This is a genomic window from Halomonas sp. DP5Y7-2, from assembly GCF_019802025.1.
GTDB lineage: Bacteria > Pseudomonadota > Gammaproteobacteria > Pseudomonadales > Halomonadaceae > Halomonas > Halomonas litopenaei_A.
In genome coordinates, this window is the sequence record NZ_JAHVHY010000006.1 from 283,012 (window position 1) to 340,682 (window position 57,671).

38 protein-coding genes (2 of these 38 only partly in view) are annotated in these 57,671 nt (G+C 63.1%); 11 read left to right on the plus strand and 27 right to left on the minus strand.

What is annotated here, in order from left to right; all coding sequences use genetic code 11:
- A protein-coding gene (locus KUW18_RS13460; RefSeq protein WP_206937791.1) for a peptidylprolyl isomerase crosses the window boundary here: on the minus strand, window positions 1-232 show its 5' portion. Its footprint begins 47 nt before the window's first position; the window shows 232 of its 279 coding nt (coding positions 1-232); it begins with the start codon at window positions 230-232; its stop codon lies beyond the left edge, outside the window.
- A 143-nt stretch (window positions 233-375) separates the two neighbouring features.
- Here KUW18_RS13460 and KUW18_RS13465 point away from each other — a divergent pair, with 143 nt between their 5' ends.
- Window positions 376-879 (plus strand): DUF523 domain-containing protein, encoded by a 504-nt coding sequence (locus KUW18_RS13465; RefSeq protein WP_206937793.1) that lies wholly within the window; start codon window positions 376-378, stop codon window positions 877-879.
- Between the two features lie 105 nt (window positions 880-984).
- Here the strand turns inward: KUW18_RS13465 and KUW18_RS13470 are convergent, their stop codons facing one another.
- On the minus strand, window positions 985-2,238 hold the full coding sequence (locus tag KUW18_RS13470; RefSeq protein ID WP_206937810.1) for a ChaN family lipoprotein: 1,254 nt from the start codon (window positions 2,236-2,238) through the stop codon (window positions 985-987).
- 133 nt (window positions 2,239-2,371) lie between these two features.
- Here KUW18_RS13470 and KUW18_RS13475 point away from each other — a divergent pair, with 133 nt between their 5' ends.
- The 4 genes from KUW18_RS13475 to KUW18_RS13490 all read left to right on the plus strand — a co-directional run bounded on the left by KUW18_RS13475 (window position 2,372) and on the right by KUW18_RS13490 (window position 7,062).
- Entirely contained in the window at window positions 2,372-3,826 is a 1,455-nt protein-coding gene (locus tag KUW18_RS13475) for a Na+/H+ antiporter NhaC family protein (RefSeq protein ID WP_315900667.1), read from the plus strand.
- Between the two features lie 6 nt (window positions 3,827-3,832).
- Window positions 3,833-4,939, plus strand: coding sequence for a class II histone deacetylase (locus tag KUW18_RS13480; RefSeq protein ID WP_206937814.1), 1,107 nt, complete (start codon window positions 3,833-3,835; stop codon window positions 4,937-4,939).
- A 14-nt stretch (window positions 4,940-4,953) separates the two neighbouring features.
- The gene (locus KUW18_RS13485; RefSeq protein WP_222163082.1) at window positions 4,954-5,775 is read left to right on the plus strand and encodes a helix-turn-helix transcriptional regulator; all 822 of its coding nucleotides are present in this window, start codon (window positions 4,954-4,956) and stop codon (window positions 5,773-5,775) included.
- An 81-nt stretch (window positions 5,776-5,856) separates the two neighbouring features.
- Window positions 5,857-7,062, plus strand: coding sequence for a methyltransferase (locus KUW18_RS13490; RefSeq protein ID WP_224908799.1), 1,206 nt, complete (start codon window positions 5,857-5,859; stop codon window positions 7,060-7,062).
- Between the two features lie 87 nt (window positions 7,063-7,149).
- On the opposite strand, the gene KUW18_RS13495 is transcribed toward KUW18_RS13490, so the two are convergent.
- Complete coding sequence (locus KUW18_RS13495) at window positions 7,150-8,448, minus strand: cation:proton antiporter (protein ID WP_206937822.1); 1,299 nt, start codon at window positions 8,446-8,448, stop codon at window positions 7,150-7,152.
- Between the two features lie 689 nt (window positions 8,449-9,137).
- Here KUW18_RS13495 and KUW18_RS13500 point away from each other — a divergent pair.
- Window positions 9,138-9,794, plus strand: a complete 657-nt coding sequence (locus KUW18_RS13500; protein WP_206937824.1) for a DNA-3-methyladenine glycosylase family protein — start codon at window positions 9,138-9,140, stop codon at window positions 9,792-9,794.
- A gap of 66 nt (window positions 9,795-9,860) precedes the next feature.
- Here KUW18_RS13500 and KUW18_RS13505 read toward each other — a convergent pair whose 3' ends face one another.
- The 3 genes from KUW18_RS13505 to pncB all read right to left on the minus strand — a co-directional run bounded on the left by KUW18_RS13505 (window position 9,861) and on the right by pncB (window position 12,415).
- On the minus strand, window positions 9,861-10,334 hold the full coding sequence (locus tag KUW18_RS13505; RefSeq protein WP_206937826.1) for a secondary thiamine-phosphate synthase enzyme YjbQ: 474 nt from the start codon (window positions 10,332-10,334) through the stop codon (window positions 9,861-9,863).
- A gap of 75 nt (window positions 10,335-10,409) precedes the next feature.
- Entirely contained in the window at window positions 10,410-11,054 is a 645-nt protein-coding gene (locus KUW18_RS13510; protein WP_222561630.1) for an isochorismatase family protein, read from the minus strand.
- An 86-nt stretch (window positions 11,055-11,140) separates the two neighbouring features.
- On the minus strand, window positions 11,141-12,415 hold the full coding sequence (gene pncB, locus KUW18_RS13515; RefSeq protein ID WP_206937830.1) for a nicotinate phosphoribosyltransferase: 1,275 nt from the start codon (window positions 12,413-12,415) through the stop codon (window positions 11,141-11,143).
- Between the two features lie 130 nt (window positions 12,416-12,545).
- On the opposite strand from pncB, the gene KUW18_RS13520 reads away from it, so the two are divergent.
- Together KUW18_RS13520 and KUW18_RS13525 are read left to right on the plus strand one after the other, a co-directional pair.
- Window positions 12,546-13,307, plus strand: a complete 762-nt coding sequence (locus KUW18_RS13520) for an NUDIX hydrolase (RefSeq protein WP_206937832.1) — start codon at window positions 12,546-12,548, stop codon at window positions 13,305-13,307.
- A gap of 515 nt (window positions 13,308-13,822) precedes the next feature.
- On the plus strand, window positions 13,823-15,745 hold the full coding sequence (locus KUW18_RS13525) for an Ig-like domain-containing protein (RefSeq protein WP_222561631.1): 1,923 nt from the start codon (window positions 13,823-13,825) through the stop codon (window positions 15,743-15,745).
- Window positions 15,746-15,862: 117 nt separating this feature from the next.
- Here KUW18_RS13525 and KUW18_RS13530 read toward each other — a convergent pair whose 3' ends face one another.
- From KUW18_RS13530 to KUW18_RS13550, 5 genes are all read right to left on the minus strand, one after another.
- Window positions 15,863-16,687 carry a phytanoyl-CoA dioxygenase family protein gene (locus tag KUW18_RS13530; RefSeq protein ID WP_206937843.1) on the minus strand — a complete coding sequence of 275 codons (825 nt, stop codon included), beginning with the start codon at window positions 16,685-16,687 and terminating at the stop codon, window positions 15,863-15,865.
- Window positions 16,684-18,045 carry a M20/M25/M40 family metallo-hydrolase gene (locus KUW18_RS13535; RefSeq protein ID WP_206937845.1) on the minus strand — a complete coding sequence of 454 codons (1,362 nt, stop codon included), beginning with the start codon at window positions 18,043-18,045 and terminating at the stop codon, window positions 16,684-16,686. The genes KUW18_RS13530 and KUW18_RS13535 overlap by 4 nt, the downstream gene beginning before the upstream one ends.
- Window positions 18,046-18,065: 20 nt before the next feature.
- Complete coding sequence (locus KUW18_RS13540) at window positions 18,066-19,493, minus strand: YfcC family protein (RefSeq protein ID WP_206937847.1); 1,428 nt, start codon at window positions 19,491-19,493, stop codon at window positions 18,066-18,068.
- A 382-nt stretch (window positions 19,494-19,875) separates the two neighbouring features.
- A complete protein-coding gene (hutH, locus tag KUW18_RS13545) occupies window positions 19,876-21,411 on the minus strand; it encodes a histidine ammonia-lyase (RefSeq protein ID WP_206937849.1) in 1,536 nt (511 codons plus the stop codon).
- Between the two features lie 175 nt (window positions 21,412-21,586).
- On the minus strand, window positions 21,587-22,984 hold the full coding sequence (locus KUW18_RS13550) for a PLP-dependent aminotransferase family protein (protein WP_222561632.1): 1,398 nt from the start codon (window positions 22,982-22,984) through the stop codon (window positions 21,587-21,589).
- Window positions 22,985-23,142: 158 nt separating this feature from the next.
- Between KUW18_RS13550 and KUW18_RS13555 the strand changes: the two genes are divergently transcribed.
- On the plus strand, window positions 23,143-23,703 hold the full coding sequence (locus KUW18_RS13555; RefSeq protein ID WP_222163239.1) for a LysE family translocator: 561 nt from the start codon (window positions 23,143-23,145) through the stop codon (window positions 23,701-23,703).
- 114 nt (window positions 23,704-23,817) lie between these two features.
- Here the strand turns inward: KUW18_RS13555 and KUW18_RS13560 are convergent, their stop codons facing one another.
- The 13 genes from KUW18_RS13560 to KUW18_RS13620 all read right to left on the minus strand — a co-directional run bounded on the left by KUW18_RS13560 (window position 23,818) and on the right by KUW18_RS13620 (window position 37,871).
- Window positions 23,818-24,156 (minus strand): MliC family protein, encoded by a 339-nt coding sequence (locus KUW18_RS13560; protein WP_206937853.1) that lies wholly within the window; start codon window positions 24,154-24,156, stop codon window positions 23,818-23,820.
- Between the two features lie 160 nt (window positions 24,157-24,316).
- Window positions 24,317-26,218 (minus strand): cation:proton antiporter, encoded by a 1,902-nt coding sequence (locus KUW18_RS13565; protein WP_222561633.1) that lies wholly within the window; start codon window positions 26,216-26,218, stop codon window positions 24,317-24,319.
- 149 nt (window positions 26,219-26,367) lie between these two features.
- Window positions 26,368-27,342: a hypothetical protein gene (locus KUW18_RS13570; RefSeq protein ID WP_222561634.1), complete on the minus strand. Its 975-nt coding sequence runs from the start codon at window positions 27,340-27,342 to the stop codon at window positions 26,368-26,370.
- A 15-nt stretch (window positions 27,343-27,357) separates the two neighbouring features.
- Entirely contained in the window at window positions 27,358-27,546 is a 189-nt protein-coding gene (locus tag KUW18_RS13575) for a hypothetical protein (protein ID WP_206937860.1), read from the minus strand.
- A gap of 179 nt (window positions 27,547-27,725) precedes the next feature.
- Window positions 27,726-28,640, minus strand: a complete 915-nt coding sequence (locus KUW18_RS13580) for a hydroxymethylglutaryl-CoA lyase (RefSeq protein ID WP_222561635.1) — start codon at window positions 28,638-28,640, stop codon at window positions 27,726-27,728.
- On the minus strand, window positions 28,640-30,772 hold the full coding sequence (locus KUW18_RS13585; RefSeq protein WP_222561636.1) for an acetyl/propionyl/methylcrotonyl-CoA carboxylase subunit alpha: 2,133 nt from the start codon (window positions 30,770-30,772) through the stop codon (window positions 28,640-28,642). Before KUW18_RS13585 ends, KUW18_RS13580 begins: the two co-directional genes overlap by 1 nt.
- On the minus strand, window positions 30,769-31,590 hold the full coding sequence (locus tag KUW18_RS13590) for an enoyl-CoA hydratase-related protein (RefSeq protein ID WP_222561637.1): 822 nt from the start codon (window positions 31,588-31,590) through the stop codon (window positions 30,769-30,771). Before KUW18_RS13590 ends, KUW18_RS13585 begins: the two co-directional genes overlap by 4 nt.
- A 14-nt stretch (window positions 31,591-31,604) precedes the next feature.
- A complete protein-coding gene (locus KUW18_RS13595; RefSeq protein WP_206937874.1) occupies window positions 31,605-33,212 on the minus strand; it encodes a carboxyl transferase domain-containing protein in 1,608 nt (535 codons plus the stop codon).
- A gap of 87 nt (window positions 33,213-33,299) precedes the next feature.
- Window positions 33,300-34,469, minus strand: a complete 1,170-nt coding sequence (locus tag KUW18_RS13600; RefSeq protein WP_222238258.1) for an isovaleryl-CoA dehydrogenase — start codon at window positions 34,467-34,469, stop codon at window positions 33,300-33,302.
- Between the two features lie 379 nt (window positions 34,470-34,848).
- Window positions 34,849-35,352: a cupin domain-containing protein gene (locus KUW18_RS13605; protein ID WP_222561638.1), complete on the minus strand. Its 504-nt coding sequence runs from the start codon at window positions 35,350-35,352 to the stop codon at window positions 34,849-34,851.
- 143 nt (window positions 35,353-35,495) lie between these two features.
- Window positions 35,496-36,275, minus strand: coding sequence for a substrate-binding domain-containing protein (locus KUW18_RS13610; protein WP_224852051.1), 780 nt, complete (start codon window positions 36,273-36,275; stop codon window positions 35,496-35,498).
- A 175-nt stretch (window positions 36,276-36,450) separates the two neighbouring features.
- Window positions 36,451-37,176: an ATP-binding cassette domain-containing protein gene (locus KUW18_RS13615; RefSeq protein WP_224852028.1), complete on the minus strand. Its 726-nt coding sequence runs from the start codon at window positions 37,174-37,176 to the stop codon at window positions 36,451-36,453.
- The gene (locus KUW18_RS13620) at window positions 37,173-37,871 is read right to left on the minus strand and encodes an ABC transporter permease (RefSeq protein ID WP_222561639.1); all 699 of its coding nucleotides are present in this window, start codon (window positions 37,869-37,871) and stop codon (window positions 37,173-37,175) included. The genes KUW18_RS13615 and KUW18_RS13620 overlap by 4 nt, the downstream gene beginning before the upstream one ends.
- 236 nt (window positions 37,872-38,107) lie before the next feature.
- Between KUW18_RS13620 and KUW18_RS13625 the strand changes: the two genes are divergently transcribed.
- Complete coding sequence (locus KUW18_RS13625) at window positions 38,108-38,998, plus strand: helix-turn-helix transcriptional regulator (RefSeq protein WP_222486705.1); 891 nt, start codon at window positions 38,108-38,110, stop codon at window positions 38,996-38,998.
- A 48-nt stretch (window positions 38,999-39,046) separates the two neighbouring features.
- Here KUW18_RS13625 and KUW18_RS13630 read toward each other — a convergent pair whose 3' ends face one another.
- From KUW18_RS13630 to KUW18_RS13640, 3 genes are all read right to left on the minus strand, one after another.
- Complete coding sequence (locus KUW18_RS13630) at window positions 39,047-39,559, minus strand: hypothetical protein (RefSeq protein ID WP_222163102.1); 513 nt, start codon at window positions 39,557-39,559, stop codon at window positions 39,047-39,049.
- A gap of 152 nt (window positions 39,560-39,711) precedes the next feature.
- Window positions 39,712-41,028 (minus strand): HlyD family type I secretion periplasmic adaptor subunit, encoded by a 1,317-nt coding sequence (locus KUW18_RS13635; RefSeq protein WP_222561640.1) that lies wholly within the window; start codon window positions 41,026-41,028, stop codon window positions 39,712-39,714.
- Window positions 41,029-41,030: 2 nt separating this feature from the next.
- Entirely contained in the window at window positions 41,031-42,836 is a 1,806-nt protein-coding gene (locus KUW18_RS13640) for a type I secretion system permease/ATPase (RefSeq protein WP_222561641.1), read from the minus strand.
- A gap of 926 nt (window positions 42,837-43,762) precedes the next feature.
- Between KUW18_RS13640 and KUW18_RS13645 the strand changes: the two genes are divergently transcribed.
- A protein-coding gene (locus KUW18_RS13645) for a carbohydrate-binding protein (RefSeq protein ID WP_222561642.1) crosses the window boundary here: on the plus strand, window positions 43,763-57,671 show its 5' portion. Its footprint extends 458 nt past the window's final position; 13,909 of the gene's 14,367 nt are visible here — the first part of the coding sequence; its start codon is at window positions 43,763-43,765; its stop codon lies off the right edge, out of view.

Genomic DNA, 57,671 nt, shown 5'->3' on the forward strand with positions numbered 1-57,671 from the left:
TGACCGGGCCCTGGACCTTGTTGAGCTCGGCGGAGAACACGACTTCGTCGAACTCGCGCACCATCTGGCCGGGGCCGAAGCTGCCCAGGTCGCCGCCCTGGCGGCCGGACGGGCAGGAGGAGTGTTCGCGGGCGGCGTCGGCAAAGTCACGACCGTTCTCGATTTCGGCCTTGAGGGCCTGGCACTTGTCTTCGCTGTCAACGAGGATATGGCGAGCAGTAGCTTGAACCATGGGGAAACTCCAATTGAGTGCTGGGGGAATCAAAGGTGGGCGGAGCTTAGCATGCTGCGGCACACAGGGCATCCTGTCGTCGAGCGGAGGTAGCCGCCAGCGATGCCATGTTGACGATAGAAGTGATGGTGAGGAGTTGCCACGTGAACAAGGTTCTGGTCAGTGCTTGCCTGCTGGGAGACCCGGTGCGCTATGACGCCAGTCACAAGGCCCTGGGCGATGCGAGTCTGAGGCGCTGGCGCGAGGAGGGGCGGCTGGTACCCATCTGTCCGGAAGTGGCGGGAGGGTTGCCGACGCCAAGACCTCCCGCCGAAATCCAGGGAGGGCAGGGACGTCAGGTGCTGCACGGGCAGGCAAGGATCGCGGATGACGCCGGGGACGATCCCACCGATGCCTTTATCCGGGGTGCAAAGCTTGCGCTGTCCGCGGCCAGGCGCCATGGGGTTCGCCTGGCCCTGTTGATTGACCGCAGCCCCTCCTGCGGCAGCACCCAGATCTACGACGGCCATTTTGAGGGCACTCTGGTGGCCGGTGAGGGAGTCACCACGGCGTTGCTGCGTGCCTCTGGCATTGAGGTCTTCGCTCCCCACCAGCTGGACGCCCTGGGAGAGCGGCTGGCCCAGCTCGACGCAGACGAGGCGTTTTGAAGGGCGGGCGTCAGTGAGGGGCCACGCTCAAGGCTCGGACTGCTTGGCTTCCTCAGCCTCCTGTCGCTGCGGGACCGGCCTATGGGCCGCGCGCTATTCCTCAACCTATCCCTCAACCTCGGTGGGCGCTGGCGGAAAACTTACCGTCAGCGTGTGGTGGGCCCGGTCGCGCCGTACCTCGACTCTCGCCTGGGTCCCTGGCATTACGCGGTTCACCAATGCCTTGAGCTGCGCAGGCTGGTCAAGGCGTTGGCCAGCAAAGCGCAGCAGGCGATCACCGACGCGCAGCCCCGCAGCCTCGGCGGGGCTGTCGGCTGCCACCTGGTTGACTACCAGACCGCCTTCGTCCATTTCGACGCCAACCCCCAGTCGCGGTTCTTGCTTGAGCCTGTCGTTGTGCACCACAAAGATCGTATCGGCGAGCCCGTCGTCGGCCGTGCAGGCCTCGTCCACCGTCAGCGGTAGCAGGCTCGACACCGCGCGGATATCCAGGTGTGAAAGCTGCGTTTCGATGCCCTCGCCGTAGCTGGCATGTCCCATTCCCACCAGGCCCACCGCCAGGTAGCCGTCCTCTACCAGCTCGGTAAGTCCGTACGCCATGGCCGTGTCCCAGACCTGCTGGGCGTAGACGAAGTTATCGATCATTCCGGCATCGAATACGCTACTGCCGGTTTCGTCACCAAGTTCGGCCGCGTGCTGGGCCAGGCTCTCTTCCAGGCGCTGCCGGTAGGAGGGCGATGCCGGGGCCGGTTCCGGGATGCCGTGACGCTCAGTGGGTGGAACGGCCATGACACCTTGCTCGACCAGGCGTCGGCGCAGCTCCGGCGTGACGTTGAGTGCCTTCAGCGGCAGGCGATGGTCACGGGCAAAGTGCAGTATCGGCAGGTAGAGCGCGGCGTCAAAGCCCCAGTAGCGATACCACTGGCTCTGCTTGAGCAGCTCTGTCTCGTCGATATTTCCAGCCACCCAGGCATCCAGCGCCGCCTGGCTTTCCCTTGGCAGCATCTCCAGGCCGATGGCCAGGCGCGGATGCTGGGCGTGCAGGGCGCTGATCGCCGCCAGCTGAAAACGATGGTGGGCAGGCTGGTCGTGGCGCTCGCCCAGCAGTACCACCTGCTCGTCCGCCAGCGCCGCCCAGCCCATGGGAGGGGAGCGGCTGGTCAGGCTGTCTCCTGGCGTTCGCCAATCGCCGGGGAGGGCACAAGCGGTGCCCGGGGCGCCTGTCGAGGGCGCGGCGACGGGTGGCGGGGTGTCATCGCCCATAGGGGACGCCAGGGCCATGTTCAGCGGTGCCGACAGTGATACCAGCATCGACGCCAGCGCTGGCAGACATAGCCGGACATGGCGGTGTTGGGACATGGGATGAGTCTCCTGACATCGAGGGTCTTGAGTATGGCGATGGTCCCCATGGGGATATCGCCGCAGGTGCTAGGGCAGTGCTATCAAAGGCATCGCACGGTCACATTTCAACAACAACCCGATGGTGACGACAGTGGATCATAGTCTTTCAGAGCTGGCGAATCGTCGCCAGGACCCCAATCGCGGCCTGCGTCGCGGCTTGCTGTTTCTCAGTGTGGTGCTGGTCGCCAGCCTGTCCGGCCACTGGCTGATCCAGGATGGCCACTATGGCGCCTACTCGCTGGTACCCACGGTGGTTGTCATTTCCATGGCGCTGATCACCCACCGTACCCTTGAGGCGCTGATGGCCGGGTGTCTTAGCGGTTTCATCATCCTCTCACCTTCCAGCGCCATCCAGGACATGGCGCTGGCGGGGCTGGAGGTCATGCAGCAGCCGACCATGGGCTGGATCGCCCTGGTCTGTGGGCTACTGGGTGCCTTGATTGGCCTTCTGCAGTTCGTCAGGGGCACCGAGGCCTTCAGCGATAGCGCGGGCCGCCTGTTGACCACGCGTCGACGGGCCATGCTAGGGGCCACGGGCCTTGGCATCCTGATCTTCATCGACGATTACCTCAATGCCATGACGGTATCGGCGGCGATGAAGAAGCTGTTCGATCGACTCAAGATTTCCCGCTCGATGCTGGCCTATATCGTCGATTCCACCGCGGCGCCGATCTGTCTGCTGATACCGTTCTCGACCTGGGCCATCTATCTGGCGGGACTGCTGGAAAGCCAGGGCATTGCTGCCACCGGAGATGGCTTCGCCACCTATCTCGGCCTGATACCGATGCTGTTCTACCCCTTGATTGCGCTGTTGGTGGTACTGCTGGTAGCGCTGGGGGTGTTGCCTGCCCTTGGGCGCATGCGCGCGGCAGAGGCGGGAGATGAGCTGGTGGATGATAGCAGCGCCGAGCAAGCCGACGAGGTGCAGCGCCAGATCACGCCCCGCTTGATCAATTTCGTACTGCCGGTGACCACGCTGCTGCTGGCGACCTGGTGGTTCGGTATCGATGCGCTGATCGGCGTTGGCTTCGCCCTGCTGGTTGCCCTGGCGCTGTATGCAGCGCAGCGGATCGCGCCACTCAATCGCATGTTTGATGAGCTCCTGGGGGGCTTTCAGCAGATGCTGCTGCCCCTCGGCATTGTGTTCGCCGCCTTCCTGCTGCAAACGGTGAACCAGAACCTCGGCCTGACCGAGACGCTGGTGGCCTGGGTCGAACCTTTGATGCAGGGAAGCTGGTTGCCGGGCGTCACCTTCCTGCTGCTGTCCGGACTGGCCTTTGCGACGGGGTCCTTCTGGGGCGTCTACGCCATCGCCTTTCCCATCGTGATTCCCCTGGCCGAGGCGACAGGGGCCTCCATGGGGCTGACCCTTGGGGCGATGATTTCGGCCGGTGCCTTCGGTTCCCACGCCTGTTTCTTCGGTGACTCCACCGTGCTCAGTGCACGTGGCTGCGGAGTGACGCCGATCCAGCACGCCCTGACACAGCTGCCGTACGTGCTGCTGGCGGCAGGTGCCAGTGCCATTCTTTATTTCCTGCTGGGGTAGCCACGAATGCAACGACGTACGGCCTTTGCCTTTCATGAGCACTGCCTGTGGCACGACAACGGTCCCTGCTCGGTCTTTGCGACGCCTGGTAAACATGTCCAGCCTGCGGCCGCGGTGGAACACCCGGAGACCAAGCGACGCCTCAAGAATCTGCTGGAAGTCACCGGACTGATGGATGAGCTGGTGCCGATCAAGGGGGCCCCTGCCGATGAGAGCGATCTGCTGCGTTTCCATACCGCGGAGTATCTGGCGCGGCTGGCGCAGATGAGCGAGTTTGGCTTTGGTGATGCCGGGGAGTGCGCGCCGCTGCGGCGTGACAGCTACGACATCGCCCGTCGCTCCACCGGACAGGCGATGGCCGCCATGGATGCCGTGCTGAGAGGCGAGGCCGACAACGCCTATGCCCTGTGTCGCCCGCCAGGGCACCACGCCGAGCGGGACCGAGGCCGCGGTTTCTGTCTGCTGGGAAATATCCCGATCGCGGTCATGACCATGATGGCGCGCCATCCGCTTAAGCGTGTCGCGGTCATCGACTGGGACGTGCACCATGGCAACGGCACCGAGCAGGCATTCTGGGAGCGCGATGACGTGCTCACCCTGTCGCTGCACCAGGACCGCAACTACCCCGTCGACAGTGGAGACATCGAAGATATCGGGGGCGGCGCTGGCCGCGGCTACAACCTGAACGTGCCGTTGCCGCCGGGCTCGGGTATCGGCGCCTACCAGGCGGCCATCGAGCGCGTGGTGGTGCCGGCGCTGGAGCGCTTTCGCCCAGAGCTGGTGGTGGTGGCCTGTGGTTACGACGCCAGCGCCATGGATCCCCTGGGCGGCATGATGCTCAATAGTCAGGCCTATGCGGAGATGACGGCCAGGCTGCTCGATGTGGCGGACAGACTGTGCCAGGGCCGCCTGGTGATGGTGCATGAGGGAGGCTACAGCGAGGGCTACGTGCCGCTGTGTGGTCATGCGGTCATCCAGACCCTGGCAGGATCAGCGATCCAGGCCGATGACCCCATGAACGACGAGATCGCACGCTGGGGCCAGCAGACGTTGCAGCCGCATCAGGAGGCTTTGCTGGCACGCCTTGATGGCTTGGTCAGACACCTGGGGTGACGTATTCTGACCCGATGGATGTTTGCCGCCCCTGCCGTTTGCCCTCGAAGGTGCTGCCACCGAGCGATCTTGCGCCGGTGGCGCGCCTTGCCGACCGCGTGCGTTCGCCCAATTTTCTCGAGGGGTTAGGGGAGGTGCTGGGTGCCTATGCCCCGGGGATCAGCTATGCGGTGATGCACTTCCCCGGCGTGGGTAGGCCCACGGTGCTGGCGCATAACCTGTCGGCGGTGCTCGATCGTCGGGTGCTGTTACCCTACGTGGAGCGCATGTACCTGCTCGACCCGTTTCATCAGCATTGGCAGTCCCAGGCGGCGCCAGGGGTGTGGTGGCTTGAAGAACTGGCACCCGCCGGCTTCCGCGAGACAGAATACTTCGCGACCTACTACCGCAACCTGGGCCTTGAACGGGAAGCCGCCGCGTTCTTTTCGCTGGGAGAAGGGGATGGCATCACGATGTCCTTTGGTGCCTACGGTGCCCTGGAGGAGGGCGCCGATCACGTCACCCTGATGGCCCAGGTGGCCTATCTGTTTCCTCTGCTTGAGTCACTGGTTCGCCAGTTCTGGCTGGTGTCGAGTCTGCACCTGCCGCGGGAGGAACAAACGCCAAGCCTGCTGGCGAGCTTTGGACAGGATCGCCTGAGCGAGCGTGAGCGAGAGACCGCCTGGCTGATTCTGCGGGGACATACCAGTCCGGAGATCGCGAGCAAGATGGGAATTTCTACCGGCACCGTCAAGAATCATCGCAAGCGACTGTATGCCAAGCTGAACATCTCGAGCCAGGCAGAGCTGTTCCGGCAATTTATGCTATTTCAGCACCAGTCCGATGGACGCGCCTGACAGGCCCCGTGTCTGCTACCATGGCGCGCCTGTCCCCTTGACCACACGACCGATGTCGTCCTTGCGCGCATGACTGCTAGCTTGAGCCACACCGAGCGCCTCGCGGCGCTGACCCGCCTGCTTGCCGAGTGGCACTGGCTGTGGTCGCCGACCCCCTTCACCCACGCCTCCATCCCCTGGTCCGACCGCGCGCAGGCCGGGGATATCGCTGCCTGCCTCGAAGCGCTGGATGACCAGCGCTGCCAGCGGCTGCAGCAGCGGCCCTTCGACGACTCGCCGCTGGCGGCCTGGCTACCGGTGGCCGAGCTGAAGCGACTTATCGACGTTGCCCCGGGGCCGCCGGCGATCGACGCCCCCGAGGCCTGGGCGTCCCACGTGGGTGGTCGCAAGTGGGCGCAGATGCTGGCGTTTGCCCCTCAGGTCGAGCAACTGCGTGGCCAGCGCCTGGTCGAATGGTGCGCCGGCAAGGGCCACCTGTCGCGGCTGTTGGCGCGCTGGCACCATGGCCCGGTGCGTGCTCTGGAGTGGCAGCCAGCGCTCTGTCGCAGTGGCCAGGCGCTGGCCGACCGCCAGGGGCTTGAAGTGAGTCTGGTGGAGCAGGACGTGATGCAGCCAGGTGCGGCCGAGCAGCTTGACCACGCCGATCAGGTGGTGGCGCTGCATGCCTGTGGCGATCTGCACGTGCGCCTGCTGCAGTTGGCGCGGGACAAGCGCGTGGCGGTGACGCTGGCGCCATGCTGCTACCAGCGGACCCGGGATGAGCGCTACCGACCGTTGTCCGCCCAGGCCCGATACCAGGCTGAGCTGCATGACCTGGCGCTGGATCGTGAGACGCTGGCCATGGCGGTGCAGGAGACGGTGACCGCCAGCCGGGGAGAGCAACGTAAGCGCGAACGGGCCAACGCCTGGCGGCTTGGCTTCGATGAGCTGCAGCGGGAGCTGCGCGGGACGGACGACTACCTGGCGGTGCCGAGTCTGGCCTACGGGCAGATGCCAGATGACTTCGCCGGGTTCTGTCGCTGGGCCGCCCGGGAGAAGGGGCTGGCGCTGCCTAAGGGGGTCGACTGGGAAGCGTTCGAGCGTCGCGGTGTGGCGCGGCTGGGGCGGGTCAATCGATTCGAGCTGGTGCGCCACCTGTTTCGCCGACCACTGGAGCTATGGCTGGTCCTGGACCGGGCCCTGTGGCTCGAGGAGGCCGGCTTCGAGGTGCGCTTGAGCGAGTTCTGTGAGCGAGCGCTGACGCCCCGCAACCTGGCCCTTGTAGCCACCCCGCAACCGCCAGCCTGACCGGGCGCAGAGCCCCACGGCCGCGCTGAAGCGCCGTCGTTGAGTCGTCGCGCCGCCGCGGCTGGGCCCCGGCGGCGCGACCTGGGTTCAGCTGCGCTTGCCGCGACGGAACTGCTCGACCTCCCAGGCCTTGGCGCGCTGGATCAAGGGGGTGATGCTGGAGCCCTGGATCAGGATCGAGAACACCACCACCGAGTAGGTCATCACCAGGATGATTTCACGCACATCGATGTTCTTGTCGGGGATCACGTCAATGCCGGCAGGAATGGACATCGCCATCGCCAGCGCCAGACCACCACGCAGGCCACCCCAGGTCAGGATGCGCACGGAGTAGGGGTTGTAACGGCGGAAGCGATGGAAGCCAACATAGGCGACGCGCACGCTGAGATAGCGCGACAGCAGTACCAGCGGTACGGCGGCGATCATCAGCACCCAGTCTTCAGGGTGGAAGCTGAACGATAGCATGGTCATGCCGATCAGCAGGAACAGCACGCCGTTGAGGAATTCATCGACCAGCTCCCAGAAGTGATCGAGATGCTGCTGGGTCTCCTCGGAGAAGCCCTTGCGCCGGGTTCTGTTGCCGATGATGATGCCCGCCACCACCATGGCGAGGGGGCCCGAGACCTCCAGGAACTCAGCGAACACATAGCCGGAGGTGGGCACCAGCAGGGTCAGCATCAGCTCCATGGAGTGATCCTCGGTATGCCGGATCAGGTAGTGGAATAGCTGGCCAAGGACGAAGCCGTAGAGGATGCCGCCCAGTGCTTCCTGCAAGAACAGATGGCCGACGCTCATGACGGTGGGGGTCGCACCGCCAAAGGCGATGGCAAACAGCGTGACAAACAGCACCAGTCCAAAGCCGTCGTTGAACAGCGATTCGCCCTCGATCTGAGTGGAGATGCGACGCGGCGCGTTCATCTTCTTGACGATGGCCAGTACCGCGATGGGGTCGGTGGGCGAGATCAGTGCACCAAACAGCAGGCAGTAGATCAAATCGAAGTCGATGCCCAGCCAGCCGACCAGCAGCCACAGGGTATAGCCGATAAAGAAAGTGGAGAACAGGGTGCTGCCCATCGCCAGAATGGCGATTTCCCATTTCTGATCACGCAGGTGGGGGAGCTTGATCCCGAGAGCGCCGGCAAACAGCAAAAATCCGAGGATCCCCTTCAGCAGGAAATCCTCGAAATTCAACTGGTTGATGGCATTCTCTGCGGTTTCATCAAGGGCGAACCAGCCCGCGTGCCCAGCGATGACAATGGCAAGTGACAGTATCAGCGCCCCGGCAGTGATGGCGATGGTGGTCTGGAACTTGCCTATCTTGCCGTTGATCAAGGAGATCACCATCGCCATCGCGGCGAGCAGGCATAGGGTGTCGTACACCGACATGGAGTGAAGCCTCTGAAGTGGTTGGGGTAGGGGGAGAGATAGCGGTGGAAAGCAGCGTCGGCAGCGCGGTTGGGAGCTCGACGGAAATAGGATGGGTAACAGGGGCTGACACGGCTGGCGAGACAGCGGCGGTAGCAGCGGATGAGACAGGGGCAGAGACGTCGGATGAAGAAGCCCCCGAGACCGCTATGGCGCTGGCCCGAACCTTGGCCCGACCACCTGAGATGCGGTGACGACCGAATACGGCCGACGGGATGAACATTGCTGTGATACCCGCATGATATGAATGCGTGGCGGGCAGAAGAGGCGATAATGACATGTCCATCGCGACAGCCGGGTCCTGAGCATGAGGCGCGTTCACGCGCCTTGCTGAAAGCGAAAAAGGGCTGCAAGCAGTGGGGTTCAGGGGCTCGCTGGCTCCTGCCTGGTGGAAGCGTTCCCGGCGGAGGTCAGGCGCCGGTTAAAGGGCGCATCTGGGGTCCTGTCCACTGCATTTCGCAGCGCAGCAAAGTATACGCGGCTCACGTGTCGGTTACAGCCCGGATGTCGCATTTTTTGAAGCTAAAGTGCATGGGCTGTCAGAGATGGCGGACAGCTGCTACCAAGGTATGATGAGCCAGACCGAAACGATCGGACAGCGCTCCTTTCGAGGGCCGCTGCACCGCCCCCAATAACCCGCAGGAGTCCTCATGCCCGAGCATGATATCGCCCGCCATCTGAGCGCCGGCCAGGCCCACCTTCGCGGTATTGATTCCGCCTGGGCGCGACTTGTCGACCAGGTCGGAGACTGCCGACTCACGACCGCAGTGGAGCGCAGTCCCTACGAGTCCCTGGCACGGTCGGTGGCCTATCAGCAGCTGCATGGCAAGGCCGCCGCGGCCATCGTGGGGCGTCTTGTCGCACGGTTCCCGGGACAGGATTTTCCCTCGCCTCAGCAGTTGGCGGCGCTGGCGCCGGAGACCTTGCGGGAATGCGGCTTTTCCGCGCGCAAGGTGGCGACCTTGCAAGGCCTGGCCAGTGCCGCGATGGCAGGTGACATACCGGGGCGGGAAGAGGCCGCCGAGATGGACGACGAGGATCTGGTCAAGCGCTTTACCCGGATCAAGGGCATTGGGCGCTGGACGGTGGAAATGATGCTGATCGGGACCCTTGGGCGGCCGGATATCCTGCCGGTAGACGACTTCGGCATCCGTGACGGCACGCGCTACCTGTTCGGGCTGGATCACATGCCAACCCCCGCCGAGACGCGGCGACGTTGCGAGCCATGTCGCCCCTGGCGCACGCTGGCATCCTGGTATCTCTGGCGCGCCAACGAACAGCCGGACTATCGGCGTCTCGGTCAGTAGAAACCGCCACGAAAAGACTGACATGAAGTAACAGGTCAGCGGTGCCGTCCATCCTCGCGATCGTTGTCAGTCGCGCCGTCGGTAAGGATCGGGCATGGCCTGCTCTGGCCGCCAGCGTGAGCGCTCGCCATTGAGCGTCACGATAAGCTGGCGCGGCCCACCATGGTCCCGATGCTCGCAAAGATAGATACCTTGCCAGGTGCCGAGCTTCAGCTCGCCATCTCCCACCGGTATGGTCAGTGCGGGCCCCAATAGACTCGCCTTGAGATGGGCGGGCATATCGTCGCTGCCCTCATCGGTATGGCGGTAGTAGGGAGCGTCCTGGGGCACCATTTGATTGAAATGGCGCTCGAAATCGCCGCGCACGCTGGGGTCGGCATTCTCGTTGATGGTTAGCGACGCAGACGTATGCTGGATGAACACATGCAGCAGCCCGACGCGCATCGCCGGCAGGTCCGGGAGTGCCTTGACGATCTCGTCGGTAATCAGGTGAAACCCCCGTGGACGGGCGGAGAGGCGAAGGCTGTTCTGGAACCACATGGCGGTCGATCTCGAAGCAGAAAAGGATAAACGCTCAGAAGGTAACATCCCGAGAGCTCAGGGTGGGAAGCGTCGTCACAGCAGCGCGGCCAGTTCTGCTGCGTCGGCGGCCACCACCACACCTGCGCCGCGCATGCGGGCCAGTGCCTGCTCGCATTGCTGCGGGTCGATGCCGCGACAACCTGCCAGATTAAGGTAAACCTGAAAGTCGGCGTCGCGAAGCTGCATCACCGTCGTGACGACGCAGTAGTCCAGGGCCAGTCCGCCGACGATCACCCTGTCGACGCCGCGCCCCCGCAGGAATTCGATGACACCGGTGCTGACCCGATCATTCAAGTCGTGAAAGCAGGCGCCGTAGGGGTGGCAGTCGGGATCGAGGCCCTTGCTGACCATGTAGTCGTAGCCCTCCACCGGATGCGGCAGGCCGTCCAGCAGTTCGAAGCCGCGGGTGCCGACAACCGCATGACGGTACCAGCGGACATCGACATTGGGGCCGGCAATTGCGCTGTCGACCGGCGTCAACAGCTCATCCTGATGCTTCGCCAGCCAGACCGGGTTGGCCGGGTGGGCGTCCCGGGAGCCTACACGCAGATCGGCAAGCCTGGCCTGGGCGTTGAGCTCGTCCACGATGGCATCGCCATCGGCTACCGGCAGCTCGTCGGGACATAGCGGGGTAAAGGTCTTCTGGGCATCGACATCGAAAGAGGCAATCTGGCTCATGGGACGCTCCTGAGTAACAGGCTCTGCCGGGAAGCGGGGCTTCTGACTAGCAGCTTCACAACTAGCGGGGCTTCTGACGAATGGACTCACGCGCTGGCGAAATGCTGCCTCAGCGTTGCCACATAGGTGTCATCGATGCTCATGCTCTTGCCAGGGTCGTCGGAGATCTTGGCCACCGGCTGGCCGTTGCACTCGACCATCTTCATCACGATGCTCAGCGGCGTGTAAGGGACGCCCTGCTCGGTGGCATAGTCGCCGAGATCATTGGTCAGATAGGTGCCGATGCCAAAAAAGGTCTGGGTCCTGCCCTGGAAGTGTTGGGCGATGTCGAGCGCTCTATCGAAGGTCAGGGAGTCGCTGAAGGTCAGCGTTCGCTCCATCGGATCGATACCAAGTCGCTCGAAGTGAGAGATGAATTTTTCGCCCCAGCGTATCGGGTCGCCGCTGTCGTGGCGCACTCCCTGGTACTGCTGGCTGCGTCTGGCGTCGAAGTCCTTCAGGAAGGCATCGGATGAGATGGTATCGGTCAGCGCCACGGCAAATTGGCCGCGATAGACATCGCTCCATACATCGAGGGCGCGTCTCTGGCTTTCCTGCGCGGGCACCAGTGCCTGGTGCGCCATGATGAATTCGTGGGCCATGGTGCCGATGGCCGGCAGCTGAAACTCCCGGGCCAGATGGTAGTTCGAGGTGCCCGCGAAGTGCTCGGGAATCTCGTTGACCATGTATTCGACGACTTCACGTTGGATGGCATAGGAGAAGCGTCGACGCGTACCAAAGTCGGCGAAACGGAACTCGGTCAGACCCCTTCGCTGCACTTCCGTCTTGAGCCGCTCGACCTTGTGGCGCAGGGTGCGTCCGATCGCCTCCTCAGGGACCTCTCCAAAGCGCCGACGGTTGCGTATCTCGCTGACGATGGCCAGGACCGGTATCTCATAAAGAATGGTGTCTAGCCAGGGCCCCTCGACCTCGATCGCCAGTTGGCCGGCGTCGATGGCTACTGTGACGTGTCGCGCCGGGTCGAAGCGGAAGCGCTTGAGGTAGTCGACAAAGGCAGGCTTGATCTCGCCGCGTGTGCGCAGGTAACGCAGTTGGTCATCGCTGAAGCGAAGTCGCTGGAGCTTGAGGATCGCCTGTCTGACGTCGTCGGCGTAGGCGGCCAGGTTTTCCTGGCTGCGGCAGTGAAAGCGGTACTTGACCCAGGCAGTGGGGTAGCGCTCGAAGACCACCTGCATCATGTGGATCTTGTAGGCGTCTGTGTCCAGTAGGCTGGTGATCAGCTCGTCGCGGAACAGCGAGCGATTGACGCCGGCAACCATCGGGTTGCGCTTTCCAGCAGGGAACCTGGGCAGGCCGTTCATGGGGGCGCTCCATACTGTCAAGTATTTTGACTAAATGCAGTCTGCGTGCTGCATGTTCTTTTGTCAAACAGTTTGACTGTAGTCCGGTGTCCTTTACACTGGCGGCACAGCATCTGCCTTGAGGTACGCCATGATCGTCACCCTGGATTTCGTCTGCATCCGGCTCCATCCAGAGTCTCGGGCACCGGAAGTGCTGTTGCGAAAGCGGGAGACGTCACCCGAACCTGGGAGCTATGGCCTGGTCGGCGGCTGGATCCGCGAGCAGTCCCAAGGACCGATCCAGCCACAGACCCAGGAGCGGACCCAGAAGCCAGGCGAAGGAGGAGACAGCTGTCTCGATGATGCTGTGCATCGTATCTTGCGCGACAAGGTGGGGCTAGCGCCCAGCTATCTGGAACAGGTCAGGGCCCAGGGCAGTCTCTACCGCGACATAGCGCGAGGATGGTCCGTCACCATTCCTCATCTTTGCCTGTTCAATCGCACCGACAACGATCGTCTTGCCCTCCAGGATCACCTGCGTTGGGCCTCGCTGTGGGACCTGTTGGACAGCAGGGTGCCTCTGCCGTTTGACCACCTGACGCTGGTCAGCAGTGCGTATCAGGCCTTCGTCAACAAGATCAAGTACTCGTCGTTGTTGCTCTACCTGCTGCCGTCGGAGGTAACCATCGGTGAGATCGTCGATGCCTACGCCACCTTCGGTATCGAGGTGAAGAAGCAAACCGTCATCAACCGCTGGATCAAGGCAGGCCTGCTCGAGGAAACCGGCACCACCCGAGCGGTCAGCAGCAAGGGGCCACCTGCGCGCCTGTTTCGCCTGACGGAACCCTCCCTCAGCTACTTCGAGAGCGCCATTGGTAAAAGCCTGCCCGCCGCCCCAGCTACCATTGCCTAGGTAGCGCTGCCGGGACGGTAGTGAAGAGAGCTCTCCTGTCAGCAGGGGAGAATAGCGATGTCGTCGCTCCGCCATTGGGGACAATAGGGCGCTGTCTTTGCCGTCATCTGGCTGGCGCGTTCTATTGCTTGGGTTTCACATTGTCCGCTATGTATGCACTGCCGCGACGATCTTAAAAAGAGGTGTGCATGATATCTATGCTTCCAGGAGCAGATATTCGGCCAGTCATAAAAGACTGATCCCTTGAAATTGGAACAAACCTTTGAGGTGAAGTCTGTTATCGCGCCACCTTCACTCGGGCATTAGCGTGTCGGTGCATCGGAGTAGAGATTTGATGGGCTTGGCATGAAAAATATTAGCGTGGTGATCGACTAGCAAAGTGTGCTGAAGTGAAGAATTATTCCCTCGTGCGGGTTCAATAGGACAATGCTGAAATTCTCATCATCGCATACGCTTGAGTATGGCCGGAACTAGTGGGTAGGCCATAGTACCTGGTGGCTCTTCTTGAGGCGGATATGAACGGTGAGGATACGATGTCACAGACTTCAGTGAATGTTGGTGCGCGATCTGTACCTGACAGCAATGGGGCGTTTAGTGAATATCGAGTGTTGAGTGAATATGACGTCTATAGTCCTAATGGGCATGATTACTACCCATATCCAGAAAGTAGTTATTATCATGGATATCTGAATTATAGTTTCGGTGCGCTCAGGCCCGCGACGGAGGGAGCTTTTCGCTGGTCGACGGAGAGTTTGCCCACATTGACGTCACTCGGCGAGGTACTGTCCTACGTAGTATCGGAAGATGGCTTAACACTCACCGCAGAAACAGCAGACCGCATTCCGGTCTTTCGACTCGTGGTAGAAGATGTGCTGGCAGGCCGCTATAAGGCTTTTCTATACGAAGCACTGGATCATGCCAACCCTACGTCACAGAGCGGGTTTTCGTTTGATGGTGGCAACTCACTTATTATCGATGTGGAGTACATCCTGACCGACAGCGAGGGCAATACGGCATCCAGTGCCTTACGTTTACAGGTTAACGACAGTCGTCCTCTTGCACGCAGTGATCACGTTGATGCTGAAGAGGGAGCGTTATCGGTATCGAGGAATGTGCTTGAGAATGACATAGATCGGGTGGACGGCTTGGCTCTTTATAGAGCAGAGGTGGAGGGGGGAGATGCGGTTGGCCAGGTCAGTTTTACCACTGAGGGAGAGATCACCTTTACTCCGAATAGCGATTTTGGGGGGCTTGCGACGATTCTATATGACGCGATAGACGGTGACGGAGATATAGCCAGGGAGGTATTCACGGTCTTTGTTCCTGGAGACCGGCCAGTGACGCCTGATTCCGATTTCGGCAACAGTAGCTTAAGCCCCATGGTGACCATGCGCGAATCGCGTATTGCCAGGGGGGAGGTTGAGAAGGGATTATTGGGCTACGACGTCGGCCTCGATGGAGCGGGCCGCTTCACCTGGCATCTGCCCGACCTTCCTGGCCTGACAACGGAAAGTGGGAGTTCGGTGAGTTGGTCGATTTCGCGTGCAGGACGTCAATTGGAGGGCCGTGATGAGAATGGTGACCGCGTCATCTTGGTTCAGAATGGTGATTTAGAGCAGGGCGCTTATACAGTGGCCCTGTTCCAGCCTCTGGATCATGACAGTGTGGGAAAGGAGTATTTAAGCAGGCCCTGGCTGTTAGATTTGGATATTGGCTATACGATCACCGATAGCTTCGCAACTGACGGAAGCGAAGGAGATAGCGCATCCGGCGTGCTTCATATTGATATCCTGGATGACCCTACCGTGACGTCTGCGCGGGCATATCGCACAGATGACGACGTAACTGCAGAGCCCTCTGTCGCTACCTCTGACGTTAGTGCGCTCGTCGCTCCTGTGGCCAGTGCATCCGCTTCCCCCGACGCCAGTGTTCTCGCTTCTGCTGTTGAGGTGGAGTCAGATCGACAGATCGAGAGCAGTTCCAGCTTTCAGGGCGGCTACAGCTTCAATGCCAGCTTTGATGCCGGCACCAGTGCAGGCTACTTCTTGAATATGGGTTCCGGCTTTGATGCCAGTTCCACTATCAGCTGGGAGGGGCGCTTTGGTGACAAGGTCGTCACGTTTGATCTGGATGCCGAGCGAGTGGCCGAGGTAGGGGAGGGTACGCTGACAAGCAGCGGTTCGGTTGAGGTAGCGCTCAGCATTAGCGATCTATTGGATGACTCCGACGAGGGCGATGTAGTGTTTGCCATGGAGGCAACACTGGATAGTCATGTGCCGGCGAGCAGCGGTCAAGGGGCCGATTCCACCTCCAGTATCGACGCCCAAGCTAGTAGCAGTGTCCAGGCGCCGGGTCTTGCCTGGGCCTCTGGCTTCCAGTGGGGCAGTGACAACCCTCTCGGCCAATGGCTTGGGGAGAGCAACCTTTTCCACGAATGATGACGGGCGATACGCACCCTGCCACGGCAGGGTGCGTTGTCCTGTTCTAGGAGGCTTGTTCAAGGTGTCGTGGCAAAGATGGTGTCCCAGTAAGAGGTCAGGACACTGGGGTAGCCATCACTCGACCAGCAATGGGAACAAGGGGTGATCCATGGGGCTTCCTGCCGGCAGCTGTTCATCCAGGCCTGGAAAAGGAGGAGAGGTCGTCCAGCGTCGCGGGGCGTGGACCATGTCATCGCCGAGCAGCCGGACGGAGAAGGCGCGGCGACGTTGCGGCCCCCTGACCCCACCTGCCGCATGCAGCGTCAGCATATTGAAGAACACGGCGTCGCCGGGCTCCAGCGCCCAGCCCACAATGGGGTAACGCTCGCGGTGAGCCTCGATGTCAGGCAGGTCGGCAAGACTGCCTTCAGGGAACCACTTCGCTTCATTGTCCATAAAGGTGCGGGGCATCAGCCACGGCCCCTTGTGCGACCCCGCCACGAATTCAAGGGTTGAGGCCCGCGGTACCGGGTCGACCGGCAGCCACATGCTCAGGTTCTGATGACCCTCAACGTTGTAGTAGGGCTGATCCTGGTGCCAGGGCGTGCGCTGTCGTGTACCCGGCTCCTTGACCAGCACATGGTCATGGTAGAGGCGTACCTGGCGCGAGCCCATCAGTCGCTGGCCGATCAACCCCAAGGGCGAGTCAAAGATAAAGTGACGATAGGCCGGGTTGTCTTGCCAGTTGCAGAAATCCTCGAAGAACCAGCCTGGATCGTCTGGACGACTGGCCACCTTGGCGCGAGGGCTCGGGTGCCGGATGTTGTGCTCGATGCCATCTGCCAGTCGGGCGAGTTCTTTTGGACAGAAGATGCCCCGTAGGCAGATGGCGCCGTCTCGCTGAAAGTCTGCCACAACGTCGTCATTGACGATGGTGTCAGGATGTATACGTAGGTTCATGTGCACTCCGCTTCAGCTGAGCCAGGAATCGGGAAGGCGAGCGCTGCCAATAGACGGGTGAAGAACTGCTCGCACTGAATGACCTGCTCAAAGGTGATGTATTCATCGGGCCGGTGGGCCTGGTGGATGCTGCCGGGGCCACAGATGACCGTCGGCGCACCCAACTGGGCAAACAGCCCGCCCTCACAGCCGAACCCCAGCGCCATAGGCTGGGCGGGGCTGCCGGCCAGGTCGGCGATCCAGCGGGGGAACTCGCGGCGCCGCTCATCAAGTGCCGGATAGTGCCCCAGGCTTTCGAGCTTCAGGGCTCCGCGCTGAGTTCGGCCGGCCTGCGTTGTGTCTGTTGCCGACCCAGCGGGGGACGGTGGTTCAATAGGAAATGAGGCGCAGGCCCCGGGCAAAGAGGCCGTGCTGTGAGAGCCCGTGTCGTGAGAGTCCGTGCTCAGGCATCCATGAGGTCGGGATGCATCGATCTTGGATTCCAGCGGGTCACCAACTGCGGAAGGCGGATAGAGCCTTTGCAGGTACTCGCGCAGTTCCTCGACACGCTGATCGGGCAGGCAGCGCATCTCGATATCCATCTCGCAGCGTTCCGGGATGCGGTTAAGGACGGTGCCGCCGTGAATGGTGCCGACGTGCACGGTGGACCAGGGAGGGTCGAACCGAATGTCGTGCAGGGCCTGCTGGCGTTTTTCCTGAGCCAGCTGGCGCAGATCAAGTAGCACATCGGCGGCCAGGTCGATGGCATTGATGCCGCGTTCTGGATAGCCGGAATGGCCACCGACGCCGTTCAGGACAGCGCGAAGACCCACGTGGCCCTTGTGAGCAGTGGCAACGCGCATCTCGGTGGGTTCGCCGATGATGACGCCTCTTAGTCGCTCCTGTTGCCTGGCCAGCACTGGCAGCATCAGCGGGGCGCCCTGGCAGCCCACCTCTTCATCGAAGGACAGGGCCAGGATGACCCCATGGCGTGAGCGATGTCGCTGGTGCCAGGCCGTCAGTCGGGTCAGCGCGACGCCAACAAATCCTTTCATGTCAGCGGTGCCGCGGCCGTAAAGCCGGCTCCGGTGTCGACGCGGAGTAAAGGGTGGGGTGATCTGCCAGTTTTGGCCGTCCGCGGGCACCACATCGGAGTGTCCCGAGACGATGATCGCCGGCGCCTCCCTGGGTCCAAATTCGGCGATAAGGTTGGCCTTGTCGCCCGTGCCGTTACGACACAGCGTGACGGTCACGCCTCGCCGTTCCAGCCAGCCTGCGATGAACTCGATCATCGGCAGATTCGAGTGTCGACTCGTGGTATCAAAAGCCACCAGGCGTTCGATCATGGGCACGCTGGCAGGTAACGCGATATCGGCCAACCCTTGTCTCCTCGCAGGTGTCAGGCAGCAGGCCACACGACCGTGGTGGCCAGCAGGACCAGTAGCGCGCCCAGTCCATACAGCAGCGCGATCAAAGGCAGCATGAAACGAATCCAGCGGGTCCAGGGAATGCCCGCGATGGTCAGGCCAGCCATCAGCCAGCCTGCTGTCGGGGTGAACGCATTGGAGATGCCGTCGCCAAACTGGAATGCCAGCACGGCCACCTGCCGATTGACCTCGGCCAGGTCGGCCAGCGGCGTCATGATGGGCATGGTCAGGGCGGCCTGGCCGCTGCCGGAGGTAACGATGAAGTTCATCGCGCTCTGCATCGCAAACATGCCCAGGGCAGCGGCGCTGGAGGAGGTGTCGCCGATGATGGACGACAGGGCGTGGATGATGGTGTCGATGGTATCGCTTTGCTGGACGATAACGACGATGGTGAAGGCCATTCCTACCGCCAGCGCACCGTCCACCATGTCCTTGCACCCGGTGGAAAACGAGGCTGCCAGGCGGTTGGCGCCCATGCCGGCAACTCCGCCGGTAACGATGCCGAGCACCAGGAAGACCCCGGCCATTTCCTTGAGGTACCAGCCGAAGGCGCTGACACCGGCGATGATGGCAATCAATGCCAGTGCAAAGGCGCCCAGGATGATCAGGTGACGAGGGGTCAAGTGGATGTGTTCGGCACTGACTTCGCTGGCCTCGGGTGGTGCCAGGCCATAGACCACGCTGCGATCCGGCGAGGCTTGAACACGGCGCGCATAGAGCATGACGTAGCCGATGCTGACGGCGACAAAGGCCAGCCAGCAGATGATGCGGTAGCCCATGCCGGAAAACAGTGGCAGTTCAGCAATGCTCTGGGCAACACCGACATTGAAGGGATTGAGGAAGGAGCCGGTGTAGCCGATGGCGGTTCCAATCAACGGGATGGCGGCGGCGACCACGGCGTCGTAGCCCACCCGGCGTGCCAGGGGCAGCAGGATGAAAATGTAGACAATGCTGCCTTCGATCATGCCGTAGGTCCCGGAGCACACGGCGAAGAAGGTCATCATCAGTGGGATGATCAGAATCTCCCGGCCCTTCAGGCGCTCCAGCAGAAAGTTGACCAGCCCCTCCACGGCACGGGATTGGCGCAAGACGCCAAAGGTGCCGCCGACAATAATCAGAAAGAAGATGATGGAGGAACCACTTTTCATGCCTTCGAAGAAGGCATTGAAGAAGTCGAAAGGACCGATGCCGTGATTGTCGATCAGCCGGTAGGTGCCTTCCACGATAACGGAACGGCCCTGAGCGTTGGTGGCGCGCTCATAGCTGCCACTGGGGATGAACCAGGTCACCACGGCGGCCAGCACCGCCAGCAGAAACAGGATGACAAAGGCGTGGGGGAGCGTCTGATTGGCATTCATGCTCGGCCGGGCGGCCGCATTTCCCTGCGGGTCTTGGGTCATCGCTGATATCTCGCTGGCTAGAATGTCGGTAGACGCGGGCCCGCCTTGTTGTGTACTGCCTTGTCGTTCTCTGTCGCTCCTTGTTTTTCCTTATCGCCCCCTGTCGCTCCTGTTAGGGCCCTAGAGTCAGTCTGTCCGAGTTAGCTCACCGAGATGCGGTTACGATGCGGTTACATAGCAGCCAGGAAACCCCCAAGGACGCTCTGCCAAGGACGGGGCCGTGGTGTTGCTACGGGGCATCCTTCAATCAGCATCTTCAACGAGATAGGTCGACTCATAAGCCCTGACTAAACGTGAATGGCATGAACGGCAGGCAGGGCAAGAGGGTATGGTCGGTATCATTCTTAGGGTTTAGCTCGCCGTGGCACGCTGTGTCGAGCCATCAGGCTCGACTGGGCAGAATGGCGCCTGATATCAGCTGAGAAAGCGCACCACGATCAAGCAACTCGATGGCGACCTGTATGTCGGGGGCGAAGTACCGGTCGTGATCGTAGTGCGCCACGTGCTGGCGCAGGCTTTGTCTGGCCTGCTCCAGCAGCGGCGTCGTGGTGAGTCCATCGCGCATGTCCAACCCTTGGCAGGCGGCCAACCACTCGATGGCCAGCACGCCTCTCACGTTGGCTGCCATGTCCCCGAGTCGGCGCGCCGCGGCAGGAGCCATCGAGACATGGTCTTCCTGGTTGGCAGAGGTCGGCAGGCTGTCGACGCAATGAGGATGAGCCAGTGCCTTGTTCTCGCTGGCCAGTGCGGCGGCGGACACCTGCGCGATCATGAAGCCGGAGTTGATACCTCCGTTGTCGACCAGAAAAGGCGGCAGCCGCGACATATGAGTATCCATCATCAGTGAAATCCGGCGCTCGGACAGGGCACCGATCTCCGCCAGTGCCAGGGCCAGGTTGTCGGCGACCATGGCGACAGGTTCGGCGTGGAAGTTGCCGCCCGACAGAATGTCGCCGCTGTCGGCAAACACCAGAGGGTTGTCGCTGACGGCGTTGGCTTCGATATCGAGGATGCGGGCGGCGTGGCGCAGCTGATCCAGTACCGCCCCCATGACCTGTGGCTGGCAGCGCAGCGAGTAGGGGTCCTGGACCCGGTCGCAATTGGCGTGGGAGTTGCCCACGGCGCTCTGATCCTCAAGCAGTTCGCGGAAGACCCGTGCCACGTCGATCTGGCCTTGCTGGCCGCGTAGCTCGTGAATACGCGCGTCGAAAGGCACCCGTGACGCCAGGCTGGCCTCGACGCTCAGCGCACCGCAGACCAGCGCACTTGCCAGCAGGTCTTCCGCCTCGAACAACCCCTTGAGCGCCAGCGCGGTAGAGACCTGGGTGCCGTTGAGCAGCGCCAGCCCCTCCTTGGGGGCCAGGGTCAGCGGGGAAAGGCCAGCAAGGTCCAGCGCGTCCCGTCCACTTAGCACCTCACCGCGATGGCGGGCCTGGCCCTCACCCAGCAGCACCAGGCTCATATGCGCCAAGGGCGCCAGGTCGCCAGAGGCGCCGATGGAGCCCTTGGCCGGAATCAGCGGTGTCACCTGGGCGTTGACCAAGGTGATCAAGGCCTCGATCACCTCCCGACGTATTCCGGAAAAGCCCCTGGCCAGGCTGTTGACCTTGAGGGTCATGATCAGCCGCACCAGAGCGTCGTCCAGCGGCTCGCCAACGCCGGTGGCATGGGACAGCACCAGCGAGCGCTGCAGGTCGTTCAGGCGGTGTCGATCGATACGGGTGTGGGCCAGCAGGCCGAAACCGGTGTTGATGCCATAGGCGGTGCGATCTTCGCGTATCACCGCATTGACCGCCTCGACCGAGGCATCGATGGCGGCCTTGGCGGTAGGCGGCAGGGCGATGGCGAGGGGGCTCTCCAGCTGGCGCCGTGCGTCCTCCAGGCGAAGTTGACCGGGGGTGATGACGAGGGTGGGCATGCTGATGAACTCCCTGTGAGGTGACGCGATGAGCGGGCGTTACCTCGAGTCTAATGTATATACATTAGACGCTCCATGCTTTGCGCTGGAGGTGTCTGCTCCAGCACGACATGGCCGCAGTTCTACGCTGCAACGGCAGCTGACTGGACGGCAGCCGCTTTGGCGAAAGACTTGGCTACAGGGTGGCCCAGGGACTGGTGTTGCCCTCGTCAAGCACCCGCCGCAACGTCGTCAGTGCCGTTGTCAGCCGTGCTCTGCTGGTGGCTGCGCCGACACACAGACGGATGGCCTGTGGTGCGGGGTCGCTGCCGCTGCAGAAGGGCTCAGGTGTCGCGACCAGCACTCCTTCGCGTTGCAACAGCGTCTGTACTTCGCTGGCGCGACGGCCCTCTGGCAGCGGCAGCCAGAAGTTGGCGCCATAGGGCAGACTGCGCGGTTCCAGGTCGGCCAAGGTGCTCTGAGCCAGCCGCTGGCGAGCGGCCAGTTCCTGCTCCTGCCAGGCCAGCAAAGTGGTATAGCGAGGTGAGTCGATCCAGCGACAGGCGACTTCGGCCATCAGCGGTGGACACATCCAGCTCTGGGCGCGCATCAGGCTGCCGATGCGCTCGCGCAGCGTGGCTGGCATCTGCAGAGTGCCGACTCGCAGCCCGCCGGAGAGAATCTTGGAGGTGCTGAATATCTGTAGCGTGCGATGGGGGACCAGGCTGACCAGTGAAGGGCCCCGCTGCGCTGCCGGCACATATTGCACCGCATCTTCCACCACCCAGAAATCGTAGCGTTCGGCCAGCTCGGCGAGATGCTGACGTCGTTCGCTCGACATCACCGCGCTGGTGGGATTGTTCTGATCCGGTGTGACGTAGATCAGTCGGGGCACCTGTCGCCTGCAGCGCTGCTCCAGCGCATCGGTGTCCAGACCATGCTCATCCAGCGGAATGGCCATGGGCCGCAGGTGAGCATGGCGGCTAGCGGCATTGAAGCCAGGATAGGTGAGGGCATCCGCGGCAACATGGTCGCCAGGGCGGGTTAAGGCTCTTAGACACAGGTCAAGGCCGTGCTGTCCTCCCTGGGTGACCGCCAGCACCTCGTGCAGTGGGAAGCCAAGGGCCGCCAACCATTGGCTGAGGGCCTGGCGGTGGGCCGTCGTGCCGATATCCGGCTGGTAGGCAGCCGCCATGGCAATAGCGGCGGGATCCTGGCTGACCTCCACCAAGGCGTCGCGCAGGCACTCGTCGCGCCATGGATGGGGGGGCGCAAAGCTCAAGCTCAGGTCAATCACGTCGGACTGATCATCCGCGACGTGAACGCTGAAAGGCGGCTCGTGAGAGGCCGTATCACGGACATAGGTGCCACTTCCCACCCGTGACATCACCCAGCCCCGCTGCTGCGCCTCGGAGTAGGCGCGGGTAATGGTGCCCACGGTGACGCCCAGCGCGTCGGCCAGGGTCCGTTGCGGGGGCAGTCGATCGCCGGCGGCGAGTCGGCCTTGGTCGATGGCATCACCGATGGCCGCGGCGATCTGGCGATAGCGGGCCGATCGGGAGTCGAGCTCGAGGGAGGGGACCCAGATTGTCATGGTGACAATAAACCCTTTGACGCCAATTGTGGCCTGAGTATGCTTTCTTTCATGGGGGCAATTTGCCGTGATTCACACCATAATGCAAAAAATGTAGGGGTACAATTGTGGAAGAGACCGTTAGCCAGCTCGCCTACCTGCTACCCGCGGCGCTGTTCATGGTGTCCATGACCATCACGCCAGGTCCCAATAATGTGATGCTGACCGCCTCCGGCGCCAACTACGGCTTCCTGCGTACCCTGCCGCACCTGTTCGGTATCCTGGGCGGCTGTTTTGTGCTGTTCGCCTCGATTGCGCTCGGGCTCGGGGTGGTGTTCGAGCGCTATCCGGTGGTGCAGGGCGGGCTCAAGCTGATTGGCAGCCTGTACCTGTTGTACCTGGCCTGGAAGATCGCAACGGCCCCGCCGCCGGACCTGCGGGTCGGCGATGCCCGCCCGTTGACCTTCGTGCAGGCGGCGGCATTCCAGTTTGCCAACCCCAAGGCGTGGGTCATGGGCATCGCGTTGATGGCCGGGTTTCTGCCGGACGGTGGTAACCCCTGGGTCAATGCCCTGTTGCTCGCGGGCGTGGCGGAACTGGTGGGGCTCCCGTGCATTGCCCTGTGGGCAGGGTTTGGCACCGCCATCGGCCGCCTGCTGACGACCGACCGAGCCTGGCGAGTGTTCAACGGGCTGATGGGCGCTCTGACCGCAGCTTGTGTAGTGATGATCCTGCGCTGAGGGTCAGGCCGGGGAGCGTTACCTGCCCCGGCAAGATCGACAGTTCTGGCAAGCCAAGCGGTTCTAGCAAGCCAAGCAGTTGTAATAAGCCCAGCGATAGGCGAATGAAGGGGCTTAACCGCTGACTTCGCAGTTGACCGGCATGCGCCTGCCAATTGTCCAGGTGGCTTCATTACCCTTGCCGCGGAACACATGCTGGCCATTTTCCGAGGCGTAGCTCATGCCCGAAGCGACAGGCTGACGCTCAAGAGGATAGCGATCGCCGTGCATCCGGACTTCCGCCGAATCGGGACTGTCGAAGACAATCGTGAACTGGCTGCCATCCTGGCAGATGTAATCGGCGGAGGGTGAAGCTGCCTCATCTGCCGGGGGCTCATTTCCTTGCTGTCCTGTGCCAGCGCAGCCGGCTACCAGCAGGGCGAGGGCAGCAGCGGGAATCCAGCAAACCTTCATGACGTTTCTCCTTGTCGAAAGTCCTGTCGCAGAGGGTGGCGGCCATCGCTGGCCGCCTTAGCTTGGTGTGCTCGAGGAACGTTAAGTTCCGCGGCGGCGCTGTCCATGATGAGCCGTCCCGGCCGCTGGCGCCAGGGTGTGATGGCACCTGGCGGGGCCATCAGGACCCTGAGTCGGAGTCTGGAGCCTCGCCGTCATCGCTGACGTTGCTCTCATCCCTGGTGTTGGCTGACGGCTGAGCCGAGGCGCGCTGTTGCCTGGTGCGCTGGCGCTGGGCCTTGTCTTCATGGGTGTCGTCGGGCACCAGGGCGAGCAAGGTTTCACCGGTGTCCGCATCGAAGCTCTCGTCCTTGTGCATGACCCTGACGTCGCCGTCTTCGGCATAGGCGGAGATCACCCGAGCATCCGGGTTGTCTCGGCGATAGTCGTCGAACGAGTAGCTGTCGCTAAGGCGTGTCAGGCGCACGCACCAGCCTTGGCGAATCCGTGAATTGGCCTCTTCATAGTCGAGCTCCTTGGCGAAGAAACGCCCTCCCAGCGTCTGTTCGAGCTGGTCGCCGCCGACGCCTCCGCCGGGAGCAAAGCGATAGACCCGGTGATGTCCGAACTCCGGAGCGTAGTGCATGCACAGCAGCGCGTTGTAGTCATCGTTGTCGGTCAGCGCAACCATACTGTCGAAGCGATTGAGCTCCAGCGTCAGCTCGGCTTCCTCGGTGAGCACTTCGCCGTAGTAGGTCGGGATATCGCGTCCTCTGACCTGGCGCAGGTGATTGTAGTTGCGGTCCGCGATCAGCACCGGTCTTCCCTGGGCCTGAATTGCCTCGGCCAGGGCCGCGGTAAAGGGATTGGCGCCGACGATCAGCAGCCCCTTGGTGTCGGTGGACTGCAACTTGAGCCGGCGTGCCAAGGGCTGCAGCGAAAAGCCATGCAGCAGTACGGTCACGGCGACAATGGCAAACGCCAGTGGCGAGAGCAGGGCGGCGTCCTCGACGCCAACATCGCTGAGGCGGGCTCCAAACAACCCGGCGATGGCTACCGCCACCACGCCTCTCGGGCCGATCCAACCCACGATCAGCTTTTCCGAGAAGGGCAGGTCGACCCGGATCAAGGCCAGGAATACTGCCACTGGCCTGACCAGCAGCAGCACGACGGCGACGAACACATACTCGCGCATGCTCAGGGTGGCCAGGGTGCCAAGATCCACCTGGGCGGCCAGCAGGATAAACACGCCCGACACCAGCAGGACGGTGATGTTCTCCTTGAAGCGTCGAATCTCGTCCAGGGACGACAGCGACGAATTGCCGATCACTACCCCCATCACCGTGACCGCCAGCAGCCCGCTTTCATGGAGCAGGGCGTTGGGCAGCGTGTAGGTCGCCATGACCAGAAAGATCATGACCGGGACTTTCAGGAATTCGGGAATCTGTCCGGCCTTGATCGCGCGTATCAAGCCCCAGGCCGTGGCCAGTCCGACCGCGGTGGCGACGACAATGCCCAGCAGCATATGGCCCAGAGTCACCGACAGGTCGTGGGATGAATACATCACGATGGTGATCTCGAAGGCCAGCACCGCTGCCAGAGCACCGACCGGATCGTTGAGAATCGCCTCCCAGCGCAGGATCTCACCGGGACGCCGCTTGAGACTGGCCTGGCGCAGCAGCGGGATGATGACCGTGGGGCCGGTCACGATCAGGATGCCGCCCAGCACCGATGCCGAGGCCCAGGACAGACCGCCGATGTAGTGTCCCGACAGCGTGGCCAGGCCCCAGACCAGCGGCCCGCCGAGAAACACCAGACGCTTGACGGCGAGCTCTGCTCCTCTCAGGCGGGTCAGGTTGAGGGTAAGACCGCCCTCGAACAGAATCATGGCCACGGCAACGGCGACCAGGGGTTCCAGCAGGTCGCCGAAGACGGCGTGGGGGTCGAGCACCCCGCTGACCGGGCCGATGAGCACACCGCTAAGCAGCAGCAGGACAATGGCGGGCACTTTCCAGCGCCACGCCAGCCACTGCGCACCGATACCGAGCGCCGCTATCAAGCTGAAGGCGAGAACCGGGGACATGGTGACTTCCTTGTTGTGAAAATTGTGGTGAAAATTGTGGTGAAAACAGAGACCTTTGATCCACACGCTAGGCGGCTGCAAGGCGAATCACAAGGCGCGGTGTAAACGCTTGCCTGGGGTAGGTGAAGCCAGGTCGTCGCGACACTGGATCAGCGAATGGTGCGGCGGGAGCTCGTGACTGGCGTGTCGCTGATATCGCTGGGGGGAAGCAGTCGAGGGTAGGGACGACTGGGAAAGGTAAAGCCCGAAATAGAGATGATCTTGTCTCGTGTCAGCGACAGTGTATTGGTCGGTAGCGGGGCGGCCAGATCAAAGTCGTGTCCGCCGGTAATGACGATACGACGCCTTTTGTCTCGATATCCCGAGCGTACCGGAATCACACCAATGCCTCGGGAAATCACGCTTTCTTCATCTGGCTCCGGTAGCAGGGTAGGTAGCCCGATGTAGACTTTATCGTTCTCGAGACTAATTAGAGCGTAGGTGACCTGTCGATACGTTAGCCGTTTCAGTATCGCGGCCAGTGCCGCCCTGTCCTCCGGGTCATGTCGCTTGATCTTTCCGCAGCGTAGATGGGACAAGACGTCTCGTCTGGCACGGTAGATCGCGGCATTGTGGGCGAAGTCAATCTTGGCCTGTGTCTTGATGGTGATGAGCTGGTGTTCGATGGGGGCCTTATCTTCGAGCAGCAGCTCCACTTGTCGCTTTCTGGCCCGACGAAGCCTCTGGGCACCTAGCCAGTTGACCCGTTGGCAGGTGAAAGCGGTCAGCCAGGTCAGCACGATGGAGCAGAAGGACAGGGACGCCAACTGCAACGATGCCAGGGTGGACGGATCGAGCTGACTACCCGGGTACAGGCCCGACCCCATCAGGTTTGCCAGGTACAGAAACAGGTGGGTGTCAGGTAGAAGGGTAATGCCTGTCCAGTGCTCGATGGACGTGCCAATGGCAGGAAGCAGATAGCCAAAAAGTGCCGCAACGAAGGCAACGATCAGAATGCCGAACTTGGCAGCCCGGATGTACAACAGCCAGCCATGATAGAGGCTGATGCGAATCTGCTCTCTGGGGCTTTCGGTGATGTAGATGTAGCCGCAGACCAATACGGGAAAGATCAGCAGGCCGATCATGGTCAGCGACTGGCGCTAGAGAATATCGTGATCAAGCCGCTGCCGCTCCAGTTCAGCGGCGTCCTTGCTGGCGTACTTGCGGACCACGATGGTACCCGATGGCGTCACCTCGACGTCATCCCAGCCGACCGTTTCCGCAGCCTCGATGGAGGTCGTCAGCTGCTGTTGAATCTGTTCCAGTACGAGCTGCCCTTCGCTACTCATGGCAATGCCTCTTTCTTCGCGTACCTTGGATAAAGGCTTCGCGTACCTTGGATAGTAGCATGTCCGCGGCGCCGCATAGCGAGCAAAACACCGCGAGCAGGGCGCCGAGGACAGGATTCAGAAAGCGGGCATCAGCGATCAGCGGTTCCTGATGGCGCCGCCGATCGCTCAGGTGTTCGTTAGCCCTTGGCGACCATCGCCACCCCCGCCTTGGAGCGATTCGGGCGGCCGATGGTGCGGGTGATCCAGTCACCGACGGCGGCAATGCGAGCGAGATCGACCCCGCAGTCGATGCCGAGTCCTTCCAGCAGATACACCACGTCTTCGGTGGCGACGTTGCCGCTGGCGCCCTTGGCGTAGGGACAGCCTCCAAGGCCGGCCACCGAGCTGTCGATGACCTGGACACCGTCTTCGAGCACCGCCACCAGGTTGGCCAGGGCCTGGCCATAGGTATCATGGAAATGGGCCGCAAGTCGGGTGACCGGCACATCCCGGGCGACGGCTTCGAGCATGCGCCGGGCTTTCAGCGGCGTGCCGGTGCCGATGGTATCGCCCAGCGATACCTCGTAGCAGCCCATCTCATCCAGCGCTCGTGCCACCTTGGCCACCTGCCCAGGCGCGATGTCACCCTCATAGGGACAGCCCAGGACACAGGACACATACCCCCGTACCTGGATGCCCTCGGCCTTGGCACGTTCGACCACCGGGGCAAAGCGCTCGAGTGATTCGGCGATGGAGCAGTTGATGTTCTTCTGCGAGAACGATTCAGAGGCCGCGCCAAACACCGCGACTTCCTGCACGCCACATTCGATGGCGGCCTCCAGCCCCTTGAGGTTTGGCGTCAACGCCGAATAGCGCCGTCCGGGCTGTGCTGCTCCCTCCTGCATCAGGGCCCGCATGACCTCGCGATGATCGGCCATCTGCGGCACCCACTTGGGGGAGACGAAGCTGGCCGCCTCGATATGGCAGTGTCCGGCCTTGGCCAGACGCTCGATCAGTTCGAGCTTGGTTGCCGTGGTGATCGGGTCCGGCTCGTTCTGCAGGCCGTCCCGCGGGCCCACCTCGACAATCCGCACACTGTCGGGAAAGGCCATCAGAGAGCCTCCTTGTCATGCACGCTGTCGGCGGACTGGGCAGTGAAGTCGAGCAGCACATCGCCCTGGCCGACGGTGTCGCCAGCGGCGTAGCGAAAGGCCTCGACCGAACCGTCGGCAGGCGCGGTCAGCGTGTGCTCCATCTTCATGGCTTCCATGACCATCAGCGCGTCGCCCTTGCTGACCGCGGCGCCAGGCGCCACCAGCAGTGCCACGACGGTGCCATGCATCGGCGCGGTGAGCGTCGATTCCACCTCGTGCTGGCCATGATCGATGGCATCAATGCGACGCCAGCAGAGGCGCACTTCACCCTCAGGGCTGGACAGCACAATGGTATTACGCTGCTGGCCTTGCCCCAGCAGGCGAGCCTGCAGCCGGCGGCGATGACCGTCCAGAGTGATCGCCACCGCGTCGCCGGGCAGCTCAGTCAGGCTGGCAGATACCTCGGCACGAGATTCCCCGGGACCCCGGATGCTGAGCTGCCATGCCTGATCGCTGGCGGCGTGTCGTCCCTCCACCACGCACAGGCTGGATGGCTCGGCCTCAGCGGCCTCCCGTGGATCGCACAGCGCGATGCGGATTTGACGGGGGCCATTGACGCGAAAGCCATCGTGGCGATCCCAGGGAGAGTCACTTTCCGACTCCCGGGACAATTGGTGCAGTGCCACCAGGGCCGCGCTGGCCAGGCTCTGCTGGTCCAGCCCGCGGCTGGCAAACAGGCTTTCCTCATGGCGCTCGATAAAGCGGGTGTCGAGATGGGCGGCCTGAAAGTCCGGGTGGTTCGTCAGCCGCTGCAGGAAGCCTCGGTTGGTGATCACTCCCTGCACGTCCAGGGCGGCCAGCGCGCGATTGAGGCTGGCCAGGGCAGAGGCACGATCCGGGCCGTGGGTGATCAGCTTGGCCAGCATCGGATCATAGTGCATCGATACCGTGTCGCCAGTGGCCACCCCGCTATCCAGGCGCACCTGAGCGGAGCTCAGGTCGGCCCCGACCAGATCCAGCGCGAAGCGATCGAGCACGCCGGTGGCAGGCAGAAAGTCCTGGTCGGCATCCTCGGCGTACAGGCGCGCCTCAAAGCTATGGCCATCGATGGACAGCTGGTCCTGGCGCAACGGCAGCGGCTCATTCATCGCCACCCGCAGCTGCCATTCCACCAGGTCCTGGCCAGTGATCATCTCGGTCACCGGGTGCTCGACCTGCAGCCGCGTGTTCATTTCCATGAAATAGAAGGCGCCGTCCTGCTGTTGCGAAGCGCCGGGCGTCGCGTCGAGCAGGAATTCCACGGTGCCCGCGCCGACGTAACCGATCTCCTGGGCGGCGCGAACCGCGGCATCGCCCATGGCACGTCGTAGCGTCGCCGTCATGCCGGGAGCGGGCGCTTCCTCCAGTACCTTCTGGTGACGGCGCTGGACACTGCAGTCTCGTTCGAACAGGTACACCCCATTGCCGTGGCGGTCGCAGAACACCTGCACCTCAACGTGGCGGGGTTGGGTCAGGTACTTCTCGATCAGCATGCGATCGTCATTGAAAGCGGCTCTGGATTCCCGGCGGCAGCCTTCCAGCGCCGCCTGAAATTCGCTGCCGCTTTCGACCACGCGCATACCCTTGCCGCCGCCGCCAGCGCTGGCCTTGAGCAGCACGGGGTAGCCGATGGCGTCCGCCTCGCGCTTGAGCAGAGCGTCGTCCTGGTCATCGCCGTGGTAGCCAGGCACCAACGGTACGCCGGCATCCATCATGCGTGCCTTGGCGGCGGACTTGTCGCCCATCGCCTTGATGCTGGCCGCGGGAGGACCGACGAAGACAATGCCGGCGTCCTCGCAGGCCCGCACAAAGGCCTCGTTTTCCGACAGGAAACCATAGCCCGGATGAATGGCGTCGGCGCCGCTGCGGCGAGCAGCGTCGATCACCTTGGCGATATCCAGGTAGCTTTCCCGGGCGGCCGCCGGGCCGATATGGATGGCTTCGTCGGCTTCGCGCACGTGGCGGGCGTCGGCGTCCGCATCTGAATAGACGGCGATGGTCTTCAGGCCCATGGCGCGTGCGGTACGCATCACGCGGCAGGCGATCTCACCGCGATTGGCCACCAGCAGGGTGTCGAAGCGCAGCTGGTCAGCAGTGGGGGTCGAGCTCATGAGGCGCTCCCGCTATGGTTGGAGGTGCCCGCCCAGGCAGGGCGGCGCTTGTCGAGGAAGCTGGAAAGCCCTTCCTGGCCTTCGTCGCTGACGCGCAGGCGGCTGATGACCAGGCAGGTGCGCTCCCGTGTGGCCTGTTCGTCCGGCGCTCGAGCGACCTCAGCGAGCAAGGCCTTGGTCGCTCGACTGGCCTGGGGAGAGGTGGCCAGCAGGGTCTCGAGCATGCTCTCCACCGCGTGGTCCAGGGCCTCGGGTTCAACGACCGTGTGCACCAGACCCAGTGCCTGAGCTGTCGTGGCGTCCATCACCTCTGCGCTGAGCGCATAGCGGCGCATCTGGCGGCTGCCGATGGCGCGCAGCACGTAAGGGCTGATGACAGCTGGCGACAGGCCAATCTTGACCTCGGACAGGCAGAACTTGGCGCGCTGGGACGCCAGCACGATATCGCAGCAGGCGGCGAGGCCCACGGCTCCGCCAAAGGCGGCACCTTGTACCCGGCACAGGGTGACGCAGGGCAGGGTGTCCAGTCCGTGCATCAGGCGCGACAGCTCGCGGGAATCGGCCAGGTTGTCGTCGACGCTGTAGTCGACCATGCGCTTCATCCAGTTGAGGTCGGCACCGGCGGAGAAGCTCTTGCCCTCCGAGCCGAGCACCATGACCCGGACCTCGCCGCGCTCTGCGGCGGCGCGAACTCGGTCCAGGTGGCGATTGAGCTCGCCGATCAAGGCATCATCGAAGGCGTTATGGACCTCCGGACGCGTCAGCGTCAGCCAGGCCACCCCCCTGGCATCAATGTCTAGTGTCGATGTCTGAGACATGTCTGCATCCTCGGTTACATGCGGAAGACGCCGAAGCGCGTCTCTTCGATCTCGGCATTCATCGCGGCGGCCAGTGACAGCCCAAGCACGTCGCGGGTCTGGGCAGGGTCGATGACGCCGTCATCCCAAAGCCGCGCGCTGGCGTAGTAGGGGTGGCCCTGGTGCTCGTACTGCTCTCGGGTCGGCTGCTTGAAGGCCTCTTCCTGCTCTGCTGTCCAGGACTCCCCGGCGCGTTCCAGCTGCTCGCGCTTGACCTGGGACAGCACCCCGGCCGCCTGCTCGCCCCCCATCACCGAGATTCTGGCGTTGGGCCACATGAACAGCAGGTTGGGCTCGAAGGCGCGGCCGCACATGCCGTAGTTGCCGGCACCGAAGCTGCCGCCGATCAGCACCGTGAACTTGGGCACGCGGGCACAGGCCACCGCAGTGACCAGCTTGGCGCCGTGCTTGGCAATGCCTTCATGCTCGTACTTCGAACCGACCATAAAGCCGGTAATGTTCTGCAGGAACACCAGGGGAATGCCGCGCTGGGCGCACAGCTCGATAAAGTGGGCGCCCTTGACCGCGCTTTCAGAGAACAGCACGCCGTTGTTGGCCACGATGCCAACGGGGTGGCCGTGGATATGGGCGAAGCCGGTGACCAGCGTATCGCCGTAGTAGCGCTTGAACTCGTCGAAGTCGGAACCGTCGACAATGCGGGCGATGACCTCACGTACGTCGAACGGCTTCTTCAGGTCGGTGCCGACGATACCGTACAGCTCGGCCGGATCGAGAGCGGGAGGACGCGGTGGCTGCATCGCCAGTCGGCCACGCTTCTGCCAGTTCAGTCGGGCGACACAGCGCCGGGCGAGCTGCAGGGCATGGGCATCATTGTCGGCGTAGTGGTCGGCAACGCCGCTGATCTTGGCGTGGACATCGGCGCCGCCAAGATCCTCGGCGCTGATGGTTTCACCGGTGGCAGCCTTGACCAGGGGCGGACCGCCAAGAAAGATGGTGCCCTGTTCGCGCACGATGATGGACTCGTCCGCCATGGCGGGCACGTAGGCTCCCCCGGCGGTGCAGGAGCCCATGACCACGGCGATCTGGGGAATACCCTCGGCCGATAGGGTGGCCTGGTTATAGAAGATGCGGCCGAAGTGGTCTCTGTCGGGGAACACCTCGTCCTGGCGTGGCAGAAAGGCACCGCCGGAATCGACCAGGTAAACGCAGGGCAAGCGATGCTTGCGGGCGACTTCCTGGGCACGCAGATGCTTCTTCACCGTCAGCGGGAAGTAGGTGCCGCCCTTCACGGTGGCATCGTTGGCTACGATCACACACTCGACGCCGCTGATACGACCGATCCCGGTAACCAGGCCTGCCGCCGGCACATCGCTGTCGTACACGCCGTGGGCGGCCAGGGCCGACAGCTCCAGAAAGGGCGACCCCTCGTCGATCAAGTGATCGATGCGGTCGCGTACAAACAGCTTGCCGCGGGATTCGTGGCGACTGCGTGCCTTGTCACCGCCGCCGCGACGAATGGCGTCGGTCAGTTCGTTCAGCTTGCCGACCTCGGCACGCATGGCCGCATCCCGAGCCACAAAGTCTTCGGAACGCGGATTGATTGCGGTATCCAACATGGCCATCTGGTGGCTCCGTAGGCAAAAGAGGGGCGACGTACGCCAGCATTCACAAGGCGCTGAACGCGCTCTGCTCCGGGGTCAACGTCGGGTTCAGGCGGACTCGTTGAACAGCTCGCGGCCGATCAGCATGCGCCGAATCTCACTGGTGCCCGCGCCGATCTCGTACAGCTTGGCGTCGCGCAGCAGGCGACCCGTCGGGTACTCGTTGATGTAGCCATTGCCGCCCAGCAGCTGAATGGCATCCAGTGCCACCTGGGTAGCCTTCTCGGCGCAGTAGAGAATGACCCCGGCGGCGTCCTTGCGTGACGTCTGACCGCGATCGCAGGCCGCGGCCACCGCATACAGGTAGGCGCGGCAGGCGTTCAGGGTGGTGTACATGTCGGCAATCTTGCCCTGCACCAGCTGGAATTCGCCGATGGACTGGTTGAACTGCTTGCGTTCGTGGATGTAGGGCACGACCACATCCATGGCGGCCTGCATGATGCCGATAGGGCCCGCCGCCAGCACGGTGCGCTCGTAGTCGAGGCCGCTCATCAGCACGCGCACGCCCTTGCCGACTTCGCCCAGCACGTTCTCCGCGGGGACCGCGCAGTCCTCGAACACCAGTTCACAGGTGTTGGAACCCCGCATCCCCAGCTTGTCGAGCTTCTGGGCGGTCGAGAAACCGTCGAATCCTTTCTCGATGATGAAGGCGGTGATGCCCTTGGACCCGGCGTCCGGGTCGGTCTTGGCATAGACCACCAGCACATCGGCGTCAGGGCCATTGGTGATCCACATCTTGTTGCCGTTAAGGATGTAGCGATCGCCTTCCTTGCGCGCGCGCAGCGACATGGACACCACATCGGACCCGGCTCCCGGCTCGGACATGGCCAGTGCGCCCACATGCTCGCCGGATATCAGCTTGGGCAGGTACTTGGCCTTCTGTTCGGCGTTGGCGTTGATCTTCAGCTGATTGACGCACAGGTTGGAATGGGCGCCGTAGGACAGTCCGACGGATGCGCTGGCACGGGAGATTTCCTCCATGGCGATGCAGTGGGCCAGGTAGCCCATGCCGCTGCCGCCATCTTCGTCGGGAACGGTGATGCCCAGCAGGCCCATGTCACCGAACTTCTGCCACAGATCAGCGGGAAATTCGTTGCGCTCGTCGATCTCGGCGGCGCGAGGGGCGATCTCGTCGCGGGCAAAGGCATTCACCTGATCGCGAAGCATGACCAGGGTTTCATCGAGGCCAAAATCGAGCGGGGTATAGGGGCTGAACATGGCGGGCTCCAAAGCGTCTTGAATGGTCGTTGCGGTGGCGGTCAAGACCACGACCATCGGCGGTGATGTAGGGCTGAAAAAGCCGATCAGCGGCCGTCGAGGCAGCGGCTGGCGGAATGCTAAGAAGACTAGGCAAAGTTGACGTTAACGTAAAGTGCAGCTTCTGCCGCTTGCGACCAAAGTGGGGGGCGACATCGTCTGCAGGGGGGAATCGATGGACCTGGGGGGAGCCACGGGCAGAGCAGGCGTCGGCGCAATGACCAAGCTGCCCTCAGAGGACTCTTGGCTTTGGGCTAAGGCCTCTTGGCCTTGGGCTAATTGGGCTAAACCCCTGGCGAAGCCGGCCAGGTCGGCTGATGGTCAGCCGGCTCAACTGGCGTCAGTCCTCGTCCTGCCAGTAGTCCACGGTATCCTTGCGCAGGCCGGTGTGCTCGAAGCCGCGGCTGGCCTTGTCGCCCCCCGGGGCCGAGCCGGCGACGACCTGGAACTTGCCGGAGTCCGGATACTCCGTCACGTCCGGGGCATTCATGCTGCTGATGCATAGATAGGTGAGAGGCTCGTCGGAGTCGTTGATGATCTGATGGGCGCAGTCGGGGTCTGCGGCGGGTGCCGCGATCAACTCGCCTTCGACGATCGGATAGCGCTTGTTGCCCAGGCGCACGCTGCCTTTGCCCTTCAGCACCACAAACATCTCGTCGTTGTTGTGATGGAAATGAAAGGGCCAGGCGTGGCAGCCCGGCGCCAGGGTGACCCGGCGACAACCAAGATCGCGCATGCCCAGCACCGGCGTCAGGTTGATGATGCTGGCGTCGACCTTGTCGCCGTGCTGGTGGTGTTCTCGGGCAATCGGGCAATGGCAGAGAGAGAGGATGCGTGCGCGCATTGAGGGTCCTTGTGTGTGCAGCGGACGGACGAGCAGCCCGCAAGTGGGGTGTCGTCCGTCCTGCGTCGGTCCTCATTGCAGCCTAGACGCCGGAGCCATGCAGCGCTATCTCGACAGGGCTCGCGGCGCCGATCAGGAAAGGCTTACTGGGCGTCAGCGTTGGGGAAGAACAGCTGCTGACCCTTGACCTCGAAGTCACCAATCGCCTGCTGGCCTTGTTCGGACAGCAGCCAGTCATGCCACTGGTCAGCCAGGTCATGCTTCAGCTCCGGGTGGCGCTCCCGTGACAGCTTGAGGCTGCCGTACTGGTTGAACAGAACGTCATCGCCTTCGAACAACAGCTCAAGGTTCTGGCGGTTATCAAAGGCGACCCAGGTCGCGCGGTCGGACATGACGTAGGCATCCATACCCGCGGCAGTGTTGAGGGTCGCGCCCATGCCGCTCCCCAGCTCGCGATACCAGTCACCGCCAGGCTCAACGCCAGCGGCATCCCACAGGCGCAATTCAGCCCGATTGGTGCCGCTGTCGTCGCCGCGAGAGGTGAAGGGGGCTCCACTCTCTGCGATCAAGCTGAAGGCAGTGGCTGCACTGTCGGCATCGCGGATGCCGGCCGGATCGTCGGACGGTCCGATCAGTACAAAGTCGTTGTACATGACGTCATCGCGCTGACTGGCGTAGCCGTCCGCCACGAAGGCTTCCTCGCCGGCAGTGTCGTGTACCAGCAGGCTGTCAGCGTCACCGCGACGGGCGATTTCGAAGGCCTGGCCGGTGCCCACCGCGACCACATGCACGTCGATGCCGGTGCTGTCGGTGAAGGTCGGAATAATGGCGTCAAACAGTCCAGAGTTCTGGGTGGATGTGGTCGATGCGAGGGTGATGAAGGGGGCCTCGTCCTGGGCCAGTGCGCTGCTGGCACCGAGCATCAGCGCGCACGCCGCGGCAGCGCTGGTGGCCGCACGACGAACCTGCATGGGAGACAGCCTGCGCGACGATGAGGTGTGGCGATGTGACATGGTGCAGTTCCTTGCGTAGATCGCACGACGGGTGTCGTGCGGTGGATGAATGGGCCTGAGGCGTGGTCACCACCGTGGCCTCGATCTAGTCCAGTAGCTCTCCTGCGATAAAAGCGCTGGCTTCCTGGGTGACGGGTCGGCTGAAGAACAGGTTGGCCGGGCTTTGTTCGACCAGTCGGCCCCGGTGCAGCAGGATGACGTCGTCGGCCAGACGGCGCGCCTGGTGCATGTCGTGACTGGACATGACAATCCGCACGCCTTGCTGATGAAAGGTCTCGATGGCACTCTCCACCGCCCGAATGGCGGCGGGGTCAAGCGCCGAGGTCGGTTCGTCAAGGAACAGCACCTCGGGCTCCAGCAGCCAGGCCCGGGCCAGTGCCAGACGCTGCTGCTCTCCACCTGACAGCACTCGAGCCGGGCGTTTGGCCAGGCTTTCCAGACCAAAGCGCTCGAGAGCGGCGATGGCGCGCTGGCGCCGCTGTCGGCGTGGCACATGATTCACCGCCAACGCATACTCGAGATTGGCCAGGGCGCTACGTCTGAGCAGGACCGGACGCTGAAATACCATGGCCTGGCGGGGAGCCGAACCTTCCCATTGCAGCTGTCCCTGGGTGGGCGAGAGCAGGCCATGGGCAAGACGCATCAAGAGGCTCTTGCCCGCGCCATTGGGGCCCATGATCAGGGTGCGCCGATGACCGTCGAGAGTGAGTGACAGGGGGCCCAGCAGGCGCTGACCAGCGGTCGAGAAGCCGACCCGGTCGAGGGTGAGGCGAGGGGCCGAGGCTGGCGCCGACAGCGTCATCGTGGTCATCCCAGCTGCCTCCTGGTGGACTCGCCGATCAGGTGGGCGAGGGCGTTGATCAGCCCTACCAGGGCCAACAGCACGATGCCCAGACCCAGCGCCAGGGGCAGGTTGCCCTTGCTGGTCTCGAGCACGATGGCGGTGGTCATCACCCGGGTAACGCCGTCGATGTTGCCGCCGACGATCATCACGGCGCCCACCTCGGCGCTGGCTCGTCCAAAGCCCGCCAGCATGACCGTAATCAACGCGAGACGGGCGTCCCACAGCAGCGTCGGGATACGGCGTACTCGGGAAATCCCCATGGATGCCAGCTGCTCGGCGTATTCGCCATGCAGCTCCTCGACCTTCTGCCGGGTCAGCGAGGCCAGAATCGGCAGGACCAGAATGACCTGTGCCACCACCATGGCGGTGGGGGTAAACAGCAGGCCCAGGGAGCCAAGGGGCCCCGCCCGGGATAGCAGCAGATAGACGCTGAGGCCCGCCACCACCGGTGGCAGGCCCATCAGCGCGTTAAGGGCGATGATCAGCGGTGCTCGACCGGGGAAACGGTACAGTGCCAGCGCCGCGCCAAGGGGCAATGCCAGCGCGGCAGCGATGGCGACTGCCGTTAGCGAGATGCGCAGGGACAGGCTGACGATGGTCAGCAGGTCGGGATCCAGTCCAACAATCAGGTCCAGGGCGGTGGCAAAGGCGGAGTCGGTCATCACGGCTCGTGTCAGGTAGGGTCAGAACGGCGCCGCGGTCGCGGGATGCCCTTGATATACCAGCATAATGTGATGAAACGTCGGCATGCGCATCCGGGCACTGAAATTTATGCAGCCTGAAACATCTTCGTGCATAGTTACTGGCTACATCTTTCGGCTAGTAGCTCGTTCTGAACCAGTGAACCAGCGCTTCGAGACAGACGACCAGCCCCGTAGAGCAAAAGGGAGGCAGGACCATGGATGACGCAGCGTTCCCGACCTATCTGACCACCTCGGAAGTGGCAGACTATCTGCGGCTGAAGCCGCGCAAGGTGTATGACCTGGTGCGCCAGGGACAGATCCCTTGCAGCCGGGCCACCGGCAAGCTGCTGTTTCCGCGGCAGGCGGTGGATCTGTGGGTCATGAATCACCTGGAGGGGGATCAGGCGGCCAGCGTGGGACCTCAGGAAGTCCTCGGTGGCAGTCAGGATCCGCTGCTCGACTGGGCCATGCGCGAGAGCGGCTGTGGTCTGGCCAGCCTGTGCCAGGGCAGTGGTGACGGTATCCAGCGACTGCTGGCCGGCAAGGCGAGCGTGGTCGGTGCGCACCTGCTGGATGCCGATGGCGGCTATAACGATCCTGCGCAGCTGGGACTGGGAGGCATGCGTGATCTGGTCGTTGTCCACTGGGCACGTCGACAGCAGGGGTTGATGCTGGCGGCGGACAATCCGCTGGGTATCTCGGGTCTTGGTGACCTGACCCGGGGCGACGTCCGTGTGGCACGTCGACCGCAGGGCGCAGGGGCCCATCGCCTGCTGCAAGGACTGCTGGATCGGCAGGGCATCTCGATGGACGCCCTTGGCCTGCTGGAGCAACCCGCCATGAGCGAGGATGATCTTGCCCTGTCGATTGCCCAGGGCAGGGCAGACGCGGGCCTTGGTGTCGAAGCGGCCGCGCGACGTCAGGGACTCGCCTTCCTGCCGCTGCAGCAGGAGTCCTTTGATCTGCTGCTGCGCCGCAGGAGTTACTTCGAGCCGCCGCTGCAACGACTGCTTGCGTTCGCACGGCAACCCCGCCTGCGTGAGCAGGCCGAACAGTTCGGCGGTTACGACGTCTCTGACCTGGGAGCCGTTCGCTTCAACGCCTGATAGCGGTGTGACGCCGTCCCGCGAGTGCAGGGCAGGCTAAAGCGTGGCTCAAGGCTGTCGGTCCGTTGTGCGATGAATGATCTGTGGTACCAGTCGCTCCGAGAACCCCGCGGCAAAGGACCAGAAGATCAGTTTGGCGACGTCCTCTCCCTGGGCGGGATAGGTTCGCGAGAGAAAGTGAAGAATGTCATCCGTAGTAGGCGGTTCGGGGAAGGCGGCGATGTGATAGCTGGGGAACAGGTGCCCTTCGATCAGGCCGGCCAGGGTAAGCGCGTAGAACACCAGCGCAAAGGTGCCTCCGTAGATGGGCACCACCAGCACGGTCGCCCAGGACTGGGTGAGCAGTCGCAGTTCGGTCGACGAGATGTGCTTCAAGCGTTGCTGAATACTGACGAAGCCTCCGATGATGCCGCATTCGAACACCAGCCACGAGATCATCAGGCGCTGCTGAAACCACAGCGTTGCCGCGAACAGGGCCGCCGTGGCCAGCAGACTGATAATGATGAACACCAGCAGTCGCCTCGACACCACCAGCAGCATCTTGGTGCGATTGTCGTACACGTGCCGAACCCCGCAATGTGGCATCGCCGTACCAGCGTCTCTACCTCACTATAGACCCAGGACAGACCCAGGACAGACGCAGAACAGACGCTGGCTACGGCGGCAGGGCGTGTAGGCTGAACCGCTTCCCATTCGGCGCAGGATCGTCGTCTTTACTCCTCGCGCATGGCTCTTGCCAGCATGTCGGTGACCGGTTTGGCCACGTAGCTGGCAAAGCTGCGCTCGCTGGTGCGGATCATCACCTCCGCTGGCATGCCGGCCATCAGGCGCATGTTGTCGGTCATGTTGGCCTCGCCCTGTTGCGTGACCTGGATGCGCACCTTGTAGTAGCGCTCTCGGGTGGCTTCGTCCTCGAAACTGTTGGCGCTGACGTGGACGACTTCGCCATCGATGACGTTGGACAGACGCTGGTTGAAGGCGCTGAAGCGAATCTCCGCCGGCTGTCCCAGGTACAGATGATCCACGTCGTGGTTGGCTACCCTGGCCTCGACGATAAAGCCATCGCCCATTGGCACCAGATCCATCAGCGGATCGCCTCCGCGGATGACCGCCCCCAGGGTATGGACCTTCAGTCCCACCACGGTGCCGGCCACCGGCGCGGTAATGGCCGTGCGTCTCAGGGTATCGGTAAGGGCTACCAGGCGCTCCTCCGCATCGGCCACTTCCGACTGCACCTGACGCAGGGCCTCGCCGACCTGTTGCTGGAATTCCTGCAGGCGAATCTGCTTGTTCAGCACGTTCTCGCTGATCTGCGCGCGCAGTCGGGCTACCTCGGCCAGATGACGCGCATTGTCGCTCTGGTACTCGAGGCTCTCCCTCTCCATTTCGCGCATCCGCTGGCTGCTGATCAGTCCATCCCGGAACAGCTTGCGGTGATTGGCCACCTCACCATTGAGCGAGTCGATCCTTCGCTGAGTGATCTGGCGGGTGGCCTCGAGCCCGGTGATCTGCTCGTCCAGCTGCAGAATCTGCTGATCAAGTGCCGCCAGGGTGCCGTCCAGAGACTCTCGACGGACCTCGAACAGGCGCTGCTGCACCCCCAGCACCGCCTGGACGCGGCCATTGTCGGACTGACGCAGAGCGTCGGGAAACGCCAGCTGGTCCGCTCCTGCCTGCTCGGCCAGCAGCCGTACCTCGCTGGCCCTGGCGATCAGATAGTCCGCCTCGACGATACGGCTCTGGGCCCTGGCTTGGGTGTCATCCAGCGTGATCAGCACGTCGCCGGCATCGACCTGACTGCCGTCTTCCACATGGATACGCTCGACGATACCGCCCTCCAGGTGTTGCACCGTCTTGGTGAAGCTTTCCACCGAGACGGAGCCGGGGGCAACGACGGAAACCGCCAGACTGGCCATCACCGACCAGCTGCCGAAGCCGCCCAGCGCCACCAGCAGGATGAGCAGCCCAAGGCGGCGGTAACGTTGATCTTGCAACGGCAATTCTTGTTGAGGGGCACCTGCGGGATTCATGATCAGGTCTCCTTGCTGTCGGGACGGACAGTGGACGCCGTGGATACCGGCGACGCCGATTCAGCGGGGACGGCCGCGCTTCTGCCACGTGCGCTGGGGCGCAGGGTGGTGACGGGGGAGGCCCGTCTTGCCCCCGCTGCCACGGCGGAGACCGGCTCTCGGCGCCCCGGTGGCGTGAGCGATGCCACGCGTCCCTCCTTGAGCACGAGAATGCGGTCCACATTGGCCAGCAGGCGCTGTCGATGGGTGATGATCAGTGCAGTGGTGCCCTGCTGGCGCAATTCGATCAGGCATTGGGCCAGGGCCGCTTCGCCGGCATCGTCCAGGTTGGCATCGGGTTCATCCAGCACGATCAGGGCAGGGTTGCCGTACAGCGCTCGGGCCAGGCCGATACGCTGGCGCTGACCAGCGGACAGCGCGCTGCCACCGTGATCCAGCCAGGTGTCATAGCCGTCCGGAAGCTTGAGCACCAGTTCGTGCACACCGGCGCGGCGGGCGGCCCGCACCACCTGTTCCGGGTCCACGTCCTGAAAGCGCGCAATGTTCTCGGCGACGCTGCCATCAAACAGCTCGATGTCCTGGGGCAGGTAGCCCAGATGCGGCCCCAGCGTCGTGCGTTCCCATTTATTGATGTCGGCGCCGTCCAGGCGCACGCACCCAAGCTGGGTGGGCCACAACCCGAGCACCACCCGAGCCAGCGTGGACTTGCCTGCCGCGCTGGGCCCCACCACCGCAATGTGTTCGCCCTTGGCCATGCGCAGGTCGATATTGGTGATGGTGGGCAGCTTGACGCCGGGAGGCGCTGCGCTGACGTCGTCCAGCGTCAGCTGTCCTCGCGGGCTTGGCAGCGGCATCGCCGGCGGATCGGCAGGAACCTCGTCCAGCAGGGCTTCCAGCCGCCCCTTGGCGGTCCGCGCGCCAGAGAATCCCTTCCAGCCATTGATCATCTGGTCGATAGGGGCCAGCGCCCGGCCCATGAGAATGGAGCCGGCGATCATCATGCCCGGGGTCAACTCACCGCGCAGAACCAGAAAGGCACCGACTCCAAGAATCAAGGACTGAAACATCAGCCGCAGCACCTTGGAGGTGTTGGTCAGCAGGCCTGAGCGGTCGCTGGCCATGGACTGCAGCACCAGGTATTCGCGATGACGTGCTGCCCAACGCCCCTGGATGCCTGGCAGCATGCCCATGGCATGCAGCACCTCGGCATTGCGCAGATTGCTGTTGGCCAGATCCTGTGACTGCACGTGGCGACCGTTGGCCTCTGTCAGCAGCGGTTTGGTCAGTCGTTCATTGATCACGGCAATGGTCGCGAGGATGATCCCGGCCACCAGAGCGAACACCCCAAACCAGGGATGGAAGAGGGCCAGCACGCCGATGTAGATCGGCACCCAGGGAGCGTCAAAGAAGGCAAACAACCCGTTGCCCGACAGGAACTGGCGCAGGCTGGTCAGGTCGTTGAGCGGCTGGGCGGAGGGTTTGCCGGGGCTCGCCAGGCTGCGCTTGAACATGGCTGCGTAGAGGCGTGGGCTGATCAAGGTGTCCAGTCGGTTACCCACCCTGACCAGGATTCTCGAGCGCATCAGCTCAAGTCCCCCCATCACCACAAAGAGAAATACCACCACCAGTGTCAACATCCACAGAGTTTCCTGGCTGCGGGTGGTCAGCACGCGGTCGTAGACCTGCAGCATATATAGCGGCGGTACCAGCATCAGCAGGTTGATAAACATGCTGAACAGCGCCACATAGCCGAAGCTTCTTCGACAGAAGGCGAGGACCTTACGCAGGTCATTCTTCTCTGCAGCCATGATGGTTCCCCCTGACATCACCCCTCTTGCGGGGATGGTGTTGTTGTCGTTATCCGTGGTTTTCTTGTTGTAGTGATGTGTGGCGCATCTTCGATCTATTGATGTTCTCTTGAGTGTTCTCCTGAAGACCCTCGGAAGTGTTCCGAGATATTGGTCCGTCCAGGTGATGTGATGATGGTGAAAAAGAGCCATGAAACGGAAATGGGTCTCGATGGGATAGTAGCGAAAATATGGACAACCACAATAGCGGTGACAGCAATGAAGCCAATGTTTTCTTCGGCTTTTGCAGAGAGGAAAGAATGCGATGGTATCCCTGAATAAAGGGTGTTGGAGAAAAGTGGAGGTTAGTCTGCTTTTTTACACTTTAAGTCTCATCGTTGGGTTGGTTACTGCTGGTGCTGTCAGTGCTATTTAACTGAATTTTTTAAAATATGAAGTCTAGTGTTTTCAGTTTAGATAACTAAAAAAGTCAATTTTTACAATGGCTTGAGCGTTGCATATCTTCCTTTATTGAAGGCTAAGTGGCGTTAGCGTTAGCGCTGTCAAAAAAATCTTGCTGTATGTCGATGGGGTTATAGAATCAGTGAAGGTGGGCTACATCTTATGAGTTTTGCTGTTTCGAGCATGGTGGCTAGTGGAGCATGCTGGCTAGTGGAGCATAGTGGCTAGTGGAGCATGGCTACTGGAACAGAGTGGCGAGTGACAGCTTTTCTCCATGGGGTGGGTTACAAGGGTGTGGTCGGCAAGGGTGAGACCGGAAGAGTACCAGAAAGAGGAAAGGATGTTCTCGCGAATCGCGGAAACATTCGTTACTTCAGTTATGCAAGGGTAGTCGTAAATAAGACCAAGCTTTGGCAGTGGATGCCGACAATAAAATGTGGTTCGTCAAGGACTGATCATCCGATATCATCGTCAGGGGACAGCTCATGTTTTCCATGTCATTTGTTGGTCGCGGTCGCAAGTCCTTTCAAAAACGCCTGGAAGACAAGGCGCATTTCCTAAATAAAGATTTCGAGTTGCATGACGTAGTGGTGGCGCCCCATCCCGGGCGCTGGCAAGAGGCTGTCGCCGCCGTGCGCATGACATGGGAAGACGCGTCAGGAGCGAGAAGCGTCTTCGAGAAATTCGAAAGACCCTTTGTGTTCGAGCAATTGCCGACGCCCCCCATTGGCAAGCTGGGAATGATGATCGAGGCGCTCGACGCCAGAGGAGCGCTGCTCCCCGGTGTTGCCGCCCTGCGTGAAGTGCTGGTGCAGGACGCCGAGGCCGATACCGATGATGGAGCAGAGCAGCAAGGCTCCACGGATTCTGTGGCAAGCCACCCTGAGCCAATCGACCCAGCCGTGGGCGACGACCCGGGATCGTCAGCGCAGGATGTCGACGGCCCGCAGGCGGGCGCCAGCGATGGTGACGGGGGAAGCGACGACGCTGACATGGACAGCGCGTCAGGGGTGGCGGGCTCTGCCGCAGCGTCCTCAGGGCCTGCTTCAGGTGCCTCTCAAGACGCTTCTCAAGACAGCCTTCCAGACAGCTCGTCAGCCCCCTCGTCAGACACCCTGCCTGCAGCGGCTGCGGCCTCGGCAATAGTGGCCCTGGCGGCCCCCGTGGGCTTCTCGCTGCGCATCCAGGCCGAAGACGATGACGCCAGCGACGGCGCATCGGCCAGTATCACCGGAGATACCGGCATCGCGGTGGTGGATGATCCAGCCAACCCGGACGCGGCGGACGCCGAGGGCAATGCCTACGTGGACTATGGCAATGGGGTGGCCGGCGGCGAGAGCCTGACCTTTACCTTCGACGTGCCCGAGGCCGGTGAATACGACCTGGTGCTGCGCTACGCCATGGGCGCCGGCAATCGCCCGCTGCGCCTGGACGTCAACGGTGAGCTGTTCGACCGCATGTTCGACCTGACCTCCACCGGCGACGATTTCACCAACTTCGAGCTGACCCAGCCGGTACGACTGACCCTGGAGCAGGGCACCAATACGATTACCTTGACCTCCAACGGCGCCAGCGGACCGAACATCGACTATCTCGAGATCACCGCCCCGGACCCTGACCGTTACGTGGTTCAGGGCGAAGATATGCTGTTGTCGCCCGCCGAGGACGTGAAAGAAAGTGACACCAACCGGGTGGCCACCCTCGACACCATCGCTGACTTCACCACCGGCAACGAGACCTTCCGGGTCGGTGCCGAAGGAGCAGCCTATCTGGATTGGGCCTCTGGCAATGCCAACGCCACTGCCGACGTTACCCTGGACATCGCCACCGCTGGCACCTACGCCATCAGCATCACCTACGCGACGTCCACCCCCCGCCCACTGGACCTGATGCTGGTCGACGGCGGTAACACCACCACCCTGGCCACCTTTGACTTTGCGCCGACCCTGGAGCCGGTCTATTACCCGGACGATACCGAAGCCGATATCGCCGCGGCCAACCGCCCAAGCCCGAGCGGCGGCAACCTGCAGAGCCAGTGGGAAGGCTGGACGGTCGAGACGGTGGAGGTCGAGCTGGCCGCCGGCAGCAACACCCTGCGCCTGGGCGGCTATACCAATGGCCCCAATATCGACAAGATGGAGCTGGTGCTGGTCAGCGCCGCGGTCACCGGGCCCGACATTGCGCCCCAGGTGGTCCAGGCGGAAGACGCCGAGCTTGGCGCCGGCAACGATGCGGGCACCCTGGTGCGTGATCCGGCCAACCCCGAGGACGGGACCGGCTTCCAGGGCCTGCGTCCCGACTACTCCGGGACCGGCTATGTGGACTTCGGCAGCGTGCCCGGCGACAGTCTGACCTTTACCGTGAACGTGGCCGAGGCGGGTCAGTACGACCTCAACTTCCGCTACGCCAGCAACGGCGACCGGCCCATGGACATGGCGGTCAACGGCGGTATCGCCAGCGCCCTGGCCTTCGTCACTACCGACCCCAATGCCACCAACGAAGCGCCGGAAGGCTTTGACGTGTGGTCCTATCAGACCCAGACGGTGGCATTGCAGGCGGGCGACAACACCATCACCCTGGCGATTCCCAGCGGCGCCGGCAGCGGCCCCAATATCGACCGGCTGGAGCTGACCACGGCGGGCTCCGGACCAGTGGGCGATGTGGAAGGGGACGAGGGCGATGACCTGGCCTTTACCACGCCTGACAGTGTGGTCAACGCCGCAACCGTCGGCGCTGTGCCCTTTACCGTCGCGGGGCTTGATGACGATATCGTCTACGTGGGCTTGAGCTTTGATGACGGCGTGAATGTAGAGGAGGTCACCCCGGACGCCAGCGGTGCCTTCAGCCTGGACCTTTCCGGTCAGGCCGACGGTCCACTGTCGGCCACCCTGATTGTCATGGACCCCTATGGCAACCGTGGGACTCGCGAGCTGGCCCTGACCCTGGATACCACCGCCGACGAAGGCGGCGATCTGACGCTGGCCGGCCCGGCAGACCCGGTGGCCCAGGCGGATAGTGCCGCCGTGACCTTTACCCTGGCTGGGCTGGATGCTGACGCCGACAGCGTCGAGGTCAGCCTGGATGGCGGCGCCACGCGCATCCCGGTCGGGGTCGATGGCGACAGCCTGCAGCTTGACCTGTCCGGTCTGGGCGGCGGCAGTCATCCCATTGTGCTGTACGTGACCGACGTGGCCGGCAACGAAGCCACTACCTCGACCCAGGTGACCCTGGAAGACGACAGCGATGCTCCGCTGACGCTGGACTTTGCCGCGGGGCCGATCACGTCCTACGGCGGCAATCAGGACAACCCCAGCCAAGGCACTGGCGCAGCGTCGGAAGATGCAGGGGCGACCCTGGCCTTGACCGACAACGTCTGGAAGCGGGTGGCCCTGGGTGAAAATTACCAGATTACCGCGGATACACGGCTGACCCTGGAACTGGATGCCTCGAGCTCCCCGGTATCGGAGATCATCGCCGTCGGTATCGACCCGGACGACAACCCCTTCGGTGGTGGCGGCAGCCTGTTCCAGCTGGGCGGCACCCAGACCCAGCAGGGCTTTATCGACCTGCGGGGACAAGGCACCGATGATGATGGCGATGGCGTCCTGACCTTTACCATCGACCTGTCGTCCCTGGCCGGCTCGACCATCGACTCCCTGGTATTCGTCAACGACGATGACCTTGGCGCCAAGGGCAGTGCGCGTTTTTCCAATGTGACGCTTAGCGAAGCCACCACCGTGGACACCAATCAGGCCCCGGTGGTGGTCGGAGGCGGCGTCGCTGACCTGGTGCTGGACGAGGGTGCAACGCTGGAGGTGGACCTGCCCTTCGAAGACGCCGATGGCGACGACCTGAGCTATCGCTTCGAGGTGGCCGACAGCGACGGAGCGCCCGTCAGTGCCGTTGGCCTTGCCATCGATGGCAGCGTGCTGGGCGGCAGTCTGGATGACCTGGTACCGGGAGTTTATACCGTTACCTTGTTCGCCGACGACGGGGAGTTCGAGACCTCCGACAGCTTTGTGCTGACCATCGAGAACGTCAACGACGCGCCGGTGGCCGAGCCCGCCGCGCTGGAGCCATTCTTCGGCGAGGTGGGCGAAAGCTTCGTCCAGATTACCCTGGCGGATTACGCTGTGCTGTTCTCTGATCCCGACGGTGACGACCTGACGCTGAGCGTCGAGGACCTACCCCCGGGTCTTGAGCTGGTCAATGGCGTCATCCAGGGCACCCCAACCGAGGGTGGAGCCTTCAGCGTGACGCTGCGGGCCACCGATCCGGGCGGCCTGTCGGCCATCCAGGTGCTCGACTTCCAGATCGCCGGTACCGATATCGGCGATGTGGTGACCATCGAGGCGGAAGCCTTCAGTTACCTGGATGCCGCCAACCTGATCGTCACCGCCAATACCAGCGCCTCCAACGACCAGCTGATTCGCCTGACCAGCACCGCGCCTGCCGCCATCGGTACCGACCTGGCCGCGGCCGGGGTCGAGCCAGGCTGGTATCGGGTCACCCTGTACGTCTTCGATGAAACCGACGGGGAGGGCGAGCTGACGCTGTCCATCGATGGAACGGCGCTCGAGGCTCGCCATCTGTCGAGTGACAGCCTGACCTCCGACGTGGTGCTCAGCGACGACTTCGGCACCCTGGTGGGCAGTGGTGCCAGGGGCAACGCCGGCCAGAGTGGTAACCGCAAGGCGATCGTGTTCGAGACAGCGGTCGAGATCACCGCCGACTCGCAGCTGGGGCTTGAATTGCGTGGCCAGGGCGGCGAGCTGATGCGTATCGACTCGGTGGCGTTCGAGCGCATCGAAGAGCCGGTCAACAACGCGCCCACCATCACCGGGCTCGACGCTAGCGTCAGCGTCGACGAGAACTCGAGCGCGGTCGCGACGCTCACCCTGGACGACCTGGATGGTGACACCCTGAGCGTGACCCTGGAAGGCGTCGACGCTCCGCTGTTCAGTTTCGATGCGGCCACCGGCGTACTCAGCTTCGTCAACCCGCCCGATGCGGAACTGGCGGTCGACGCCGATGAAGACGGCGTCTACGAAGTCACCGTGGTCGTCAGCGACGGGGAAGACAGCGTGTCCCAGGCGACCCTGATCACGGTCAACGACCTCAACGAAAGCCTGTCCATCGCACAGACGGCGCTCGACGTGGACGAGAACCTGACCGAGATCGGTGCCATCGCGGTACTCGATGAAGACGGTCAGCCTGCCGCGCTGAGCGCACCGGTGTTCGCCATCACCGGTGGCATCGACGCACCGCTGTTTACCATCGACCCCGATACCGGGGTGCTCAGCTTCACTTCGGCCCGTGACTTCGAGCTGGCCGTGGACGCAAACGAGGACAACGTCTACGAGGTCGAGGTCAGCGTCACCGACGATGGCCTGACGACCAGCGAGCTGGTGTCGGTGAGCGTCAATGATGTGGACGAAGCGCCTTTCTCGCCGCTATCGCTGCAGGCCGAGGATGGTGCGGTAGAAAGCTTCGACGTGGATGCCAACGACGCTGATACCCAGATTCGCGATCCCAGTAACCCGGAGCCCAACCAGCCCACCGGTCTGCGTCCGGGATTCTCCGGCAGCGGCTACCTGGACTTTGGCGACACCCCCGGAGACAACATCAGCTGGCAGGTTGATGTGGCCCAGGCCGGGCAATATGACATCAACGTGCGCTACGCCACCAATACCGATCGCCCGCTGGATCTGGTGATCAACGGTGGTGATCCGCTGGTGCTTGCCATGGCCAGCACCGACCCGGATGGTACGGGCCCGGAAGAAGGCTTCGACCACTGGGCCTTCGAGACCATCACGGTGACCCTGGAGGCGGGCAGCAACACCATTGCGCTGGCGATCCCGGCAGGTGCCAACACCGGCCCCAACATTGACCGCATCGAGGTTACCGAGGGCGGAAGTGGGCCCATCGTCATCGATGACAGCGCCGATGAAGACGGCGATCTGGCCCTCGTGGCCGCCGACGACAGCTTGGATGATAGCCAGCTGGCGACGGCGGTGTTCAATGTGTCCGGTGTCGATGACGACGTCACCACCGTCGAGGTGTCTTACGACGGCGGCGCCACTCGCACCGAGGTGACGCCGGATGCCTCGGGCAACATCACCCTGGACCTCAGCGGTCTGCTGGATGACCAGAGTGGAGATCTCACGGTGACGCTGATCGTCACAGATGCAACAGGTAACGAAGCCAGCGTCGATGAGGTCGTCAGCTACGACGATGGCGCTGTGGTGGTGGCGCCGATCACTCTGCAGGCAGAGGACGCGGATATCGTCGACGTCGGTGGCACCGCCCAGGGTGAAGTGACCCGGGTGGTCGACTCGGCCAACCCTGATGACTTTGGCAACTACCGCCCTGGCGCGGTGGGCGAGGCCTATCTCGACTTTGGTACCAACCCCGGTGACCAGATCACCTTCAACGTCAACGCGGTGGAGGCGGGCAGCTATACCGCCACCATTCGTTTCGCCAACGGCGGTGACGCCCCACGGCCACTGGATCTGACTGTCAATGGTAGTGGCCAGGGCCAGCTCGGCTTCCCCAATGCCACCGGTGTCACCGAGCCCTGGGAAGAGTGGCAGACCCTCGAGGTCACGGTGGAACTGGTGGAGGGCGCCAACACCTTCACCCTGACCATTCCCGCTGGCGCGGTGAACGGCCCGAATATCGACCAGGTGGTATTCGACTTCAACGACGGCGTGACCCAGCCACCGTTCAGCTTCAGCATCGAAGGCGAGGCGCTGGATATCGTCGACGTCGATGGCGATACCCAGGTGCGCGACCCGAGCAACCCCGAGACCAACGCCGCGGCAGGCGCGGACGGGCTGTGGGATGGCTTCAGCGGTGCCGGATATCTGGACATGGGCGGCGACGTGGGCGACGCCGCGGAATTTCAGGTCAGCGTGGACCTGGCCGGGACCTACACCCTGGAAGTGCGCTACGCCAACGGCGCGGGCAATGGCGCCGACCGTCCGATGACGGTACTGGTGGACGGGGCGAGCCAGGGCAGCCTGGCCTTCGCTTCCACCGGCGGCGACCCGGTGGGCTGGGAGAACTGGACCACCACCACCATCGAGGTGGAGCTTGCGGCCGGCGATAACACCATTCGCCTGGCCAACGAAGGCACCGCGGGCCCCAACATTGACCTGGTCACCGTCAGCCGTGACGGCGTGGCACCGCCGCGCCCGGTGGAGCCAGGCGACCGCTTCTCGGTGAAGATCAACTTCCAGCCCGAAGGCACCGCGGTGCCGGATGGCTACATCGCCGACAACGGCAAGGCCTTTGGCACCCAGTCGGTGACGGTGGATGGCCAGGTGCACCAGTACGGCTGGGTCACCGAAGAGTCGATCTACGACAGTGACCCAGGCACCGAGCCGCTGGATATCAGCTCGCTGACCAGTGTGGCGGTGAATGACCGGACCGACGATATCGCCGGACTCGACCCGCGCCAGGGCACCTATGCGCACTTTGACCAGCCCGGCAACTATGTGCGCGCCGGCTGGGAGATCGAGCTCGACGATGGCTACTACGAGGTCACCATCTCCATCGGCGATACCAGCGGGCCTTATGACAGCAACAATGTGCTCAACGCCGAAGGACAGCTGTTCAACGACCCCTTCACCCCGTTCCGCCCGGACGACTTCCCGGCGGACGGCAATCCTGCCGACGACACCGAGGGCGTGCGCTCCGACCTGGTGACCCGTATCGTTCAGGTCACCGACGGTCGCCTGACCCTGGACTCCATGGGTCTCGATAACGAGAACACCGAGATCCAGTACATCGAGATCCAGGCGTTGCCGGATCTGACGCCAGGAGATGGACGCGAGGCGGTCGAGGACTACGCCTTCTTTACCGACGCCCGAGCCATCGCCGGGGTGGGGCAAAACGAAGTGGAGGTGGATCTCGACCCGGACGACGGCAGCATCCCCACCGGTGTAGACCCGACCTCTGACATCTTCGTCGGCATCTCGGTGGTGGACGGCCGCGGCGGGGCCTTGCTGGAAAGCCTGGCCGACGGCTCCATCCGCCTGTTCGAAACCGTGACCGGCCAGGAGGTCACGTTCAATGCCAATACCACCGGTGGTTTCGACTCCCTGACCATCTCGCCGAGCCAGTCGCTCAAGCCTTTCACCAGCTACACCCTGGTGATCGATGGCTTCCAGGATCGCGGCCCCAACGACGATGCCAGCGCGCCGACCCGGGAGTTCCAGAAGTACACCAACACCTTCGTCACCGGCCCTGAGCCGGAGATCGTGGCCCGTGATGTGGCGTTCAATGATGTGGTCGAGCTCAACGGCGCTGCCGATGGGGCCTTCGGCTTCACCTCGCTGGAGATGAGCCCCGACGGCGCCTTCATGTACATCGCCACCATCAGTGGCCAGCTGCTGCGCTACGACGTGGACCCCATCGATGGTTCACTGTCCAACCGGCTGGAGCTGAGCCTGCCCAACGACTACTTCGATCAGCCGGGAGAAACCCAGCAGCGGGGCATCATTGGCCTGGTGGTCGATCCCACCGACCCCAATGTGCTGTGGATCACCGATAACTACCCGATCCCGCTGTCGGGACGTGACAACGGGGTGCCGGACTTCAGTGGTCGCATCACCAAGATCACCCTGGACGATGGACCCGGCTTCTCCGGCACCGCCGAAGCCTACATCACTGGGCTTCCGCGCTCCAACGGCGACCACGTCACCAACAGCTTGGAGTTCCGGGTGAACCCGGACTACGACGCGGACACCAACCCGGATGTGCCGAGCCACTTGCTGTACCTGATCCAGGGCTCCAACTCGGCCATGGGGGAACCGGACAGCGCCTGGGGCAACCGCCCGGAGCGGCTGTTGAATGCGGCGGTGATGGAGATCGATCCGACCCGCGATGTGTCGAATGGCCCCTTCGATGTGACCACCGAGCCGCTGCCCGACAACGGACTCAACCAGCGCTTCGATGATCCGGACGGCCATCCCAAGGACGACCCCATTCCCATGGGCAATGGCGAGTTCCTGGTGTTTGATGATCGCGGCGTCGCCACGGTGCAGGATGCCGACGGCAATGTGCTCGAGTCCTACTACGACCCCTATGCTCCCGATGCGGTGCTGACCATCTTCGCCACCGGGGCGCGTAACGCCTACGACCTGGTGTGGCACTCCAACGGCTACCTGTACGTGCCGACCAACGGCTCGGCCGCCGGCGGCAACGTGCCGGATGATCCGAACACGCCGGAGGACGAGCGCTACACCAACGTCGAGAAGCAGGATGACTACCTGTTCCGCATCGAGGAGGGCGGCTACTACGGCCATCCAAACCCGCTGCGTGACGAGTACATCTTGAACGGCGGCAACCCCACCGGTGGCAATGATCCCAATCAGGTCGACAAGTACCCGACGGGCACCAACCCCGAGGGCACCTATGACATCGCCGGGGTCTATTCGCTGGGCGAGAACCGTTCGCCCAACGGTGCGGTGGAGTACACCAGCGGTGTGTTTGGCGGCAACCTGCAGGGCAACGTGTTGTTCACCGAGTACTCCGGCGGTGACGACGTGCGCTCCATCACCCTGGACGCCAACGGCAACGTCATCGGTGACGACGTGCTGCGTGACCCCGACGGCAACGTCATCACCTACGTCGATCCGCTGGATATCATCGAGAACCCGGCCACCGGTCAGCTGTATCTGCTGACCCTCAACCGAGGCAACGGCCAGAGCCAGATCATCCGTCTTGATCCGGTGCCGGGTGGCACCACCGATCCCGGCGATCCGGACCCGGACGACGACCTGATCACCGTCCTGACCATCCAGGCCGAGGACGTGACGCCGAACGATGGCACCTCGGTGACCATCGCCACCGGCGCCGATGCGGAGATTGAAATCCGCGATATCAACAATCCGGAGACCAACCAGAACCTGCCCAATGGCCTGCGTCCCGGCGCCTTTGGCCTGGATGGCAACACCGTGGATGACGATGGCGTGCCGGGGGGCTATGCCGACTTCGGCAGCACCAACGTCGACTTCATCACCTTCAGCTTCGAACTGGACCCCGCTCAGGCCGGTGAGTCGGTGCTGCGGGTGCGCTATGGCAATGGCTCGGACATCGATCGCCCGCTGGAGGTCTTCGTCAACAACGTGTCGGTGGGGGTGGTGTCCTTCCCGCCGAGCCAGGATTCCAGCATCACCGATCCTGACGCCCGCTGGTCCGACTGGCTGACGGTGGACATCACCGCGGACCTGGCCGCCGGCCTCAATACCGTGCGTTTCCAGGCGACCCAGGACACCGGGCCCAACATCGACCAGCTCGAGATCCTGCGTGAGGAGGACACCACGCCGGGCTTCACCGTCTACGAGGCCGAAGACGCCGTGCTGGGCGGCGCCGTGTTCGTGCCGGAGAGTCAGGATGACCGCAACGCCTCCGGCGATGGCTTTGTCGACTTCGATGGCAGCGGCGATCAGACCATCACCTGGACGGTGGATGTCGCCGAAGACGGCAGCTACGAGATCGGTTTCCGCTATGCGCTGGCCGCCAGCAAGGCCGACCGCCCGCTGGGACTGACCATCAATGGCACCGACCTGGGCCAGCTCAACTTCGTCGGCCAGAGCAATGACGCCGAGGACGACTGGTTCTTCCAGGAGGTGCTGGTCAATCTGCAAGCGGGCAGCAACACCATCACCCTGACCGCACCGGGAGCCGTGGGGCCGAACATCGACCTGCTGCGGGTGCCGGACAGTGGTGGCGATGTGTTCATCCCGGTCTACGCCGACGTGTCCGACGGCGCGCGGATCGAGCTTGAGGATGGCGCCAGCGCCCGTACGGTCAACGAACTGACCGCGGACTTCTACTTCACCGTAGACAGCGATGGCCTCTATCGTCTGGACCTGGCGGCCAACGCCGGTGGCGACAATGGCGGGTCGCTGGCGCTGACACTCAACGGTCAGGCCGTCGACAGTCTGGCCTATCCGGGGGTGGGCGATGCCGGCGAAGAGGGCGTCTATGTCGAGCTCGAGGCCGGCGTCGAGTACAACCTGCGTGCGGTGTCCGCCGTGGACGGTGCGGATGATCTGGACTACCTGGATGTCACGCCGCTGGCGGGTAACGCCAACGCCGACATCGAGGTGCAAAGTGGTGACGCGGCCTTCTACGCCAACCGGCTGCACTTCAGCTATCTGGAGAACAACGGTGCCTCCAACCCGGACCGCGAGTTCAAGGACAGCGCCACGGTCACCATCAGCAACAGTGGCAGTGAACCGCTCGATATCCTCGAGGCAGAGATCGACGGGCCCTTCGTGTTGGCCGATCCGGGCGCGTTCGACGGCCTGACCCTGGCCCCCGGGCAGTCGCTGACGGTCACGGTACTGTTCGACCGCGACGCCTACACGCCGCCTGCCAATGACGCCGGTGACGGGGTGTTTGAAGGCCGCATTCGGCTGGTCACCAACGACGCCGACTCGCCGGTGGCCGAGATCGCCATGGCCGGCTTCTGGCAGGCCCGTGACGAGGGCGGCTGGGAGCCCAACGTCAACGAGATCTGGGAGGTATTCGGCTTCGGCAACCGCATCGCTGGACTGACCACCGTGGGCGGTGGCGAGAACTCGGTGCTCAACGACTTCGACCTGTACCGGCCGGTGAACGACGACGAGGTGCTGTCGCGTTACTGGTCCCTGGCCGATGGCGTGGACCAGGCCAAGATCACCCAGCTGGCGGCCTTCCATGGCAACGGTGGGGCGACGCTGGGCATTCATGCGCCGGGCAACAAGGGCCAGGACATCATCTTCTCCAACCACCAGGGAGACAATAATCAGACCCTGCTGCCGCTGGTGAACAACGGCAACTTCGCCACCGCGACCTTCGGCAGAGGGACCATCCCCGATGGCTGGGCCGGCGATGAGGTGTTCGGTATCGAGGTGGCGGGACTGTCCACCGACCCGTCGCTCAACCCCTCCGGGGGCGGCACGCCGCCGGCGGATGCCGATGGCATCGAGCGGGGCTATACGGTGCGCATGTTCCGGGCCCTGGACGAAGATGGCAACGTGATTCCCAATACCTACCTGGGGATCATGGACTACACCGGCATCAACTATGACTACAACGACAACGTGTTCGTGATCGAAGGCGTCAAGCCGGTCTCCGGCGGCTCGCTCACGGTCACCAACAACGATGGCGTGCCGTCCAACGATCGCCTGGTGATGTCGCGTATCGAGAACCCCGTCAATGCGGCCCAGGAAGTGCATGACGAGGTCACCATCACGCTCTCCAATGACGGCTTCGATGCGCTGACCATCAACGCTGTGGCGGTCAGTGACCCCAGCCTGTTCGAGCTGACCCAGGCCTTCAGTGCCGTGGTACTGGAGCCCGGTGAGTCGGTGGAGGTCACGGTGCGCTTTATCGCCGATGACCCCAATGACGGTTCGCTGTACGAGGCCAGTCTGATCATCAGCTCGAGCGACGCCGATGAGGCCGAGAAGGTGATCGAGCTGGCCGGTATCAGCCAGAACCAGTCCGAGAGTGGCCAGGAGCCGACGGTGCAGGAGATCGTCAATGCCTTTGGCTACACCACCGACGTCGCCGAGGGGCAGATGAACCAGGGTGGCCTGGTGGAAGCCAACGGCGACGAGATCCTGGCGCCGTTCTTCCAGCGCGCCGACGGGGCCTCGCCGATCACCATCACCCAGCTCGCGGCCTACCATGGCCAGGGCGACATCGCCCGACTGTTCATCCATGACGTGGACAGCCGCGACATCAGCGAGATCATCGCCCACGACGAGGCCGACGGTCAGACCCTGCTGCCGCGCACCCTCAATAATGGCGACAATCTGGCGGTGGCGACCCTGGATCGGGATGATCCGTTCGGCTTCTATGCCGAGATCTCCGATCGTCCTGGGTACATCTCCTGGTCGGATCCCGACGCCAACCTGTACGAGGACACCATCGATGCCATCGGCATTCCCGGCGCCAACCTCAACTGGGACGAGAACGACGGCCACCTGATCCGGGTGTACGTGGCCAAGGACGCCGACGGCAACGTGATTCCGGACACGTACATCGTGATCCAGGACTACGCGGGGGTGAACTACGACTACAACGACAACATCTTCCTGGTGCAGAACGTCACGCCGTACGATCCGACCGGCGTCGAGGACGCCGACGGTAACGGCCGGGTGGATCTGTACGATGATGATGACGGTGACGGGACGCCGAACTTCCTTGATGACCCGACGCCGGTCGCGCAGACCGCCTTCAATGACACCCAGACCGCCTGGACGGTGGGCGCCGATGGCCTGGATCTGGAAGCGCGCTTCTACGACAACGGCGGCCAGGGGGTGGCCTACAACGACTCGGACACCACCCATAGCGGCAATGCCTTCCGCTCTGACGAGGCGGTGGACATCTCGACCCCGTCGCTGGCCATCGGCTTTGTCGCCGACGGCGAGTGGGTGGAATACACCCTGAACGTGGAGACCGCGGGCACCTATGTGCTCAACTTCTCGACCTCGGCGGTGGCCGGTGGCAAGACCATCACCGCGGCGTTCGAGCAGGATGGCGCCTTCTACACGGGAAATCAGTCGGTGGCACTGCCCAACACCGGCAGCTTCACCACCTTCACCGACGTCGGGCCCTTGAGCTTTGACCTGGAAGAGGGTGAACAAGTCCTGCGCCTGACCTTCAACGGCGGTCAGCTCGACCTGGCTTCCTTCAGCCTGGATCTGGTGGAGCCGGTGGACGATGGCCAGTCGGCGTTTACCGATGATGGCACGCCCTGGCAGGTGGGGTCGGACTTCAACCTGGAGGCGGTCAACTACGACGAAGGCGGTCAGGGAGTCGCCTACAACGACTCAAGTCAGGCACAGCTGGGTACCAATCCCCGTGGCGATGGGGTGGACCTGGCGGGTGGTGGCAGCGTCATCGGCTGGATCGAGAACGGCGAGTGGGTCGAGTACACCCTGAACGTGGAGCAGGCAGGCACCTATGATCTCGCCTTCCTGGCTTCCCTCGGCACCACCGCCGGCGGCCAACGCAGCATCACCGCCAGCTTCACCAAGGGCGATGGTACGCCTTACGCGACGGCAGGGGCGGTAGAGGTGGATCCCACCGGAAGCTGGACCAACTTTGTCGAGACCGCGTCGACCCAGGTCACGCTGGAGGCCGGCGAGCAGGTGCTGCGCCTGACCTTCAACGGCGGGTCCATGGACCTGCAGGGCTTCTCTCTGTCCAAGGACGGCCAACAGGCCTTCAATGCAGGAGGTAACGCCTGGCTGGTGGACGCTGACGATGGCCTGTCCCTTGACGCCGTGCTGTTCGACGAGGGTGAGCAGGGTGAAGCCTACAACGAGCTGAGCCCGCAGCAGTTCGGCAGCAACTTCCGCGATACGCCGGTGGATATCGTGGGGCAGG

What these genes read in the sequence shown, in the direction of transcription:
- KUW18_RS13470 (WP_206937810.1), bottom strand. Translation starts at nt 2,238, where the DNA reads ATGTCCCAACACCGCCATGTCCGGCTATGTCTGCCAGCGCTGGCGTCG.
- KUW18_RS13480 (WP_206937814.1), top strand. Translation starts at nt 3,833, where the DNA reads ATGCAACGACGTACGGCCTTTGCCTTTCATGAGCACTGCCTGTGGCAC.
- KUW18_RS13485 (WP_222163082.1), top strand. Translation starts at nt 4,954, where the DNA reads ATGGATGTTTGCCGCCCCTGCCGTTTGCCCTCGAAGGTGCTGCCACCG.
- KUW18_RS13495 (WP_206937822.1), bottom strand. Translation starts at nt 8,448, where the DNA reads ATGTCGGTGTACGACACCCTATGCCTGCTCGCCGCGATGGCGATGGTG.
- KUW18_RS13500 (WP_206937824.1), top strand. Translation starts at nt 9,138, where the DNA reads ATGCCCGAGCATGATATCGCCCGCCATCTGAGCGCCGGCCAGGCCCAC.
- KUW18_RS13505 (WP_206937826.1), bottom strand. Translation starts at nt 10,334, where the DNA reads ATGTGGTTCCAGAACAGCCTTCGCCTCTCCGCCCGTCCACGGGGGTTT.
- KUW18_RS13510 (WP_222561630.1), bottom strand. Translation starts at nt 11,054, where the DNA reads ATGAGCCAGATTGCCTCTTTCGATGTCGATGCCCAGAAGACCTTTACC.
- pncB (WP_206937830.1), bottom strand. Translation starts at nt 12,415, where the DNA reads ATGAACGGCCTGCCCAGGTTCCCTGCTGGAAAGCGCAACCCGATGGTT.
- KUW18_RS13520 (WP_206937832.1), top strand. Translation starts at nt 12,546, where the DNA reads ATGATCGTCACCCTGGATTTCGTCTGCATCCGGCTCCATCCAGAGTCT.
- KUW18_RS13525 (WP_222561631.1), top strand. Translation starts at nt 13,823, where the DNA reads ATGAACGGTGAGGATACGATGTCACAGACTTCAGTGAATGTTGGTGCG.
- KUW18_RS13530 (WP_206937843.1), bottom strand. Translation starts at nt 16,687, where the DNA reads ATGAACCTACGTATACATCCTGACACCATCGTCAATGACGACGTTGTG.
- KUW18_RS13540 (WP_206937847.1), bottom strand. Translation starts at nt 19,493, where the DNA reads ATGACCCAAGACCCGCAGGGAAATGCGGCCGCCCGGCCGAGCATGAAT.
- hutH (WP_206937849.1), bottom strand. Translation starts at nt 21,411, where the DNA reads ATGCCCACCCTCGTCATCACCCCCGGTCAACTTCGCCTGGAGGACGCA.
- KUW18_RS13550 (WP_222561632.1), bottom strand. Translation starts at nt 22,984, where the DNA reads ATGACAATCTGGGTCCCCTCCCTCGAGCTCGACTCCCGATCGGCCCGC.
- KUW18_RS13555 (WP_222163239.1), top strand. Translation starts at nt 23,143, where the DNA reads ATGGTGTCCATGACCATCACGCCAGGTCCCAATAATGTGATGCTGACC.
- KUW18_RS13560 (WP_206937853.1), bottom strand. Translation starts at nt 24,156, where the DNA reads ATGAAGGTTTGCTGGATTCCCGCTGCTGCCCTCGCCCTGCTGGTAGCC.
- KUW18_RS13565 (WP_222561633.1), bottom strand. Translation starts at nt 26,218, where the DNA reads ATGTCCCCGGTTCTCGCCTTCAGCTTGATAGCGGCGCTCGGTATCGGT.
- KUW18_RS13570 (WP_222561634.1), bottom strand. Translation starts at nt 27,342, where the DNA reads ATGATCGGCCTGCTGATCTTTCCCGTATTGGTCTGCGGCTACATCTAC.
- KUW18_RS13575 (WP_206937860.1), bottom strand. Translation starts at nt 27,546, where the DNA reads ATGAGTAGCGAAGGGCAGCTCGTACTGGAACAGATTCAACAGCAGCTG.
- KUW18_RS13580 (WP_222561635.1), bottom strand. Translation starts at nt 28,640, where the DNA reads ATGGCCTTTCCCGACAGTGTGCGGATTGTCGAGGTGGGCCCGCGGGAC.
- KUW18_RS13585 (WP_222561636.1), bottom strand. Translation starts at nt 30,772, where the DNA reads ATGAGCTCGACCCCCACTGCTGACCAGCTGCGCTTCGACACCCTGCTG.
- KUW18_RS13590 (WP_222561637.1), bottom strand. Translation starts at nt 31,590, where the DNA reads ATGTCTCAGACATCGACACTAGACATTGATGCCAGGGGGGTGGCCTGG.
- KUW18_RS13595 (WP_206937874.1), bottom strand. Translation starts at nt 33,212, where the DNA reads ATGGCCATGTTGGATACCGCAATCAATCCGCGTTCCGAAGACTTTGTG.
- KUW18_RS13600 (WP_222238258.1), bottom strand. Translation starts at nt 34,469, where the DNA reads ATGTTCAGCCCCTATACCCCGCTCGATTTTGGCCTCGATGAAACCCTG.
- KUW18_RS13605 (WP_222561638.1), bottom strand. Translation starts at nt 35,352, where the DNA reads ATGCGCGCACGCATCCTCTCTCTCTGCCATTGCCCGATTGCCCGAGAA.
- KUW18_RS13610 (WP_224852051.1), bottom strand. Translation starts at nt 36,275, where the DNA reads ATGCTCGGTGCCAGCAGCGCACTGGCCCAGGACGAGGCCCCCTTCATC.
- KUW18_RS13615 (WP_224852028.1), bottom strand. Translation starts at nt 37,176, where the DNA reads ATGACCACGATGACGCTGTCGGCGCCAGCCTCGGCCCCTCGCCTCACC.
- KUW18_RS13620 (WP_222561639.1), bottom strand. Translation starts at nt 37,871, where the DNA reads ATGACCGACTCCGCCTTTGCCACCGCCCTGGACCTGATTGTTGGACTG.
- KUW18_RS13625 (WP_222486705.1), top strand. Translation starts at nt 38,108, where the DNA reads ATGGATGACGCAGCGTTCCCGACCTATCTGACCACCTCGGAAGTGGCA.
- KUW18_RS13635 (WP_222561640.1), bottom strand. Translation starts at nt 41,028, where the DNA reads ATGAATCCCGCAGGTGCCCCTCAACAAGAATTGCCGTTGCAAGATCAA.
- KUW18_RS13640 (WP_222561641.1), bottom strand. Translation starts at nt 42,836, where the DNA reads ATGGCTGCAGAGAAGAATGACCTGCGTAAGGTCCTCGCCTTCTGTCGA.